At 63.4% G+C, this 56,549-nt stretch carries 52 protein-coding genes, 1 tRNA gene and 1 riboswitch (2 of these 54 cut by a window edge); of the genes, 19 read left to right on the top strand and 34 right to left on the bottom strand.

The annotated features are described in order from the left end of the window. The 5 genes in view from QLG02_RS04385 to QLG02_RS04365 are tightly spaced (at most 13 nt apart) and all read right to left on the bottom strand, a layout consistent with a single transcriptional unit that may run on beyond the window. Window positions 1-1,566: the 5' portion of an FAD-binding and (Fe-S)-binding domain-containing protein gene (locus QLG02_RS04385; RefSeq protein ID WP_282464600.1), read on the bottom strand. 1,227 nt of this gene lie to the left of the window's left edge; 1,566 of the gene's 2,793 nt are visible here — the first part of the coding sequence; the start codon lies at window positions 1,564-1,566; the stop codon falls past the left edge of the window. Next, window positions 1,566-2,210 (bottom strand): LUD domain-containing protein, encoded by a 645-nt coding sequence (locus QLG02_RS04380; RefSeq protein ID WP_282464599.1) that lies wholly within the window; start codon window positions 2,208-2,210, stop codon window positions 1,566-1,568. The genes QLG02_RS04385 and QLG02_RS04380 overlap by 1 nt, the downstream gene beginning before the upstream one ends. Window position 2,211: 1 nt before the next feature. Beyond that, the gene (locus QLG02_RS04375) at window positions 2,212-3,648 is read right to left on the bottom strand and encodes a LutB/LldF family L-lactate oxidation iron-sulfur protein (protein ID WP_282464598.1); all 1,437 of its coding nucleotides are present in this window, start codon (window positions 3,646-3,648) and stop codon (window positions 2,212-2,214) included. Beyond that, entirely contained in the window at window positions 3,641-4,432 is a 792-nt protein-coding gene (locus QLG02_RS04370) for a (Fe-S)-binding protein (protein WP_282464657.1), read from the bottom strand. Before QLG02_RS04370 ends, QLG02_RS04375 begins: the two co-directional genes overlap by 8 nt. Window positions 4,433-4,445: 13 nt before the next feature. Next, window positions 4,446-6,143: an L-lactate permease gene (locus tag QLG02_RS04365; protein WP_282464597.1), complete on the bottom strand. Its 1,698-nt coding sequence runs from the start codon at window positions 6,141-6,143 to the stop codon at window positions 4,446-4,448. A gap of 60 nt (window positions 6,144-6,203) precedes the next feature. On the opposite strand from QLG02_RS04365, the gene QLG02_RS04360 reads away from it, so the two are divergent. Then, window positions 6,204-7,181: a LysR family transcriptional regulator gene (locus tag QLG02_RS04360; protein WP_073350623.1), complete on the top strand. Its 978-nt coding sequence runs from the start codon at window positions 6,204-6,206 to the stop codon at window positions 7,179-7,181. A 66-nt stretch (window positions 7,182-7,247) separates the two neighbouring features. Next, on the top strand, window positions 7,248-7,562 hold the full coding sequence (locus tag QLG02_RS04355; RefSeq protein WP_242798634.1) for a ribbon-helix-helix domain-containing protein: 315 nt from the start codon (window positions 7,248-7,250) through the stop codon (window positions 7,560-7,562). 74 nt (window positions 7,563-7,636) lie between these two features. Here the strand turns inward: QLG02_RS04355 and QLG02_RS04350 are convergent, their stop codons facing one another. Then, window positions 7,637-8,032: a VOC family protein gene (locus tag QLG02_RS04350; RefSeq protein ID WP_242798632.1), complete on the bottom strand. Its 396-nt coding sequence runs from the start codon at window positions 8,030-8,032 to the stop codon at window positions 7,637-7,639. Window positions 8,033-8,185: 153 nt separating this feature from the next. Then, window positions 8,186-8,968 (bottom strand): alpha/beta hydrolase, encoded by a 783-nt coding sequence (locus QLG02_RS04345; RefSeq protein ID WP_005302068.1) that lies wholly within the window; start codon window positions 8,966-8,968, stop codon window positions 8,186-8,188. 106 nt (window positions 8,969-9,074) lie between these two features. Between QLG02_RS04345 and QLG02_RS04340 the strand changes: the two genes are divergently transcribed. The 3 genes from QLG02_RS04340 to QLG02_RS04330 are packed head-to-tail and all read left to right on the top strand — an operon-like array spanning window position 9,075 to window position 10,307. Beyond that, entirely contained in the window at window positions 9,075-9,431 is a 357-nt protein-coding gene (locus QLG02_RS04340; protein WP_029300443.1) for an MmcQ/YjbR family DNA-binding protein, read from the top strand. Further along, window positions 9,428-9,916 (top strand): GNAT family N-acetyltransferase, encoded by a 489-nt coding sequence (locus QLG02_RS04335; protein ID WP_270826379.1) that lies wholly within the window; start codon window positions 9,428-9,430, stop codon window positions 9,914-9,916. Before QLG02_RS04340 ends, QLG02_RS04335 begins: the two co-directional genes overlap by 4 nt. 55 nt (window positions 9,917-9,971) lie before the next feature. Further along, the gene (locus tag QLG02_RS04330; RefSeq protein ID WP_024944925.1) at window positions 9,972-10,307 is read left to right on the top strand and encodes a DUF3802 family protein; all 336 of its coding nucleotides are present in this window, start codon (window positions 9,972-9,974) and stop codon (window positions 10,305-10,307) included. A 339-nt stretch (window positions 10,308-10,646) separates the two neighbouring features. Here QLG02_RS04330 and msrA read toward each other — a convergent pair whose 3' ends face one another. Beyond that, window positions 10,647-11,279: a peptide-methionine (S)-S-oxide reductase MsrA gene (gene msrA, locus QLG02_RS04325; protein ID WP_282464596.1), complete on the bottom strand. Its 633-nt coding sequence runs from the start codon at window positions 11,277-11,279 to the stop codon at window positions 10,647-10,649. Window positions 11,280-11,538: 259 nt separating this feature from the next. Between msrA and argA the strand changes: the two genes are divergently transcribed. Together argA and lysC are read left to right on the top strand one after the other, a co-directional pair. Then, window positions 11,539-12,867: an amino-acid N-acetyltransferase gene (gene argA, locus QLG02_RS04320; RefSeq protein ID WP_011706389.1), complete on the top strand. Its 1,329-nt coding sequence runs from the start codon at window positions 11,539-11,541 to the stop codon at window positions 12,865-12,867. A 107-nt stretch (window positions 12,868-12,974) separates the two neighbouring features. After that, window positions 12,975-13,199: riboswitch (Lysine riboswitch) on the top strand. An 89-nt stretch (window positions 13,200-13,288) separates the two neighbouring features. Further along, a complete protein-coding gene (lysC, locus tag QLG02_RS04315; RefSeq protein ID WP_282464595.1) occupies window positions 13,289-14,641 on the top strand; it encodes a lysine-sensitive aspartokinase 3 in 1,353 nt (450 codons plus the stop codon). A gap of 93 nt (window positions 14,642-14,734) precedes the next feature. Here lysC and QLG02_RS04310 read toward each other — a convergent pair whose 3' ends face one another. Next, window positions 14,735-15,823, bottom strand: coding sequence for a hypothetical protein (locus tag QLG02_RS04310; RefSeq protein WP_024944922.1), 1,089 nt, complete (start codon window positions 15,821-15,823; stop codon window positions 14,735-14,737). A 254-nt stretch (window positions 15,824-16,077) separates the two neighbouring features. On the opposite strand from QLG02_RS04310, the gene QLG02_RS04305 reads away from it, so the two are divergent. Then, window positions 16,078-18,339: an LTA synthase family protein gene (locus QLG02_RS04305; protein ID WP_282464594.1), complete on the top strand. Its 2,262-nt coding sequence runs from the start codon at window positions 16,078-16,080 to the stop codon at window positions 18,337-18,339. Between the two features lie 89 nt (window positions 18,340-18,428). Here the strand turns inward: QLG02_RS04305 and QLG02_RS04300 are convergent, their stop codons facing one another. The 3 genes from QLG02_RS04300 to QLG02_RS04290 all read right to left on the bottom strand — a co-directional run bounded on the left by QLG02_RS04300 (window position 18,429) and on the right by QLG02_RS04290 (window position 20,871). Continuing rightward, entirely contained in the window at window positions 18,429-19,442 is a 1,014-nt protein-coding gene (locus QLG02_RS04300) for a S66 peptidase family protein (protein ID WP_282464593.1), read from the bottom strand. A gap of 177 nt (window positions 19,443-19,619) precedes the next feature. Beyond that, window positions 19,620-20,378 (bottom strand): transporter substrate-binding domain-containing protein, encoded by a 759-nt coding sequence (locus tag QLG02_RS04295; protein WP_282464592.1) that lies wholly within the window; start codon window positions 20,376-20,378, stop codon window positions 19,620-19,622. A gap of 175 nt (window positions 20,379-20,553) precedes the next feature. Continuing rightward, window positions 20,554-20,871 (bottom strand): heavy metal-binding domain-containing protein, encoded by a 318-nt coding sequence (locus tag QLG02_RS04290; RefSeq protein WP_011706400.1) that lies wholly within the window; start codon window positions 20,869-20,871, stop codon window positions 20,554-20,556. A gap of 438 nt (window positions 20,872-21,309) precedes the next feature. On the opposite strand from QLG02_RS04290, the gene QLG02_RS04285 reads away from it, so the two are divergent. The 3 genes from QLG02_RS04285 to QLG02_RS04275 are packed head-to-tail and all read left to right on the top strand — an operon-like array spanning window position 21,310 to window position 24,378. Next, window positions 21,310-22,428 carry a hypothetical protein gene (locus QLG02_RS04285; RefSeq protein WP_282464591.1) on the top strand — a complete coding sequence of 373 codons (1,119 nt, stop codon included), beginning with the start codon at window positions 21,310-21,312 and terminating at the stop codon, window positions 22,426-22,428. A 24-nt stretch (window positions 22,429-22,452) separates the two neighbouring features. Beyond that, window positions 22,453-23,532, top strand: a complete 1,080-nt coding sequence (locus QLG02_RS04280; protein ID WP_016351061.1) for an HBL/NHE enterotoxin family protein — start codon at window positions 22,453-22,455, stop codon at window positions 23,530-23,532. A gap of 45 nt (window positions 23,533-23,577) precedes the next feature. After that, window positions 23,578-24,378 (top strand): hypothetical protein, encoded by an 801-nt coding sequence (locus tag QLG02_RS04275; RefSeq protein WP_065477052.1) that lies wholly within the window; start codon window positions 23,578-23,580, stop codon window positions 24,376-24,378. Between the two features lie 105 nt (window positions 24,379-24,483). Here QLG02_RS04275 and QLG02_RS04270 read toward each other — a convergent pair whose 3' ends face one another. Next, window positions 24,484-25,776, bottom strand: coding sequence for an NAD(P)/FAD-dependent oxidoreductase (locus QLG02_RS04270; protein ID WP_282464590.1), 1,293 nt, complete (start codon window positions 25,774-25,776; stop codon window positions 24,484-24,486). 78 nt (window positions 25,777-25,854) lie between these two features. Next, on the bottom strand, window positions 25,855-26,394 hold the full coding sequence (gene ycfP / locus QLG02_RS04265) for an alpha/beta hydrolase YcfP (protein WP_016351064.1): 540 nt from the start codon (window positions 26,392-26,394) through the stop codon (window positions 25,855-25,857). 469 nt (window positions 26,395-26,863) lie between these two features. Between ycfP and QLG02_RS04260 the strand changes: the two genes are divergently transcribed. Beyond that, window positions 26,864-28,279, top strand: a complete 1,416-nt coding sequence (locus QLG02_RS04260) for a nucleobase:cation symporter-2 family protein (protein WP_016351065.1) — start codon at window positions 26,864-26,866, stop codon at window positions 28,277-28,279. Between the two features lie 51 nt (window positions 28,280-28,330). On the opposite strand, the gene QLG02_RS04255 is transcribed toward QLG02_RS04260, so the two are convergent. The 3 genes from QLG02_RS04255 to QLG02_RS04245 form a co-directional block, all read right to left on the bottom strand. Continuing rightward, complete coding sequence (locus QLG02_RS04255; RefSeq protein ID WP_282464589.1) at window positions 28,331-30,139, bottom strand: M3 family oligoendopeptidase; 1,809 nt, start codon at window positions 30,137-30,139, stop codon at window positions 28,331-28,333. 93 nt (window positions 30,140-30,232) lie between these two features. Continuing rightward, window positions 30,233-32,011 (bottom strand): M3 family oligoendopeptidase, encoded by a 1,779-nt coding sequence (locus QLG02_RS04250; protein ID WP_282464588.1) that lies wholly within the window; start codon window positions 32,009-32,011, stop codon window positions 30,233-30,235. A 179-nt stretch (window positions 32,012-32,190) separates the two neighbouring features. Then, window positions 32,191-33,108: a DUF808 domain-containing protein gene (locus QLG02_RS04245; protein ID WP_202010515.1), complete on the bottom strand. Its 918-nt coding sequence runs from the start codon at window positions 33,106-33,108 to the stop codon at window positions 32,191-32,193. Between the two features lie 258 nt (window positions 33,109-33,366). On the opposite strand from QLG02_RS04245, the gene QLG02_RS04240 reads away from it, so the two are divergent. After that, window positions 33,367-33,969 (top strand): DUF924 family protein, encoded by a 603-nt coding sequence (locus tag QLG02_RS04240; protein ID WP_282464587.1) that lies wholly within the window; start codon window positions 33,367-33,369, stop codon window positions 33,967-33,969. 64 nt (window positions 33,970-34,033) lie between these two features. On the opposite strand, the gene secF is transcribed toward QLG02_RS04240, so the two are convergent. The 9 genes from secF to hinT all read right to left on the bottom strand — a co-directional run bounded on the left by secF (window position 34,034) and on the right by hinT (window position 42,181). Continuing rightward, window positions 34,034-34,948, bottom strand: coding sequence for a protein translocase subunit SecF (gene secF / locus QLG02_RS04235; protein ID WP_024944906.1), 915 nt, complete (start codon window positions 34,946-34,948; stop codon window positions 34,034-34,036). Between the two features lie 112 nt (window positions 34,949-35,060). Beyond that, the gene (secD, locus tag QLG02_RS04230) at window positions 35,061-36,863 is read right to left on the bottom strand and encodes a protein translocase subunit SecD (protein WP_024944905.1); all 1,803 of its coding nucleotides are present in this window, start codon (window positions 36,861-36,863) and stop codon (window positions 35,061-35,063) included. 147 nt (window positions 36,864-37,010) lie between these two features. Beyond that, window positions 37,011-37,517, bottom strand: a complete 507-nt coding sequence (locus QLG02_RS04225) for a hypothetical protein (RefSeq protein WP_282464586.1) — start codon at window positions 37,515-37,517, stop codon at window positions 37,011-37,013. Between the two features lie 66 nt (window positions 37,518-37,583). After that, a complete protein-coding gene (locus QLG02_RS04220) occupies window positions 37,584-38,441 on the bottom strand; it encodes a DUF6279 family lipoprotein (protein ID WP_011706414.1) in 858 nt (285 codons plus the stop codon). 61 nt (window positions 38,442-38,502) lie between these two features. After that, window positions 38,503-39,357 carry a choline kinase family protein gene (locus QLG02_RS04215; RefSeq protein WP_282464585.1) on the bottom strand — a complete coding sequence of 285 codons (855 nt, stop codon included), beginning with the start codon at window positions 39,355-39,357 and terminating at the stop codon, window positions 38,503-38,505. Then, the gene (lpoB, locus tag QLG02_RS04210) at window positions 39,347-39,943 is read right to left on the bottom strand and encodes a penicillin-binding protein activator LpoB (RefSeq protein WP_005302153.1); all 597 of its coding nucleotides are present in this window, start codon (window positions 39,941-39,943) and stop codon (window positions 39,347-39,349) included. The genes QLG02_RS04215 and lpoB overlap by 11 nt, the downstream gene beginning before the upstream one ends. Next, window positions 39,943-40,341, bottom strand: coding sequence for a YcfL family protein (locus QLG02_RS04205; RefSeq protein ID WP_010633660.1), 399 nt, complete (start codon window positions 40,339-40,341; stop codon window positions 39,943-39,945). The genes lpoB and QLG02_RS04205 overlap by 1 nt, the downstream gene beginning before the upstream one ends. Window positions 40,342-40,409: 68 nt before the next feature. Next, complete coding sequence (locus QLG02_RS04200; protein WP_282464584.1) at window positions 40,410-41,831, bottom strand: hypothetical protein; 1,422 nt, start codon at window positions 41,829-41,831, stop codon at window positions 40,410-40,412. Beyond that, window positions 41,831-42,181: a purine nucleoside phosphoramidase gene (gene hinT, locus QLG02_RS04195; protein ID WP_010633658.1), complete on the bottom strand. Its 351-nt coding sequence runs from the start codon at window positions 42,179-42,181 to the stop codon at window positions 41,831-41,833. Before hinT ends, QLG02_RS04200 begins: the two co-directional genes overlap by 1 nt. A 262-nt stretch (window positions 42,182-42,443) precedes the next feature. Between hinT and QLG02_RS04190 the strand changes: the two genes are divergently transcribed. Next, window positions 42,444-44,444 (top strand): methyl-accepting chemotaxis protein, encoded by a 2,001-nt coding sequence (locus QLG02_RS04190; protein ID WP_282464583.1) that lies wholly within the window; start codon window positions 42,444-42,446, stop codon window positions 44,442-44,444. 75 nt (window positions 44,445-44,519) lie between these two features. Here the strand turns inward: QLG02_RS04190 and QLG02_RS04185 are convergent, their stop codons facing one another. Then, the gene (locus tag QLG02_RS04185; protein WP_039214534.1) at window positions 44,520-45,404 is read right to left on the bottom strand and encodes a 6-carboxytetrahydropterin synthase; all 885 of its coding nucleotides are present in this window, start codon (window positions 45,402-45,404) and stop codon (window positions 44,520-44,522) included. 79 nt (window positions 45,405-45,483) lie between these two features. On the opposite strand from QLG02_RS04185, the gene QLG02_RS04180 reads away from it, so the two are divergent. The 4 genes from QLG02_RS04180 (at window position 45,484) to QLG02_RS04165 (ending at window position 49,208) form a co-directional block, all read left to right on the top strand. Further along, window positions 45,484-46,827, top strand: a complete 1,344-nt coding sequence (locus QLG02_RS04180; RefSeq protein ID WP_011706420.1) for a dihydroorotase — start codon at window positions 45,484-45,486, stop codon at window positions 46,825-46,827. Window positions 46,828-47,059: 232 nt separating this feature from the next. After that, window positions 47,060-47,136: transfer RNA gene (locus tag QLG02_RS04175), tRNA-Pro, on the top strand. 130 nt (window positions 47,137-47,266) lie between these two features. Then, a complete protein-coding gene (locus tag QLG02_RS04170) occupies window positions 47,267-47,743 on the top strand; it encodes a hypothetical protein (RefSeq protein WP_282464582.1) in 477 nt (158 codons plus the stop codon). A gap of 205 nt (window positions 47,744-47,948) precedes the next feature. Beyond that, the gene (locus tag QLG02_RS04165; protein WP_026080087.1) at window positions 47,949-49,208 is read left to right on the top strand and encodes a dicarboxylate/amino acid:cation symporter; all 1,260 of its coding nucleotides are present in this window, start codon (window positions 47,949-47,951) and stop codon (window positions 49,206-49,208) included. A 75-nt stretch (window positions 49,209-49,283) separates the two neighbouring features. Here the strand turns inward: QLG02_RS04165 and QLG02_RS04160 are convergent, their stop codons facing one another. Beyond that, window positions 49,284-49,739 (bottom strand): isoprenylcysteine carboxylmethyltransferase family protein, encoded by a 456-nt coding sequence (locus tag QLG02_RS04160; RefSeq protein ID WP_282464581.1) that lies wholly within the window; start codon window positions 49,737-49,739, stop codon window positions 49,284-49,286. Window positions 49,740-49,928: 189 nt separating this feature from the next. Between QLG02_RS04160 and alr the strand changes: the two genes are divergently transcribed. Beyond that, window positions 49,929-51,155, top strand: coding sequence for an alanine racemase (gene alr, locus QLG02_RS04155; RefSeq protein ID WP_011706424.1), 1,227 nt, complete (start codon window positions 49,929-49,931; stop codon window positions 51,153-51,155). Window positions 51,156-51,211: 56 nt separating this feature from the next. Here alr and QLG02_RS04150 read toward each other — a convergent pair whose 3' ends face one another. The 6 genes from QLG02_RS04150 to QLG02_RS04125 form a co-directional block, all read right to left on the bottom strand. Then, entirely contained in the window at window positions 51,212-52,156 is a 945-nt protein-coding gene (locus QLG02_RS04150; protein ID WP_011706425.1) for a TerC family protein, read from the bottom strand. Window positions 52,157-52,450: 294 nt separating this feature from the next. Then, on the bottom strand, window positions 52,451-53,446 hold the full coding sequence (gene oppF, locus QLG02_RS04145; RefSeq protein ID WP_011706426.1) for a murein tripeptide/oligopeptide ABC transporter ATP binding protein OppF: 996 nt from the start codon (window positions 53,444-53,446) through the stop codon (window positions 52,451-52,453). Continuing rightward, on the bottom strand, window positions 53,447-54,427 hold the full coding sequence (locus tag QLG02_RS04140; protein WP_017408089.1) for an ABC transporter ATP-binding protein: 981 nt from the start codon (window positions 54,425-54,427) through the stop codon (window positions 53,447-53,449). Window positions 54,428-54,545: 118 nt separating this feature from the next. Continuing rightward, on the bottom strand, window positions 54,546-55,457 hold the full coding sequence (gene oppC / locus QLG02_RS04135; RefSeq protein ID WP_011706428.1) for an oligopeptide ABC transporter permease OppC: 912 nt from the start codon (window positions 55,455-55,457) through the stop codon (window positions 54,546-54,548). A 14-nt stretch (window positions 55,458-55,471) separates the two neighbouring features. Next, a complete protein-coding gene (gene oppB / locus QLG02_RS04130) occupies window positions 55,472-56,392 on the bottom strand; it encodes an oligopeptide ABC transporter permease OppB (RefSeq protein WP_011706429.1) in 921 nt (306 codons plus the stop codon). Between the two features lie 97 nt (window positions 56,393-56,489). Then, window positions 56,490-56,549, bottom strand: partial view of an ABC transporter substrate-binding protein gene (locus QLG02_RS04125; protein ID WP_011706430.1) — the end only. 1,560 nt of this gene lie beyond the right edge of the window; the window shows 60 of its 1,620 coding nt (coding positions 1,561-1,620); its start codon lies off the right edge, out of view — the gene reads right to left on this strand; it ends in the stop codon at window positions 56,490-56,492.

Raw genomic sequence — 56,549 nt, 5'->3', positions numbered from 1 at the left:
GTGGGTCAGGTGGGCCTTGGGGTCGTCGTTGATGATGACGCCGGGATTGAGCATGCCAGCTGGGTCCAGCAGCGCCTTGATGCGCCGCATCAGCGCCATCCCCTCCGGCCCCCATTCCAGCTCCACATAGGGGGCCATGTTGCGGCCGGTGCCGTGCTCGGCCTTGAGCGACCCGCCAAAGCGCACCGCGACCAGCTCGGCTACCGCATCCATAAAGGCGCCGTAGCGGGCCACCTGGGCCGGATCGTCAAAGCCCTGGGTAAAGACGAAGTGCAGGTTCCCCTCCAGCGCGTGGCCAAAGATGATGGCTTCACCGTATTCGAAGCGATCGAACAGTTGCTGCAGCCCCGCCACCCCTTCGGCCAGACGTTCGATGGGAAAGGCGACATCCTCGATGATGACGGTGGTGCCGGTGGTGCGCACCGCCCCCACCGCCGGGAAGAGCCCCTTGCGAATGGCCCAGAGGCCGGCGCTGTCGCTGGTAAAAGGCACCGAGGCGACCTGGGCGAACTCGGCGGCCATGCCCATCACCTGCTCGCAGCGATCGACCAGCTCCTCTTTCGACTCCCCATGCACCTCGACAAGCAGGGCGCAGGCAGCCAGATCCAGCGCCTTGATAAAGTCCGGCAGGCCGGGCTTGCCCGCCACCGAGCGAAGGGAGCGCCCATCCATCAGCTCCACCGCTGCCACCGGCGCACTTTTCAGGCGCGAGGTGGCCAGACACGCTTGCTCCGCGTCCCGAAACACCAGCAGGGCCGAGGCCTTGTGGGGGTATTCGGGCACTGTGTCGAGCACCACCTCGGCGATAAAGCCGAGGGTCCCCTCCGAGCCAATCATCAGGTGGGTGAGGATATCGATAGGGTCCTCATGGTCGAGCAGGGCATTGATGGCGTAGCCGGTGGTGTTCTTGAGCCGGTACTTGTGGCGAATTTTCGCGGCAAGCTCGGCGTTCGCCAGCACCTCGGCGCGCAATGCGGCGAGCCCGGCCAGCAGCTCCGGGCGCCTGGCCGCCAAGGCGGCGCGGCTGTGGGGATCACCGCTGTCCAGCACTGTGCCATCTGCCAGCAGCAAGGTCATGGCGTGCAAGGTGTGATAGCTGTTGTGGGCGGTGCCGCAGCACATGCCGCTCGCGTTGTTGGCGGCGATGCCGCCAAGCTTGCAGGCGTTGATGGAGGCCGGATCAGGCCCAATCTTGCGGCCCAGAGGCGCCAGATAGCGGTTGGCATCGGCGCCGATCACCCCGGGTTGCAGGGCGATGCGCGCCCCCTCGTCCAGAATGTGATGACCGCGCCAACTGTCGGTCAGGGTGATGAGCACCGAATCGCTCAGGGCCTGGCCCGAGAGGCTGGTGCCGGCGGCGCGAAAGGTGCACGGTAGGCCCAATTCGCGGCACACCCCGAGCACGAAGCGCACCTCATCAAGGGAGTCGAGGCGCACGATGCGCTCGGGTACCAGCCGGTAGAAGCTGGCGTCCGTGCCGTGGGCCAGCCGAAGATCAGGGTCGCTCACCAGCCGCTCCGGCGGGATGCACTCAAGCACGGCGGCGTCAAACTGGTTCCAAGGCATCAGCAATCCTCCACCAGCACTACCAAGAGGCGGCTCGGGCCGTGGGCGCCGTAGGCCAGGGTCTGCTGGATGTCGGCGGTCTTGGAGGGGCCGGAGACCAGCAGCAGGTTGGTGGGCATGGCCTGCTGCCAGCGCCCGGCCGCCACCAGCCCCGCCAGGTTGTCGGCGATGGTGGAAGCCGCCAGCAGGGCGATATGGCAGGGGGGCACAAGCGAAATAGTGCGCGGCTCGCCACCATCGGGCAGCAACACCAGCGTCCCGGTATCGGCGATGGCCCCCGCGCAGTGGGTGATGCCCGCCTGACAGACGTCAAACAGATCGTCTTTCCAGCTGGCAAACTCCCCCGCCGGGGTCAACACAGATCGCCCGACGCAAGCCGCCGCAACCGCCGCCTGCCAGCGGCCACCCTGACCACAGGCCAGATGCGTCATGCCTTCTTCATCCAGCCAGGCGCTCAGATCCTGGGCCAGGTTTGCCTCCTTGACGGTGAGGATCTCGGCGTGGCTGGCGCAGATCCCGGCAACAAAGCGCTCGCGCCGTGCCTGTTCATCCTCCCCGCGCCAAGGCTGCCAGCCATGGTGGGCATGTGCCATGGGGGGGGCGGCGCCGCGCAGGCGGCTTAATATGGCCTCTTTGCTCGACATATCAGGACTCCTTCTTCTTCTGGCGCAGCAGGGCGTGCAGGCTCTGGGGGGCGGGTTTGGGGGCCTCGCGGCACTGGGTCCAGGGGCCCAGATGTTTGGGCATCAAGCCCCGCAGGCGACCGGCCACCCCGGTCGCGGCGTGATAGAGGCGCGGGTGGGTGGCGGCAAAGGCAAAGCCCTGCATGGCAAGCGTCTCGAGCCGGCTCTTGGCCGCCCCCTGCCCCGCCAGCGGTGCGTGGCCGGGCTGTGCGTCGTGTTTGGCCTCCCGGCGCAGGCGCTGCAACAGGTCGGGTATGGGGATGCGCACCGGGCACACCTCGCCACAGGCGCCGCACAGGCTCGACGCCGTCACCAGATCACTCGTGCTTTTCAGCCCCAGCAGGTGGGGGGAAACTATCTTGCCGATGGGGCCCGGGTAGATGGTGCCGTAGGCGTGGCCGCCGATGCGGGTGTAGACCGGGCAGTGGTTCATGCAGGCGCCGCAGCGGATGCACTGCAATGTCTTGCGCAGCTCCTCGTCCCGGTAAGCCTGGCTGCGGCCGTTGTCCAGCAGCACCAGGTGCACCTCGTCCGGGCCGTCCAGCTCCCCTGCCCGGCGCGGGCCGCTGATGACGTTGAAGTAGGTGGTGATGGCCTGACCGGTGGCCGAGCGGGTCAGGGCGCTGTAAAGGGGCGGCACGTCGGATAAGCACTCCACCACCTTCTCGATGCCGGTGATGGCCACGTGCACTTTCGGCACCGTGGTGCACATGCGCCCGTTGCCCTCGTTCTCGACGAGGCACAGGCTGCCGGTCTCGGCCACCGCAAAGTTGACGCCGGAGAGCCCCATGCCGGCGCGGCGAAACTCTTCACGCAGGGCCCGCCGCCCGGTCTGGATCAGGGCGTCCACGTCCGTGGTGGGGGTGAAGCCTTCGAGGTTGCTTGCGAAGGTGTCACTCACCTCCTGCTTGTTCTTGTGGATGGCGGGCATGATGATGTGGGACGGGGTGTCGCCGTCGAGCTGGACGATAAACTCCCCCATGTCGCTCTCAAGGCAGCGGATGCCGTGGCGCGCCATCTCGTGGTTGAAGCCTACCTCCTCGCTCACCATGGACTTGCCCTTGACGATGCTGCTCACCCCATGTTTTTGGGCTATGCGAAGGATGATGGCGTTGGCCTCGACCGGCGTCTGGGCCCAGTGCACCCGGATGCCGTTGCGCTCACAGTTGGCTTCGAGCTGCTCCAAAAGGTCCGGCAGACGCGAGAGACAGCGCTGGCGGATCTGCTCCGCCGCATCGCGCACCGCCGCTTCTTCGGCGGGGTCGGCGAAGGCATCGCGGCGCTTGGCGCGCAGGTAATCCATGGCGCCGCGAAAATTCTGGCGCAGCACGGGGTCGGCCAGGGCCGCCTCGGCCTGGGGATGGAAGCGGCGCGGCGAATACTTGGCGTGCTCACTCATGATGGGCCTCCTGTTTTGGCTCTTGTAAGCACTGAGCCACCGGCTCGCTGTGGGCGAGCAGGAAGCTGGCCAGGTGCATGGCGGGCAGTACCTTGCCCTGATAGGCCAGGGATCCCTTGATGTTCAAGAGGCATCCCCAGTCGGCGCTCACCAGGGTGTCGGCGCCGGTGGCCAGCAGGTGGCGGGTCTTGTCCTCCACCATGGCCTGGCTGATGTGGGGATGGCGCACCGAGAAGGTGCCGCCAAAGCCGCAGCACTCGCTCTCGTAGGCCTGCTCATGCAAGGTGACCCCATCGAGCTGACCCAGCAGGGCACGGGCCCGGCTGTGCACCTGCATCTCGCGCCGGGCCGAGCAGGAGGTGTGCATGACGATGCTTGCACTCCCCACCCCGTGCCAGCGCACCCGGCAGACCTGGGCCAGAAACTCGGTGAGCTCGAACACCCGCTCGCAAAACGCCGCCACCTCGGAGCTCTCGGGAAAGAGGCGCGCATAGTGGTGGTGCATCATGCCGCCGCAGGAGCCCGACAGCACCACCACCGGCCAGGGCTCGGGGAAAAGCGCCATCTGGCTTTGCGCCACCTGGCGCGCCTCCTCTTCATGGCCCGAGGTGTAGGCCGGCTGCCCGCAGCAGGTCTGTTTCTCGACAAAGTGCACCCTTATCCTTTCCCGCTCAAGCAGGGCGATGGCATCGAGCCCCGCCACCGGGTCGAACAGGTCCACCAGACAGGTGGCGTAGAGATAGACATCGGCTGGCTTGGCCGGATAGACCCGCATTACCTTCATCACTTGCTCTCCTTTACTTCAGCTGCAGCAGGACGTCCGAGATGTGGAAGCTGTACATGAGCGCCAGCCCGATCAGGCCGGTGGCCAGCAGGTAGTAGAGGGTCGGCAGCGCGGTCTTACGCAGCGTCGCCCCCTCACGGCCGAGCAGCCCCACGGTGGCCGACGCCGCCACCACGTTGTGAATGGCAATCATGTTGCCGGCGGCGGCGCCCACGGCCTGCAGCGCCAGCATGGCGGCGGTGGAGACACCCAGGGTCTGCGCCACTTCAAACTGGAACTGGCTGAACATCATGTTCGACACCGTGTTGGAGCCGGCGATAAAGGCCCCCAGCGCGCCGATAGTGGCGCTGAGCGCCGGGAAGAACTCCCCCACCAGCCCGGCGGCAAAGTTCGCGGTGGTCACCGGCATGCTGGCGAGATCCGCCCCGTTGACGCCGGAGTTGATGAAGATGCGCACCATGGGCACGGTGAAGATCAGCACAAAGCCGGCGCCGATCAGGGTGCGGCTGGACTCCCCAAGAGCCCTCCCGAAGGGGGTGAAGGAGCGCGATTGCAGCAAGGTGGCGAGCAGGGCGCAGAGCACCAGCAGGCCGCCCGGCAGGTAGAGCGGCTCAATGGAGGCGCTGACCCCCTTCTCCCCCAGCAAATCCGTGAAGGCAAGGCTCACCGACAGGAGGTTTGCCTTGAACTCCGGGCTCACCCGGCTGGCCACCAGCAAGAGGGCCAGCGCCACATAGGGGAGCCAGGCCAGCATGAGCGACATGGGGCTGGCGGCAGCTTCTTTGAGATCGAGCTTGAGGGAGCCCAGCCACTCGGCGGGCCACTCCTGCTCGGGGGCGAAATCCCAGCTGGTTGTTGGCACCAGAAAACCAGCCCGCGCCGCCGTCACCACCAGGGCCAGCCCCACCAGACCGCCGATGAGGGACGGGAACTCGGGGCCGAGCAGCATGCCGGTCAGGGCATAGGGGACGGTGAAGGCGAGCCCGGCAAAAATCGCGAAGGGCAGAATGGCGAGCCCCTCGGTCCAGCTGCGATGGCGGCCGAAGAAGCGGGTCAGCATCATCACCATCAGCACCGGCATCAGGGTGCCGACGGTGGCGTGAATGAGGGCCACGTTGGTGGTCACCTGCTGCAGGTAGACCTCCCAGCTGCTGCCGCCGGCGCTCAGGGTCTGGCCGATGGCCTGGTTATCCAGCCCCTTGTTGATCCCCACCAGAATGGGGGTGCCCACCGCGCCGAACGACACAGGTGTGGACTGGATCATCATGCCGAGCAGCACCGCGGCCAGCGCCGGAAAGCCGATGGCCACCAGCAGCGGCGCCGCGATGGCGGCCGGGGTGCCAAAACCGGAGGCCCCTTCGATAAAGGCGCCGAAGCACCAGGCGATGATGATGGCCTGGATGCGCCTGTCCGGCGAGATGTTGGTAAAACCGCCGCGAATGGCGCTGATGGCGCCGGTGTGTTTGAGGGTGTTGAGCATCAGGATGGCGCCGAACACGATCCAGAGCACGGTCACCGTGATCACCAGCCCCTGCAGGGTGGAGGCAAAGACCCGGGTCGGGCTCATCTGCCAGCCCCACAGGGCAATGAACACAGTCAACAAAAAGGCGACGGGCATGGCGCGCTTGGCGGGCCAGTTAAGGCCGACCAGCAGCACGGCGGCCACCAGGATCGGCGAGAAGGCCACCAGGGCCAGCAGGGTGTCTGTCATCATTGCGTCCTTGTCCGAGCGGTGCAGAGGCGCACCTTGTTGTTGTTTTGTTAAGCGGACGTGACCTTACCCTGTTCCTTTTTCGCGATATATGGAAATAATGAACAACATTCGTTCCAAAAGTTGATCAATATGGCCAGTACTGACGACCTCATCCTCTTCGCACAAGTGGTGGAAGCCGGCTCCTTCAGCAAGGTAGCTGAACAAAATTCCCTGACAAATTCAGTGGTTAGCAAGCGGATCGGACGCCTGGAGGAAGAACTCGGGGTGCAGCTGCTCTATCGCACCACCCGCCGGCTCACCCTGAGCGAGGCGGGCAAGGAGCTCTATCAGGGTGCCAAAAATGTGAAGGCCGCCGCACTGGACGCCTTCGACGCGGTGGCGGGTTTTGGTGAAAAGGTGAGCGGCCATGTGCGGATGTCGGTGCCCACCATCTCCGGCGAGCTCTTGCTCGCCGATGCGGTGGCCGATTTTTGCCAGCAGCACCCGGGGCTCACGGTGGAGATGTCGCTGGACAACCGCTTCGTCAATCTGGTGGAAGAGGGGTTCGACCTGGTCATTCGCACCGGCTATCTGGATGACTCCAGCCTCATCGCCCGCCACATTCTCGACTCCCAGTGGGTGATCTGCGCCGCCCCCGCCTATGTGCGCCGCTTCGGGGCGCCGCGCGAGCCATCAGACTTGCTCGCCCACAACTGCCTGCGCTACGCCTACCAGAGCACGGGGGCCTCGGAGTGGGCCTTCAAGGGGGAAGAGGGCAACTACCTGCTGTCGGTATCGGGCAGCTTTTGCACCGACAACGCCGGCGCCCTGCGCAAGGCGGCGCTGGGAGGACGCGGCATCGTCTATGTGCCGCGTTGCCTGGTCTATCACGATCTGATGAACGGCGAGCTGGTGGATCTCTTCCCCGATCAGGTGGGCAAGAAGCTCGGCATCTACGCCGTCTACCCCTTTACCCGCCAGCCACCGCGCAAGATCCGGCTGCTGATCGAGCACATCCGCCAGCGCTACCTCGACATCGCCCACTATTTTGGCTGACGGGGGATGGCGCTCATCCTGTGTCAACGGGGGGCTTTTTTGACCCGGGCGGCAGAGTTGCCTACCATGGCCCTCCCCTTTACCGCTCAGGACCAGCCCATGTGCACCGTCTTCTCCGGCCAGGATCCCAGTCACTACGCCTGCACCACCCGCTCGGTGCGGATCTGCGGCCACAGCACCAGCATCCGGCTGGAAAACAAGTTCTGGACCATCCTGGAGCAGCTCTGCCAGGCCCAGGGACGCTCCATGGGACTGTTTCTCTCCGAGCTCTATCAGGAGGCGCTCGGCAACGGCATGGAGATGAGCAACTTTGCCTCCCTGCTGCGCTGCTCCTGTCTGGTCCATCTGGAAGCGAGACAGGAGCAGGACGTCGCCGCCTGAGGGGCCTTTTCCTTCCTCATGAAAAAAGGGCCGCAGCACCAGGCTGCAGCCCCTTCTTATTCCACTCTTCAAGCTCAGGCGAAGCGGCCGGCCCGTTCGATGAACTCGATCTGGTAACCGTCGGGGTCGGTCAAAAAGAACAGCCGGGCCAGCAGGGTGCCCTCATGGTGCATCGCCTTGACCGGCGCAGGGGCCAGACCCAGCGCCGTCAGACGCTGATGCGTCGCCTCGATGCCTTCCACCGTCACCGCCAGATGGCCATAGCCGTTGCCATGGCTGTAGGGCTCGGCCTGACCCTGGTTGTGGGTCAATTCGAGCTCGAAGCCACTCTGGTCATTGGCAAGGTAGGTGAGGGAAAAACCGTCGAAGGGGAAGTGATCCCGCACCGCCAGCTCGAGGGCCTCGCGGTAGAAACGCACGGATCTATCCAGGTCGCGAACCCGGATCATGGTGTGGACGAGTTTGGTCATAGGGACTCCTTGGTGATGGGAGTCACAGGGTAACCAAGGGCTCAGCCGGCCGGGTAGTAGTGGACTAGCACCCGGCGATTGCCGGCCAAAACCTGACATGACCTCGCAGGCTCAAGCCACCAGGGCCGCATCAAATCAGCGGCTGGCGCCAATTCAGCCGGGCTGGGCGGTGAGAAAGGCCAGCGACTGGCGGTTGAAGTGCTCTGGCCGCTCCACGTTGCAGACGTGGCCGCAGCCGTCGATGATCTCGAGCCGGCTGTAGGGATCGCGCGCCACCTGTTCGCGCACCGGCGCCAGGAACATGTGATCTTCCTCCCCCATCACATAGAGGGTCGGAATGGGCAGGGCCCGCTCCTTGAAGTAGCGCATCAGGGGGTTCACCTCGGTGGCGAGACGAAACCAGCGCTTGAACTCTTTTTGGCACAATTTGCGCGCCTCGCGCACGAACAGGTTGCGCGACTCCTGATGGTGCTGGCGCGGCATGATGATGAAGGCAAACAGCCGGTAGAGCCACATGTAAGGCAGGATATGCTGGCCGAGGCGGCCGAGCTGCACCAGCACCCGTGAGCGGATGTCGAGCCGCAAAATGGCGCCGCCCAGCACCATACTCTTGACCCGCTCGGGACAAAGCTCCGCCAGATGGCGAATGAGGATGGTGCCAAGGGAGATGCCGACGAAGTGGGCGCGGCGAATGTTGAGGTGATCGAGCAGTTGCAGGATATCCTCGGTCACCGCCCGAAAGCTGTAGTGGCCCTTGATCACCTGCTGCAGCTTGTGGGACTGACCGTGACCACGCAGGTCCAGCAACAGCACGTTGAAGTGTTCGCGATAGGCGCGCAGCTGCTTGAACCAGATGGAGGAGCTGCCGCCCGCCCCGTGCACGAATACTACCCAATCCCGCTCGGGACCCAGCTCGAAGGTCTTGTGATACAGCATCTTGCGACTCCCTCATCGACGGCATTGGGGTATAGTAGGCGCGCATCTTAGCAGATTTTTTCACCCGACTAATACGTTTGCACCGCAAGCGGCGAGGAACATGACCATGGAATTGACCCGTTTGAGATCCTTTCTGCTGACCCTGCCGGGCGCTCAGGAGGATACCCCCTTCGGCCCAGAGATCCTGGTCTATCGCATCGCCGGCAAGATGTTTGCCCTGCTGGACTGGCAGGCCGATCCGCTGCGGCTGAACCTCAAGTGCGAACCCGAGCTGGCCCTGCTGCTGCGCGAACTCCACCCCGAGGTCAAACCGGGCTGGCACATGAACAAGCAGCACTGGAACACGGTTACCTTCAACGACAGCCTGGCCGACGATCTCTGGCAGGGCTGGGTGCATCACTCCTACGAGCGGGTGGTGGCCGGTCTGCCCAAGGCCAAGCGCCCGCAGGCACCGCAGCGATGAGCCCCGCCATGGCAGCAGAGCCCAGGCTCGTCCAGCTGAACGAGCAACACATCCCCGCCCTTTGCGCCCTGTTCGAGCAGTCGGTGAGAAGGATTGGCCCCCAGCACTACAGCCCGGAGCAGGTCGAGCAATGGGCCCTCGGCGCCCATCATCCCGGCTTTGCCGGCCAGCTGCGCGAGCACCACGGCTGGGTGCTGGAGCAAGGCGGCGAACCACTCGGTTTCGTCACCCTGAGTCAGGATGGCCACCTCAGCCTGCTCTATGTGAGCGCCGATCACCCGCGCCGGGGCTATGGCAGCCAGCTGCTGGCTGCGGCCCTCGCCGAGGCAAAACGGCTCGGACTCACACAGCTGACAACGGAAGCCAGCGTCTTCAGCTATGGGCTATTTTTACGGTATGGCTTTGAGCTGACCGGATTGGAGAGCGTGGAGCGCGGCGGGGTCAGTTTTATCCGTTATCGCCTGCACTGCCGCTTGCCAAGCTAGGTCCAGCCACTAAAATACGCACAGTTTTTTCGTATTGTTGAGGATTGAGGCCGCCATGGTTGTAGAAAGCGAAGGCTATATCGCCCTGATTGAGTATCTGGTGGAGAGTCTGGGACTGTTTGAAACCCAGCAACAGAGCAGTGGTGAACAGACCATCGAAGATCTGGTGAGCGGCCGGGTGGCCAGCAACCTGATGGCCATCTGCGAGCAGAACCCGCAGCTCGATCCCAAGTTGCGCTTCGTGATCATGCAGGAAGCCGATGCGGTGGTGGCCGATCTGGAAGAGGTGCTCTCCGCCGTCTGGCTGCGCGCCCCGACCCCGGAGCAGAAAGCCTTCCTCGAAGAGTTCATCGACCTCATCAAGAACCTGTTTGACGGCGCCATCAGCTGATCACAATGGCGAACGCCAAGTTCGCCACTCCTTCGCAAATTTTCCGCACCGCAAACATGAAAAGGGCCGCCTTCAACGGGCAGCCCTGCTTGCTATCATTTCAACTCATCAAGCTTTTCAATGACTTTTATGAATTTTCGAGGCAAGAAATGTGTCTGGTCTTAGCCGCCATCCATGGTGGCTACTAGGTTAGGCAAAGCGGGTTCAATTTAGTTCCCACCCATGACACATTTTTTTATGATTTTTTCATTCTCCTGACAACGCCCGATAAAAAGGCCGCAAACGCGGCCTTTTTCTTTTTACCATCAATGACAAGTCACAGATACCCGTCATCTTCACCTAGCGGTTGAGGCTCGGTGGCAGGCAGACGCCGATGCCCCCCAGGCCGCAATATCCGTCCGGATTCTTCTCCAGATATTGCTGATGGTAATCCTCGGCGTAATAGAAGGGCACCAGCGGCAGAATGCGGGTGGTGATGGTGCGCCCGTCACCGCTCGCCGTCATCGCCTGCTGGTAGGCGGCCAGACTCTGCTGGGCAATCGCCTCCTGGGTGTCGTCCCCGAAGAAGATGACGGAGCGGTACTGGGTGCCGATGTCACCGCCCTGGCGCATGCCCTGGGCCGGATCGTGCTGCTCCCAGAACAGCTTGAGCAGGTCGCCGTAACTGATCACCTTGGGATCAAACACCACCTGCACCGTCTCGGCATGGCCGGTCAATCCGCTGCACACCTCCTTGTAGGTGGGATTCTGGGTCACCCCGCCCTGATAGCCGGCGGCGGTGGAGTAGACCCCGGGCTGCTGCCAGAACAGGCGTTCCACCCCCCAGAAGCAGCCCATGCCGAACCAGGCCACCGCCATCCCTTCAGGCCAGGGTCCCTGAGTCGGGTGACCATTGACCGCATGCTGCTGGCCAATCACCATCGCCTCGCGGCGTCCCGGCAGCGCGTCTGCCGGCGAAATAATCTGTTCCATGCACCCTGTCCTTGTATAAAAACCTGTGCGATCGCACAGCTGACGAAAAGGAATATCGAAGATAACAGTTTATGGGCCGGGATCAACCTGAGGCGCACCCTCACACCGCTGACGCCCCTGCCCTGCCTGGTGTCACCACTGTTCTGTCCGCCTGGCCGTCCCGGTGACAAAATCACGCAAAATCAATATTTAATCTTGATTTGTGAATTTATTTTCATATATTGAGCCCATTGCTGTTTTTTTATGGAAGAAGCCTCAAGTGCGTGAACGCGAACCCAGCCTGGTCTATGCCTTTCGGCAGTCTACCCCCTACGTCAATGTGCACAGAGGCGCCACCTTCGTGCTGATGATGGGGGGAGAAGCCCTCTGCCACCCCAATTTCGCCAACATCGTCAGCGATATCGCCCTGCTGCAGACCTTGGGCATTCGCCTGGTGCTGGTGTTCGGCTCCCGTCCGCAGAACGACGAGGCGCTGGCCCGCGCCGGCATCGAGGCCCAGTACCACAAGCGCATCCGGGTCACCGATGACGAGAGCTTCGCCATCATCAAGCAGGTGTGCGGCGGGTTGCAGTACGACATCACCGCCCAGCTCTCCATGGGGCTCGCAAACACTCCCATGCAGGGTGCCCGCATCAGCGTGGTGAGCGGCAACTTCGTCACCGCCCAGCCGCTCGGGGTGGATGACGGCATCGATTTTTGCCACAGCGGCCGGGTACGCCGCATCGACGTGGAGGGGATCACTCGCCAGCTGGATCAGAAGAGCCTGGTGCTCATCTCCCCCATCGGCTGCTCGGTCACCGGCGAGAGCTTCAACCTGAGCTCGGAAGAGGTGGCCCGCCGGGTGGCGGTGGATCTGAAAGCGGACAAACTCATCTGCTTCAGCAGCACCCAGGGGGTGATGGATCGCCACGGCGAGGCCATCTCCGAGCTCTTCCCCGAACAGGCCGAAGAGTTGCTGGTGGAGCTGGAGCAGGCGGGGGAAGAGATGTCCGGCACCGCCCGCTACCTGCGCGCGGCCATCGCCTCCTGCCGCGGCGGCGTGCCCCGCTCCCACCTGGTGAGCTATCAGGATGATGGCGCCATGCTGCAGGAGCTGTTCAGCCGCGATGGCCTCGGCACCCAGATCGTGCGCGAAAGCGCCGAGCAGGCGCGCGCCGCCACCATCGAGGACATCGGTGGCATCCTGGATCTCATCCGCCCGCTGGAGGAGGAAGGTATTTTGGTGCGCCGCTCCCGCGAGCAGCTGGAGATGGAGATCGACAAGTTCACCATCATCGAGCGCGACGGCCTCATCATCGGCTGCGCGGCGCTCTACTGTTTCATGGAAGAGGCGATGGCGGAGATGGCCTGCGTCGCCATCCACCCCGACTACCGCAACTCCAACCGGGGAGATCAGCTGGTGGCCAAGGTGGCCGAGCGGGCCAAACGGCTCGGCATCCGCCGCCTGTTCGTGCTCACCACCCGCTCCATCCACTGGTTCCGGGAACGGGGCTTCGATCCGCTGGAGGTGGAAGATCTGCCGGTGGCCCGCCAGCGCCTCTACAACTGGCAGCGTCGTTCCAAGGTTTTGTCAAAGACAATCGTATAAGCCATTGATTTTGCGTTGGCTTGGCTGACTTTTTGAACTTTTTCACAAACTCGATTGACAGTGCAATCCAACGCAAGGTATTTCTAAATGCACTCCACCGCCCTGGTGGAGCCAGAAGAGGAGCGCTGCCCAGGCAGCCCGAGGGAGGACACCAGTGTCCGGCGAACTTGGGTCAGGGGGAGCAGCGCCGAGACATCTGAGGCCACTGGAAACCTCAGTGTCGGCTGCGGGGGCTGAATCCCCCGGGTTGTCATCGGTAGTGGCCATCCCCCACCGCGCCCCATCAGGGGCGGGTACGGGATGGGCTCTTCGGGTGGAGTGCTTCTGGCCGGGATAGCTTCGATCATTCCTGCCATTTTCAGCCTCCTCCTCTCTTTTTGCCCGATGGATCCGGATTTTCATATTAAGACAGGAGTAAGCAATGAGCCCGATCAATGTCGCCAAGTTTGGCGGAACCAGCGTCGCCAACGCGGCAGCCATGAACAACTGCGCCGATGTGGTGCTGGCCAACCCGGCCACCCGGGTGGTGGTGCTGAGCGCCAGCGCCGGCGTCACCAACCTGCTGGTGGCACTGGCTCAAGGCGATCTGGACGAAGCGGGCCAAGAGGCGCAACTGGTCAGGCTCACCGAGATCCAGCAGGCCATTCTGACGGAGCTGGGCGACCCAGGCGATCTGAGTGGCCTCATCCACGGCCAGCTCGGCGAGATCCGCATCATGGCACGCCAGGCTCATCTGCACACCGATGCCGAACTGGCTGATCGCCTCATCGCCTGCGGCGAGCTGATGTCCACCCGCCTCTTTACCGAACTGCTGCGCCAGCGCGGCGTGAAAGCCTGCTGGCAGGATGCGCGCCAGTTGCTGCGCACCGACAGCCGCTTTGGCAAGGCCAGCGTGGATCTGGCCGCCACCCGCGACCTCTGCCAGGCCGCGCTGGGCCCCCTGCTTGGCGACAGCCTCATCATCACCCAGGGCTTTATCGGTGCCGACGGCGATGGGCGCACCACCACCCTGGGCCGCGGCGGCTCCGATTACAGCGCGGCCCTGTTGGCCGAGGCACTCGATGCCGGCTCCATCGAGATCTGGACCGACGTGCCCGGCATCTACACCACGGATCCGCGCCTGGTCACCCGGGCCCGTCCCATCCCCGAAATCAGCTTCGTGGAGGCGGCCGAGATGGCCACCTTCGGCGCCAAGGTGTTGCACCCGGCCACCTTGCAGCCAGCGGTGCGCCAGGACATCCCGGTGTTTGTCGGCTCCAGCAAGGATCCGGCCGCCGGCGGCACCTGGATCCGCGCCAGCACTCGCACCAATCCGCTGTTTCGCGCCGTGGCCCTGCGCCGCAACCAGGTACTGGTCACCCTGCACAGCCTCAACATGTTCCACGCCTACGGTTTTCTGGCCGAGGTGTTCGGCATCCTGGCCCGCCACCGCATCTCGGTGGATCTCATCACCACCTCGGAAGTGAGCGTGTCGCTGACCCTGGATCACACCGGCAGCCAGAGCAACGGCGAGCCCATCCTCGGCGACAAGGTGCTGGCGGAGCTTGGCCAGCTGTGCAAGGTGCAGGTGGAAACGGGGCTGGCGCTGGTGGCGCTGATCGGCAACCGGATGAGCGAGGCGGCCGGGGTGGGCAGTCAGGTCTTTGACGCCATTCGCGAGCACAACATCCGCATGATCTGTTACGGTGCCAGCGCCCACAACCTCTGCTTCCTGGTCAAGGAAGACGAGGCGGGCCATATCGTCAACCGCCTCCACCAGGAGCTGCTCGATTGATGTACTGACACAGCATGGAAATAAAAAGAGGGGCCGGCTGGCCCCTCTTTGTATATAGGGTGATACGCAGATGAGATCTAAGTGCGGTTCTCCCTAGCCCACCAGGGTCGGCACCGGCAGCAGGTTGGCCCGGATCTCCTCGCGCAGCCCTTCCAGCCGGCTCAGCAGCGCCGCCTGACTTAAGCCCGCCTCGTCGGGGCCCAGGTTGTCCACCAGCTCGGCGAAGTGTTCGGTCACCGCCTGCTGCAACCAGTCGAGCCGGCGCAGGGTGAGCGGGCCGCAGCTCTTGCCGCTGAGATCGTCGGCAATGTCGAGCCGGTGGCTGCGATACATGTCGCGCCACCAGTTGGCAGCCAGCGCTTCCTCGCTGGCCAGCGCCGAACGCCACTCCCCCAGCAGGCTCTGCAAGCGGGCCAGCACGGGCGCGCTCGCCCCCTCCCGGGTCAGGTGTTGCAGCTCCCGCTGCGCCCAATTGATGCACAGGCCGCGCCAGTAGCGAAACTGCGGCAGCGGATCCGGCTCGTCAAGCCACAGGCCCGAGAGGGTGCGGGTCTCCAGCCGCTCCGGCACGTGAAATGCGGGATCGGTGAGGCCGTTGGAGTTGAATTCATGGCGGGGGTCAAAGGGCCACATGTAGCCAAAGTCGAACACGCTGATCTGCTGACCGTCGTCGAGCAGGTTGCCGGGGCTCGGATCCCAGTCGAACCAGCCCCAATGGGCCAGCTCCGCCTGCACCGCCAGCATCTGCGCCAGGTTGCGCTCGTTCAGTTCATGCACCGGCACGCCCCGCAGCCAGGGGGAGACCAGCACGCCGGCCCGGGCCGAGCCAAAACAGGTACAGACCACGTTGGCCAGGATGGTGGGGTGCAACTCCCGCAGGGCCTCTATCTCGCGGCGGCGCTCCAGCTCGGTCAGGAAGGCGGTTCTGCCGTCCACGTTGGCCACCAGGGAGTCGTGCCGGCGCCGCTTCAGGCACCAGTGATGTCCCTCCACCTTGAGGTGGAACACCTCGGCGGTGAGGCCGTGACGATAGACCTTGAGCACCGCTGGATGATCCTCCTTGAGTCGCACCAGCTTGGCCACGGACAAGGGACAGTCCTGCTCGCGCCCGATCCGGATCTCCTGTTTGCTCTCCAGCATGCGGAGCAATCTTGCCTGACGTGCCGCTACTTTGGGATTCATACATGTACCTCCATCCATATTGAGAGACTAAGCAGCAAGGCAGAGGCAGGCCAGTGGCAAAGCGCCATGATGACGCTTTCATCACAGAATGAGTGCGCCCCCCGGATCGGGATCACAGTTTGCATGGTTTCACGGTCACGCAATGTTCATTGTCCGGTCATTAAATTGACAACAAGGAACAAGCCCATCACCATCGGGTCAAATTAAATGCAGCAGCCATGTTTCATCGCAACTCGCTCAAAGGATGAGCCCATATGAAAGCCCCCACTTCAGCGCGCTTGTCAGCTAGGGTGCCCGCTCTGCCCTCCGTGCTGCTCGCCATGCTGGCCGCGCTGCTGCTGCTGACCCTGTTGCTGCCGCAGATCAACCCCGCCAGCTGGCTCGGTCGAGCCCAGCCGCTGGTGCTGGGGCCGGCGGACAACCCCATCGCCACCCTCACCCGTCACGCCCTGCTCTACAAGAGCGACAGCCGCGGCCTCTATCTGGTGGTTCGCAGCCAGTGGCAGTTGCGCGGGCCGCTGCAGGAGGGTGACAAGGTCAGGGTGGAGCTGCTCAATGAGAGGGGCGAGCGCATCGATCAGCTGAGCCAGCCGGTGGACAAGCGCCAGCAGTGCCGCAAGGGGCGCTGCACCCTGGATCTCAACAGTACCCTGCGCGCCCCCGACGACGCCCTGGCCAGCCGCTATCAGTTGCGGATCGGCCTGCTGCTCAAGGAGAGACCCGAGAGCGGTGAATTCAGCCAGATCCTGCAAACCCTGCCGGAGCGGGGTTTCAACCTCAGCTATCTCTGCACCAGTCTGCTGCTGGTGCTGGCCCTGAGCGCCGCCGTGCTGAAGGTGGTGCTGCCCACCCTCAGGCGCAATCTGCGCTGGCGCGTCGCCGGCAGCCTGCTGCTCGGCAACCTCACCTTCGTGCTGCTGCACGGCTTCGTGGTGTTCAAACTGGGGGAGTTTCTGCTCTGGTCAGGCTTTCGCCCCGAGCACTACTACCTCGCCTGGGGCAGCATGGTGCTGGGCTGGAGCCTCTGCGCGCTGGCGGGGTTCAACCTCTACATGGGACTGGTGTTCACGGCGCTGTCCGGCATCGGGCTGCTCGCCAACTTCATGAAGATCGCCATCTACGGGGTACCGCTCGGGGGGGACGATCTCGGCAACCTGGTGGCGCTGCTGCGCATCCTGCTGGAGCAGCACCCGGTGCTGCCGCTGCTGGGCGGTGCACTCGCCCTCTTCTTGTGCTGGCGCTTCGCCCTGTCGCGCTGGATCCTGCGCACCCTGGCCGCCACCGCCGCCTTCTTTGCGCTGTGCGTGTTCGCCACCCAGACCGGCAACAAGCTGCTGGGGCCCAACATTCGCTACGTGGACAGAGCGGTCAACTACCACAGAGACATCATCCGCTCGGGCCCCGGCCTCTATCTGTTCAACCTGGTGGACGAGATGCTGCAAAGCGGCAGCGTATTTCGCTATCCCTTGCAGATCAACGAGTTCACCCCTCAGCTCAGCCACGTCAGCCTGAGCCAGCCGCCCCGTTTCGATCTGGTGATCGTGCTGCAATATGAATCCCTCTGGCTCGGCTGGCAGGGCAAGATCTGCGCGCCGCCCCCCACCTTGAGCCTGCCGGCCAGCGTGCAGCAGTGGCACAAGACCATCCACTCCCCCACCACCGGCGGCATGACGGTACTGGCGGAGTTCGAGATGAACACCGGTCTGCCGGTGGGGCTGCTCAAACAGGGGGTGGTGCCCTACTACTACCTCTCGGAGCAGGTGCCGGGCCTGGCGCAAAGTGCGAGGCAAAGTGGCTACCAGACCCTGTTTGCCCACCCCTATGTGGAAAAATTCTGGGGCCGTGCCAAGGCGATCCCGGCCCTTGGCTATGAGGAGCGCTGGTTCGACACCCGCTTCACCACGCTCGAGCACAAGGGGCTCTATATCTCGGATGATGCCCTCATCGACCACCTGCTCAAGCGCAGCGAGCAGGATGAGCAGCCGTTGTTTGCCTACGCGGTCACCATGCAGGGGCACGGCCCCTTCGACGGGGATCGCTACCAGGCCCAGCAGCTCGACAAGGCCTGCCCGGATCAGAGCGATGCCGACCGTCAGCTGCTCAACACCTACTACACCGGCGTGGTGGATGCCATGGCGTCGCTGGAACATCTGCTGACCAGCCTGGATCGCTCAGGCAAACGCTACCTGGTGGTGGCGTTTGGCGATCATCAGCCGTTCCTGATGTCCGCCGGCAAGGGCATTCACGGCGACAAGCCGCCCCGCGATGCCAGCTACCAGATCCCCATGATGGCCTTTGCCCGCGCCGATGACTCCCTCAATCTGGCGACCCAGTTTGCCCCGGTGCGCCAGCTCTATCAGATGGGCCAGGCCACTCGCCAGCTGCTGGCGGGCGACATGACCCCCATCCCTGATCTGGCCCTGCTCCACCCGGTGCTGGGAGAAGAGAAGGGATTCGATGTAGCCCCTCTGGTACCGCAGATCCGCGCCAGCTTCCGGCCCGACGCTCTGCCCTGAGCCCCGCTACCGCGGAACAGATGACAAAGAGGTCGCCCAGGCGACCTCTTTGTCTATGTGCCGATGCGGCGATGGCAGCCAGAGCGGACTCACTCGCCGAGCCAGGGCTCGCACAGGGTGAGACGCTGGGCATCGAGATCCAGCATCGCCTCGATGCCAAGGGGCAGGGTCAGCATGGGGTGGGTATGGGCGCAGTCATACTCAGCCAGAATGGGGAAGGTCGGCTCCCCCACCACCTCCAGCAGGATATCGAGCGGCCGCCGGCCGCTGCCCTGACAGTCGAACAGCTCGTGTTTGCCGAGCACCAGGGCGCCGATGCGATCAAACACCCCGCACAGCTTGAGGTGGGCAAACGAGCGCTCCACCGTCGCTGCCAAATGGAGGCTGTCTTCCAGCAGCAGAATGTCCCCCTGCTCGATGTCCGGCATATAGGGGGAGCCCCAGATCCCCGCCATCGTATTGAGGTTGCCACCGATAAGCCGGCCCCGCACCCGACCGGAGCCCACCGAGATAAGCCGGTTTGGTTGGCACTGCTTGGCCCGGGTCTGGTTCTCCCAGTCAAGCCGTTCCTCGGTCCATTGCGCCGGGGTCGGCACTGTGTGGGGCACGGCGGCGCCACCGGCCTGGCAGATCTGGCGAAAGCCCGCCAGCGTCTCGTCCACCAGCGGCGGCAACTCGCCGAACGAGGCCACCAGCGCCGGGCCGTAGAAGGTGACTAGGCCAGTGCGGGCATGAATGCCGAGCAGCAGGGCCGTCACGTCGGAGTAACCGATGACTATCTTGGGATCACGCTTTAGCGCATCAAAATCGAGGTGGGGCAGCAGGGAGTTGGAGTTGTTGCCGCCAATCACCGACATGATACAGCGCACCGCTGGATCGCGAATGAGGGCATTGAGCTCGTCAGCCCGGGCGGCGATGGAGCCGGATCGCCAGTGATCCTGCTGGCCGGTGAGGCTGCCGGCCTTGAGTCTGAAGCCCTGCCCCTCCAGAAACGCCCCGGCACGGGCAAAGCGGTTTGGCGCCCAGGCGGTGGCCGCACTGGAGGGAGAAAAAAAGCCGATGGTATCGCCGGGCTTGAGCCCCGGCGGTTTGAGTGTTGTCATCGTAAACGGTCCTGTTCCAGACTTGGCCATCCAGGGCATGGCAGCCACAAGAAAGGACTCATAATAGCCATGCCATGACCCTAAAGACAGCAGGAAAAGAGGACAGAACCAAGAGAGTGGCCAGTGCAACCCGGCGAGTCATCAGGAGCGCGAGTGCTGCGTGAATGTACGAACAACTCATTCGCTCGCCGGCTTGATCCAGAAGCGGTGCACCCATTTCTGGGTGATCTCCTCGTAGGAGCCGTCATTGCGCATCTGATCGAATGCCTTCTGCAGCAGCTTGATGGTGGCTTCATCCGTGTTGCGGCTGAAGGCGAAGTAGAACAGCATGGTCTCCTGAAACTGGAACATGGGGACAAAATCCGAGTAATGATGTCCCAATGACTCTATGTGATAGGCAGCCCCCATCTGCATGGCCGGGGCTATGTCCGCCCTCCCGCGCAGCATCATGCGAAACTTGTCATCCTCGTCATGCACCAATACCAGATTGAGCCCTTTTCCCGACAACTCTCGGGCCATCGCCGAATCTCGCACCACGGCAATCCGCCAGGGAGCCAGCTCGGCCAGCTGACTGGCCACCAGATCGGTACGGCTTGCCAAGCGATAGAACCAGATGACGCGAGGACCGATTGGACCAACCCAATGGAAGAGCGCCTCCCGCTCCGGCAGCCGTATCATGCTGAAGATGACAGTATTGGGATCATATTGCGCCATCTGATAGGCCCGCGCCCAAGGCAGCAGCTGTATCCCCTTGCTGTCGAGCGTGACACCGCTGACCTCCAGCATTCGGTGCAGCATATCCACCGACAGCCCGGTGGCCTGACCATTTCCGTCCCGGTAGTTATAAGGGGGCAGCTCCTCTGTCACCGCCTGAATGCTTGCCCCCATGGCGCTGCCCAACCAGCACCACAGCAATAACCAGCGAACATGGGACATGATTGACCTCCGGACCGTCCTCTCTTGTGACAAGTATGGCGCGCATCAGCCGTACTGCTTATAGTGGCTGGCCATCAAGAGCAGACGGCGGCTCGGTCGCCATCACTCCACGCCGACACGCAGAAACAGAAAAACCGGCACGAGGTGGCCGGTTTTTTTTGTTGCTTCAAAGGGGTCAGACCAGCACGGCAGTGCCGCTGATGCTGACCATCAGCATGCTGCCGCTTTGCCCCACCACCTCGTAGTCGATGTCGATGCCGACCACCGCATTGGCGCCCAGCGCCGCGGCACGCTCCTTGAGCTCGTCGAAGGCGATTTCCCGGGCCCGGGCCAGCTCTTTTTCATAGGCGCCGGAGCGGCCGCCGATGATGTCGCGGATGCCGGCGAACAGATCCTTGAACACGTTGGCGCCGAGAATGGCTTCGCCCACGACGATGCCGCGGTACTCGCGAATGGTCTTGCCTTCCAGGGTGGGAGTGGTTGAGAGGATCATCTTGCTTTCCTTGTGGAGTGTACTGGGGAGACAGCCTAAAGCAGCGCAGGGGACCAGGCAAGCAGGCAGACTCGATACGTGCCAGCCAGACCCTGGCTGATATTGCTCCATATCCCACAGCCACAGCCCGTTGGCAGGCCTGTTTACCGGCGGTAAGTTATCGGCAAAAGACAACGCCGGGCCGCCAAAACACCCCGTGCAGACGCCCCTTTCATTAGCCGATCCGGCTCAAACATCAAGTGACAAAACTATCAGTTGTGACCCATTTTGCCTTTCCCTAGGGTGAGTCTGTCCCGGCACCAGCGCGGGGACAGACCCACTTCGTCACGAGGAGAGCAGCATGATGCAGCAGGATACCCGACTACCTCACCCCACCCTCGCACTGGGGGCATGTTCCCCCGCCAGTCCGCTCGCCGACACCGCGATGGAGGCCATGTCATGACCACGATCGCCACCCTGGATCTGGGGGATCAAGGTCTGCTGGCCGCCTACCTGTCGGCGACCTCACCCGCCCTGCTCAACCAGACCTATGCGAACTTGCTGTTGATGCAGCAGTCCTTGGCCAACAGCGAGATCGACTCCACCCTCGCGGTAAAAATCGAGGCCTATCAGGCCCAGATGATGAACCAGGCACGCTATTACCAGCAGACCAACCTGTCCGGCCTTATCCATCTGCTGAGCAACGGCTCCAACTTCTATGCCCTGGTCGCCGCGTTCAACCGCCTGCTGGGTCAGGAAGACGACGCCGCCGTTCTCTCGGGCGGAGCCCGGCTGGGACAACAACTGACGTCCCTCGTCGATCAGGCCCAGAGCTACCGGCTCAATGCCCAGGCACTCAATACCCGCGTGCAGGTGGCCTGGGGTTCCCTGCGCCCCCTGATGACCCAGTTCAACGGCGTCATCACCCAGCTCGAGCAGGATCTGATGGCCGACGCCAAGCGTCAGACCGAGATCATTGACGCCCTCAACCAGGCTATCGCCGCCAATATCCAGGCGATCGTCGATGAGGGTGGCAAGGCCGGTGAAGGGGTCAACCAGCTGGGGCGAGCCATCGTCACCTCGCTGACGCTGGAGCAGAAACCGGCCGACAAGGGGGCCAAACCCGCCACGTCGCAGGAGATAGCCAAAGAGACCGATCAGCAGACCCAGTACATGATCTCCGGCCTCAAGGCACTCTCCTCCGGCATCGCTGGCTCCAGCCAGGCGGCCCGCGAGCTCAAGACCAACACCGACAAGCTGGCCCAGGCCTATCAGGCGCTGGCCGCCACCAACGCCCTGCTGAGCGTGGCCAAGTCGGTGCAGGCGCAAAACCAGCTGTTTGTCGACACCTACAGCCGGGTTGCCGACACCGTCACCCAGTTGCCCGCAGGCTGGCAGAAGGTGGCCGACGCCTATCAAGGGGCCGTGCCCGTGGTCACTGACCTCAACAGTCCCGACGACGTACGCCAGCTGCGACGCACCGTGGCGCTCAACACCCAGTCCTGGCAGCTGCTCTCGAGCCAGGTTGACGACATCAAGGCAGCCTACGCCGGCAACGGCATCCTGCCCGACGCTTAATCCCACCACGCAAGGACACGCCAAATGACCAACGCAACAACCATCACCATGGACCAGGGTATGGCCAACCAGGCTTCCCAAGCCATGCAGATCCAGACCTACTGCAACAGCGTCAAGCAACAGGTGCCGGTGGACTTCAGCCAGTTCCCGAACCTCAAGGACAACCAGACCCAGATCAACCAGGGGCTCGATCTGGCGAAGGGGCACGCCGACCTCTATCTCAATACCATCCAGCCGCAGATCATCACCAACATCAGCAACATCTCCAACTACTTTGCCCTGCAAAACGCCATTCCGGCCGTGCTGCCGCCCGGCTCCACCAAGGCGCAGTGGCTCAGGCAGCTGAGCGTCATCAAGGAGCAGGCCACCGAATATCAGCGGCTCTCCTCCGATACCCGCCTGGTGATCGTCAATCTCAACAACAACCTCATCACCGACTCCAGCAACTTCCAGGGAATCGTGGTGAACCTCAACAGCAAGGTGCAGGGGGATAACGGGGTGCTCGCCCAGCTCAACGGCGACATCGACAAGGTGAACGCGGCCATCGACGGCGCCATCGCCGGCATCGTCGCCGGGGGGCTGCTGGTGATTGGTGGCGCCTTCGTCACCGCCATCGGCGCAGTGGCTGACTTCGTCACCGCCGGCACCTCGACCCCGGTGGTCATCGGCGGGGTTGCCATGATGGTGGCCGGGGCCGGCGGTATCACGGCTGGCGCCATAGTGCTGCACAACTCGCTGGGCGCCCGCCAGGATCTGTACCAGAAACGCAGCAGCCTCAACAGCGAGGTGCTGATCGCCACCCAGATCGGCAACGGCTACAAGGGGCTGCAGGTACAGGCGCAAAACGCCGTCACCGCCGCCACCCAGATGAGCAACGCCTGGGACTCCCTCACCTCCGATCTGGGCAGCCTGATCACCGACCTGGACAAGGGGATCACCAGCGGCGACGACATCCGTCAGCTCTGGCTGACCGCCGCCGACACCACGGTCAAGACGGTGCTCACCGACGTGACCACCATCAAGGCCCAGATGGCCGGGGTGAGCCCGCTGCAAGTGCCGCAGACCGACACCATCGCCAACTTCGTGGCGCGCCTGGCCGCCTAAACCCCGGGAGGGCGGCCTGGCCGCCCTCTTTCATAAGGAGACCCCATGAGCAACGGCATTCTTTCCCAATCCATTGCCAACATGCAGCAGGCCGAAGCGACCATTCAGTCCTTCAGCGGTCTGCCGCAAAACGCCGTCAACATCCAGCAGAACGTCGGTGAGGTGGTTGCCGCCCTGCTGCCCCAGGTGCAAACCATGCAGCAGCAGGTCCTGGCATTTGCTGCCCGCCTGGAGCTGCAACTGACCCAGCAGCTGGCCAATACCGGCCCGTTCAACCCCGATGCGCTCAAGGCGTTCGTCGATCTGGTCCAGCAGGAGATCGCCCCCATCCAGACCCTGACCGCCCAGACCCTGACCGCCAGCCAGACCGCCAACGATCGCATCACGCAAGACAACATCGCGTTGCAACGGATCGGCGTGGAGCTGCAAGCCACCATCGCCGGGCTGCAATCCAACCTGGACGGCGCCCGGCAGGAGCTCGACTCCCTCAACAAGAAAAAACTCTACCTGCTGGGGCTGGGATTGCTGGGGCTGCCGGGCCTCATCGCCCTGGCCGTCACCCTGACGCAGACCCAGAACAAGGTGAGCAGCCTGGAGGGACAGGTGAACCAGATTGAGGGGCAGATCCAGCGTCAGCAAGGCTTCCTCGGCCAGACGACGGCCTTCTCCCAGCAGTTCGGCTCCCTCATCGATCGGGTGAGCAAGGTGGGCAACACCATCAGCCTGCTCGGCGGTGACATTGCCAACGTCGCCCGCGATGCCGGGCAAGGAGATCCGGAGCTGGCGCGGCTGTTCTTCACCGCCGCCCTCACCGAGGTGCGTACCCTGCAGGTGGACGCCTCCTGATACCCCAGCAACAAAAAAGGAGAGGCCAGGGCCTCTCCTTTTTCATGGTGCGCGTTTCATGGTGCGCGGGGCCGTTGCCGCCCCGCCACGTTTGCCCAAGGCGACTTAATGCAGCTTCAGGGTCGGGCGCAGCACCCGGTTGATGCGACCCACCAGCATGATGAGGCCGGTCTTGACGTAGCCGTGCAGGGCGATCTGGTGCATCCGGTAGAGCGAGATGTAGACCAGACGGGCGATGTAGCCCTCCACCATCATGGAGCCGCGCATCAGGTTGCCCATCAGGCTGCCCACGGTGGAGAAGCGGCTCAGGGATACCAGCGAACCGTGGTCGTGGTATAGGTAGGGCTTGAGCTCGCCACCGTTCATCTTGGCCAGGATGTTCTTGAACGCCTGGCTCGCCATCTGGTGGGCAGACTGGGCGCGCGGCGGCACGAACTTGCCGTCCGGCTGCGGGCAGGCGGCGCAGTCACCGATGACGAAGATGTTCTCGTCGCGGGTGGTCTGCAGAGTCTCTTTCACCACCAGCTGGTTGATGCGGTTGGTCTCAAGACCGGCGATATCCTTCATGAAGTCCGGCGCCTTGATGCCGGCAGCCCACACCATCAGGTCCGCTTCAATCAGCTCGCCATCCTTGGTATGCAGACCATCGGCAGTCGCTTCGGTGATCATGGTGGCGGTACGCACGTCCACACCCAGCTTGACCAGCTCCTGGTGAGCTGCGCCGCTGATGCGCTCCGGCAGGGCCGGCAGAATGCGGGGGCCCGCTTCCACCAGGGTCACCTTCAGGCTGTCGGTGGTGAGGTTCTTGAAGCCGTAGGCGTAGAGCTGCTCGACCGCGTTGTAGAGCTCGGCAGAGAGCTCGACGCCGGTGGCGCCGCCGCCGACGATGGCAATCTTCACCTTGTCGCCCGGCTGGTATTCGGTGGCGAACTGCAGGAAGCGGTTCATCATGCTGTTGTGGAAACGGTGCGCCTGGGAGGGGCTGTCCAGGAAGATGCAGTGATCCTTGATGCCCTTGGTGTTGAAGTCGTTGGAGACGGAACCGATGGCCATCACCAGGTAGTCGTAGGGCAGCTCGCGCTCGTTGACCACGATGTCGCCGTTATCGTCGACGATCTTCCCCAGCACGATGCGTTTCTCGTCGCGCTTGATGTCGGTCAGGGTACCCAGCTGGAAGTCGAAGCCGTGGTTCTTGGCGTGGGACTGGTAGCTCAAGGCGTCGATGCCCGCGTCCATGGAGCCGGTGGCCACTTCGTGCAGCAGGGGTTTCCACAGGTGGGTACGGTTGCGATCAACCAGGGTGATCTTGGCCTTGTTCTTCTTGCCCAGCTTGCGGCCCAGGCTGGTGGCCAGCTCCAGACCGCCGGCACCGCCGCCGACGACAACAATATTGGTCATGGTTAATTACCTCGGTTCCATTAAAGCGAAGGGAGCCATCGGCTCCCTTGATAGTTGAATCCATGACGTGACGATCAATCAGGCTTCTTTGAAAGCCTTCATCTGTTGCAGGTGATGAGAGATGTTCTTGAACTTGTGCGTCTCTCGCTCATCCCACACGATGTTGTAATAATTCTTCAATTCACGCTCAGTTTCGCCATTATCGCGCACTTCATCCTGAACGGAAAGGATGCAGAGGCAATTTCCTGAATTTTTACTACGAAATTCAGACACACATTTGGTGCCGATATCCTCGTACTCTTCCGGTCGGTCGATCTTGCCCTGCATGGTGATTTCGGGGTGCAGGTTGGGGTTGAAGATCACCTGCTTGATGCCGCACAGGAAGCCGATGCGCTCGCTCCAGTACCCACCCAGCCCCACCCCGCAGATGAGGGGCTTGGGATCGGTGCTCATGTCGAGCTGCTTCTTCACTTCCTTGAGCAGGTGGCTCATGTCATGACGGGGGTGAACCGTGCTGTAGTGCACGAAACGCACATCATCATCAATAAACTGCAACTGCAGCACTTTCTCGTGATTGCCCGGGCTGGTGGCATCGAAGCCATGCAGATAGATGATCATGGATAAGACCTCAGGATCTGTGTCGGTTTTATCGAAACTACCCCAGCGGCAGGGCCCTGCGCCACCAAAACATCCTACTTTCTTGCTTTGGATCACGCCCTCGGTTACGGATGAAACCAGACGGTGCGCAACCGTCCGCTGCCGGCTATCAATCTGAGAGCCCGGCCGACCGAAATGATAACCGGGCTACCAATCTGAAAGCCCGCCACCATCGACTGGCAAACGATTGTCAGCCGTCGGCGCGTGCAAGCGTGATCCCGCCAGCAAAAATGCGCATGAACAGGGCCAACAGACACCCATGCATGCCGGCTGTGCACGGTTCCTGCACTCCCCCTGCGATACCGCGTGAAGGCAACCTTCGCCTGCGCGGCCGGATCCAGGGCGACCCGGACCCCATCCATGAACGGGGCAGCCAGCCTGCCCCATCTTGCCCGGCTCTCGCCGCCGGGTCGCAAGGAGTGATCTGTTCATGAACCAGACCCAGCCCCCCGGGGCGGCCAAGGGCCGCGCCATCGACGAAGTGGAGCGCCTGCTCCCCCCCGGCCAGCTCTTTACCCTTGGCCTGCAGCATGTGCTGGTGATGTATGCCGGCGCCGTGGCGGTGCCGCTGGTCATCGGCGGCAGCCTGGGACTGCCCAAGGATCAAATCTCCTATCTCATCAGTTCGGATCTCTTCTGCTGCGGCATCGTCACCCTGCTGCAGTGCCTTGGCATCGGCCGCTTCGCCGGGATCCGCCTGCCAGTCATTATGTCGGTCACCTTCGCCGCCGTCATGCCCATGCTGGCCATCGGCGCCAACCCGGCGCTGGGGCTCACCGGCATCTTCGGCGCCACCATCGCCGCCGGCATCCTCTCCACCCTGCTGGTGCCCCTCATCGGCCGCTTGATGCCGCTTTTCCCCACCGTGGTGACCGGGGTGGTCATCACCTCCATCGGCATCAGCATCATGCAGGTGGGCATCGACTGGATGGCGGGGGGCAAGGGCAACCCCGAGTACGGCAGCCTGCGCTACATCGGCACCAGCTTTTTGGTACTGGCCTTTATCCTGCTGGTGACCCGCTTCACCAAGGGCTTTTTCAGCAACATCTCGGTGCTGCTCGGCATCCTGTTCGGCTTCGGGGTGGCCATCGCCATGGGAGAAGTGAGCCTGGACGGGCTCGGCGAGGCGGCCTGGTTCGCCCCCATAGTGCCGTTCGCCTTCGGCTGGCCCACCTTCGATCCCATCTCCATCGCCACCCTCACCGTCATCATGCTGATCACCTTCATCGAGTCGATGGGGATGTTTCTGGCGCTCGGCGACATCGTCGGCCACCCGGCCAGCCGGGGCGACATAGTGCGCGGCCTGCGGGTGGACGGCATCGGCACCATCATCGGCGGCATCTTCAACAGCTTCCCCCACACCTCCTTCTCCCAGAACATCGGGCTGGTGAGCGTGACCGGGGTGTCGAGCCGCTGGGTCTGCGTCATGTCGGGGGGGATCCTGCTCGCCTTCGGCCTGGTGCCCAAGATGTCGGTGCTGGTCGCCTCCATTCCCCCCTTCGTGCTGGGGGGTGCCGGCATCGTGATGTTCGGCATGGTACTGGCCACCGGCATCCGCATCCTGGCTAGGGCCGACTACAACAGCAATCGCCACAACCTCTACATCGTCGCCATCAGCCTAGGCGTCGGCATGATCCCTACCGTCTCCGGCCACTTCTTCCAGCACTTCCCCGCCGCCCTGCAACCGCTGTTTCACAGCGGCATCCTGCTGGCCACCCTCAGCTCGGTGCTGCTCAACCTCTTTTTCAACGGCTACCAGCCGGACCTGCGCCACCAGCCGAGGCCCCTGCTGGTAGGGCCGGTGCGCCCGCCCGCTCAGCCGCAACCAGGCAAACCCGCCTCATAAAAAACCGCCGGGCAGCATGGCTGCCCGGCGGTTTCATTCAACAAGCCGGTGTTAGCCGCGGGTCTGGGCGAAACGCTCCACTGCCGCTGCTACCAGCGCCAGGCTGCCCTGCCAAAAGACGGGCTGGCGGATGTCCTGGCCCAGGTGCTTGGCCACCAGATCTTCGGCGCTCATGCGACCGGTATCGCGCAGCAGGTCGCGATAGGCCTGGGCCACATTCTGTTCTCCCGCCTTCTGACGATGCATCAGTTGCTGATAGACGCCGAGGCTGAACAGATAGCCGAACAGGTAGGGATAGTTGTAAAAACCCAGCCCCGCGATGGAGAAGTGCGCCTTGGCCGCCCAGAACAGGGGGTGATAGCGGCACAGGCTCTGCTCGTACCAGCGTCCCCAGGCCTCGTCGGTCAACGCCTTGAGCCGGGCCGGCGAGACATAGCCCGCCGCCCGCTCCGCCACCAGGGCGCGCTCGAAATCGAAGCGAGCCGGGATATTGACCAGGAAGGTGGCGGCGCCGTCCGCTTCCGCCCAGGCGATGGCCTGCTGCTCTTCGGGGGTCTGCGCCTGCTCGAACAGGGCGCTGCGCACCAGGGTCTCGGCGAAGATGGAGGCGGTTTCGGCCAGCGTCATGGGGTAGCTGCGCTGGCTCATGGGCAGATCGCGAATGAGCCAGTTGTGCCAGGCGTGGCCGAGCTCATGGGCCAGGGTGATGACGTTGTCCATGGTGCCGGCATAGGTGATGAAGACCCGCGGCTCCACCGGCTCGGCAAACTTGGTGCAGTAGGCCCCGGTGCGCCGGTTGGGGGTGGGCCCGGCATCTATCCACCCCTTTTCGGCCATCATACGGGCAAACTCGCCCATCTCGGGATCAAAACGAGAGAATGCCTCGGCGATGATCTCGATGGCCTCCTCGAACGGGATCTCGCGGCTCACCGCGGCCGGCGGCGGGGCAAACAAATCCTCCGGCCCCAGCTCCTCGATGCCAAGGCGCTCGGCCATCAGCCCCAGCGCCCGCTGACCAAGCCCACGTGCGCGCCAGGTCTCCTGCATCAGGGTATCCAGGGTCGCCCGTTCGATGTGGCTCTGATGGCAGGAAAGGTCGAGCGCATCGAGCTGGCGGCTGCGGCCGCGCTGGCGCGAAAGCTCAAGCCGCCAGCCATTGATGGCGTTGAGAATGGCGGCCACCGTCTCCTGCTCCCCCTCCCAGCCGGCGCTGATGGCATCGAACGCCTCCCGGCGCAGGGCGCGCAGCGGGCTGGAGAGCAGGTTGCTCGCCTCGGCCAGCCCCATCTCGCGGCCATCGATCACCAGCCGGATCTTGCCCACCAGATCGTTGTAGAGGTTGCCCCAGGCGTGCAGACCGTCGGTACCAAGGCCGATCACCAATTGCTCCGCCTCCACCGGCAGGCGCTGATCCTGCAAGCGGCGCTCGTGACGCAGCCGGTACGCCTCCTCCCCCACCAGGGAGTCGGCCATCAGCTGCTCAAATTCAGCCTCCGGCAGCGCCAGCATCAGATCCTCGACCGGGGCCAGGGTCTTGAACAGATCGGCATTGAGGGCGCGGGCGCGGGAGGCCAGCTGCTTGGCCAGCTCGTCGCGGGCATCCTGACTGCCCCGACAGGCCGCCAACACGGCCAGGTTCCAGCCGATGTTGCGAATGCGCTGGGCCCGCAGCCGCACTTCACGCAAGAAATCCTGCAGTGCCTGCGCATTGGCCCGCACGGCGCCAAGCCCCTCGATGAACAGGCCGAGTTCGTCCACACTGGCACGCGCCAGGGCGAGATCGGCGGCCACCTGCGGGCAGTCGAGGGCGGGATAGATATGCTGGTTTTGCCACTGTTGTGGGTAGATTCGTTGCTGCATCAAATGCTCGTCATCAGGTTGCGGGGCCGAGCCCCGTTGAATACGCGTGGCGAGCCACAGGGCCCGCCACCAGGATAAAAACCGTCGTGCTGCCTACACCAGCCGCTCGAGACGGGCAACCGCCTCTTCCACATAATCGAGGCTCTCCTGCCAGAAGGCGGGCGCACGGATGTCGACCCCCAGATGCTTCTCCACCAGCTCTTCTGCGCTCATGCGCCCGGTGTCGCGCAGCAGCTCCCGATAGGCGTGAACGAACTCGCGCCCCGCCCGCGCCTGCTGGGCATAGAGCCCCAGGCTGAACAGGTAGCCAAACAGATAGGGGTAGTTGTAGAACCCGAGCTCGGCGATGGAGAAGTGGCCCTTGCTGGCCCAGAACAGCTCGTCATATTGACTCAGGGTGTCACCATACCACTGCTGTTGCGCCGATTTCATCATCTGCCGCAGTTGGCCGGCCCCCACGTAGCCCTGCTCCCGCGCCGTCACCAGGGCCCGCTCGAAGGTAAAGCGGGCCGGCACGTCGAGCAGCAGGCTGGCGGCACGCTCCCCGTCCAGCCAGGCGATGGCCCGGCGCTGCTCCATGTTGTCGGTGGCCGCCAGCAGGGCATCGCGCACCAGCGCCTCGGCAAACAGGGAGGCGGTCTCCGCCAGCGTCTTGGGGTAGTCACGCTGCTCCAGCGGCAACTCCCGCAGCAGCCAGCTGTGCCAGGCGTGCCCCAACTCATGAGCGAGCGTGATGACGTTGTCCAGGGTCCCCTCGAAGGTGAGAAACACCCGCGGCTCGGGCGGCTCGGCATACTCGGTGCTGTAGGCACCGCTGCGCCTGTGTTCACTCGGGGCAGCGTCAATCCAGCCATTGGCAGCCATCATGCGGGCAAAGGCCCCCATCTCGGGGTCAAAGCCGGCGAAGGCGTCGGCCACTAGGGTCAGCGCCTGCTCGAAGCTGATAAGGCCGCTCGCCACAGCCGGCGCCGGGGCATAGAGATCCCAGGGGGCGAAGTCGTTGATCTGCTGGGCACAGGCCATGGCGCGCAGGGCCCGTCGCCCCAGCTCCTTGTGCTCGCCGGCCGCCGTCATCAGGGTCTCCAGGGTGACCCGCTCCAGGTGCCCCTGATGGCAGGAAACGTCTAGCGCATCCCACCTGCGTGCCCTGCCACGCTGGCGGGTCAGCTCGTTGCGCCAACCGTTAATGGCGTTGAGGATGGCGGCCACCGTCTCCTGCTCTGCCCCCCAGGCGGCCTGGATGGCGTGCCAGGCGGCGGCGCGCCGCGCCCGCTGCGGGTGGGCCAGCAGGTTGTCCGCCTGGGCCAGCCCCATGGGCTGCCCCTCCACCACCGGCCTGAGCCTTCCTACCAGGTTGTCGTAGAGATCCCCCCACCCCTGCAGGCCGTCCACGCTCAGCCCCGCGATCAACTGCTCACTCTCCAGAGAGAGCCACTGATCCTGCTGGCGCCGGTCGTGACGAATGGCGTAGGCGAGCTCGAACAGCTCGGGATCCTGCAGCAGGGCGCGCACCTGCTCCTCGGGAGCGCGCACCCAGAACAGGGTCACCGTCTTGCAAAGCTGGGCCAGGCTCGCCTGCAACTGCTGGCCACGAGAGAGCAGCACCCGGGCCGCCTCGTCGTGTCCATCCCGGCTGAGCCGGTTGTAGCCGTAGGTCTGGCAGTTCCACTCCAGCTGGCGCACCTCGCGCCAGCAGGCCCGGATGGCCCGAAGCAGATGGCGCAAGGCATTGATGTCGTTGGTCTTGGTGAGTTCATCCAGCAGGGGTTGCAGGCGGTTAAGGGCCTCGCGGGCAAGCTGGAAATCGGCGTCGATCGCCGGGCAGTCGGGGGCGGCATAGATGTGATCATCCAGCCAAACGGGTGGTTTCATGAGCTTCCTTGTCTGTTTGCGTCCATGTGGGCTGACCCCGCCTCTGTGAGCGGGTGTCAGCCGGATAGTACGAAGGGGGCAGACCCTTGCCTAGCCCCCATCCGAGGCAACAGACGAGACAGTATCTGACGGAATGCTCCCATCGCAGGGATATGCCCGCGATGGTCAGCCCGCCGGTACTATTTGGCGGGTTTGAGCTTGCTCACCAGGGTCATGGCCAGCACCAGCACCAGCCCGGCCACCACACCGGCCACGGCGTTGAGCAGGGTCGGCGTCACCAGCGCGAGGGCTGCGCCGACCGCAGGCAAGGTAGCCACGGCGGCGGCCGCCCCTTCAATCAGGTGATGCACGAAAGGCCAGCCGTGCACCAGGATGCCGCCCCCCACCATGAACATGGCGATGGTGCCGACCAGTGCCAGCAGGTGCATCAGTCGCGGCGCCGTCACCAGCAGCCCCTGCCCCACCGCCCGGCGCAACGCACTGCCATCTGGCTTTTGCAGCAGGTGCAGGCCGATGTCGTCGAGCTTGACGATGAGCCCCACCAGGCCGTAGACCCCCACCGTCATCAGCAGGGCGATGCCCGCCACCACCGACAGCTGCAGCGCCAGGCTCGCCCCCTGTACCGTGCCAAGGGCGATGACGATGATCTCGGCCGACAGAATAAAGTCGGTGCGAATGGCCCCCTTTATCTTCTGCTGTTCAAACGCCACCAGATCATCGGGAATGGGGGCGGTGTGTGCCTCCCCCTCGCTCGCCTCATGGGGCAGAAACTTGTGGACCAGCTTCTCGGCCCCCTCGAAGCAAAGGTAGGCGCCCCCCAGCATCAGGAGCGGGGTGATGAGCCAGGGCACCAGCGCACTGATGGCGATGGCGGCAGGCACCAGAATGAGCTTGTTGCGAAACGACCCCTTGGCCACCGCCCACACCACCGGCAGCTCCCGCTCGGCGCGCACCCCGGAAACCTGCTCGGCATTGAGGGCCAGATCGTCCCCCAGCACCCCGGCGGTCTTCTTCGCCGCCATCTTGGTCATCAGCGCCACGTCGTCGAGCACGCTGGCAATATCGTCGAGCAGGGCCAACAAACTGGTTCCGGCCATATCAGAGAATCCTTATGTCAGTAGAAGAGAGCTTCCCGCAGCACACCACGCCCTTGTTGGCCACATCATCAGCGCCACACCATCGAGTACATTGGCCATGTCATCCGACAGGACCGACCAACCGATGCCGGCCGAAGGGGGATCCCTATTGCGGGAAAAGATGGCACAGTGTAACGAGAAGCCGCCCGTTCGGCAGCAACCACATCAGGGTCATTTGGCCTTGTTTCATCCGGTGCCCGCAGGCCCAAGGAGTATTCCATGCAACCCTGGCAACCGCTGATCACATTCTGGTTTGGCGAAGAGACCGACGACGTCACCCGCGCCAAACGCCAAGCACCCCTCTGGTGGGGCAAAAACAGCGACACCGACGCCCTGCTCGCCAGCCGCTTCGGTGACCTGGCCGCGGCAGCCGCCGCCGGCGAGCTCGCCCACTGGGCCGACGCGGCCGAGGGCCGGCTGGCCCTTATCCTGCTGCTGGACCAGCTGCCGCGCAACATCCACCGCGGCACCCCCGCCGCCTTTGCCCAGGATGCCAAAGCGCGGGATCTCTGCCTCAAGGGGCTCTCTCTGGAGGCAGATCTGGCGCTGCCGCCGCTGGGGCGGGTCTTTTTCTACCTGCCGCTGGAGCACGCCGAATCCCGCGAGCAGCAGGCCAGAAGCGTGACCCTGTTCGAGGGGCTGGCGGCCGAGCAGGCTGACGGCCCGGCGCGGGAGACCTTCGCCGGCTTTGCCGACTTTGCCCGCCGCCATCAGGTGATCGTCGAGCGTTTTGGCCGCTTCCCCCACCGCAACGCCATCCTGGGCCGCCAGGACACGGCCGAGGAGGCCGCCTTCTTGCTGCAACCTGACTCGGGCTTTTGAGCCTCATTTCAGCTGCGCATAAAAAAACGGGCCCGAGGGCCCGTTTTGCATGGGAATGGCGGGGTCACGCCGCCTCCGCCAGCTCCTCTTCTTTTTTCTGGTAAGCCTGCGGCGAGAGGCCCAGCAGCTCCTGCACGGTGGAGGCCACCGTGATGGAGGAGATGGTGCCCACCAGGATGCCGGCGAACAGGGTGAAGGAGAAACCGTAGAGGGCGTCGCCACCGAACAGCAGCAGGGCCCCCACCGTGAACAGGGTGGTGCCCGAGGTGATCATGGTGCGGCTGAAAGTGGCCTTGATGGCCACATCAGAGCAGTCGTGGATCCCCATCTGGGTGCGCGAGCTGAGCAAGTCCCGCAAGCGGTCGGAGATGACGATGCTGTCGTTGAGGGAGTAGCCGATCACCGCCATCAGACCGGCGATGACGTTGAGATCGAACTCGATGTTGAACAGCGCCAGCAGCCCCAGCGCCACCAGACCATCGTGCAGCACCGATACCAGGATGCCGATGGCCTGGCGCCACTCGAAGCGCACCGCCAGGTAGGCGGAGATGGCAAGCGAGGCCACCAGCACCGCCAGCATCCCCTGCTGGAACAGCTCGGCGCCCACCTGGGGGCCGACGATGGTGGTGCGCAGCAGCTCCACCGGCAGGTTGAGCTGCTGACCCAGCATCACCGCCAGCTCCTCGGCCGCCCAGGGCAGCTCGTGGGGCGGCAGCTTGATCAGCCACTCGCCGGGCACGCCGGCACCGTGCAGCTCGACCACACCCGCCAGGGGGGCCGTCAACAGGGCGTTGAGCTCGTGGGCCTCCTTCAGGGTCTGGATGCGAAACTCCAGCAGGATGCCGCCGGTGAAGTCGAGACCGAGGGAGAGGCCGTTGATGGCGAGCACCGCGATGCTCGCCACGGTCAGCAGCACGGAGGCCCACAGGCCAATGTAACGCCAGCGGGTCAGCCCCATGGCAATGATCATTCTCAGCATTGTTGTTCCCTCGACGGCAGATGGCTCGGGCTTCCCGCAGGGAAGCGCGTGACGCGGGCGCGGAGCAGGCTCGAACGCGCGGCGCGATGACACAGGTGGTGGACAGTCATGGTCACACCCTCAGCAGCTTGGCGCTGCTCTTGCCCCACAGGGGGTTGATGATGGCGCGCGTGCCCCAGATGCCGGTCACCATGCTGGAGATGAGGCCCAGGATCAGGGTGATGGAGAAGCCCTGCAGCGGCCCGGAACCGATGGCATAGAGCACCACGGCACAGATCAGGGTGGTGATGTTGGCATCGAAGATGGTGCGAAACGCCGAGCGGTAACCAAAGTCGATGGCGTTGGCCAACGAGCCCCCTTCCCGCAGCCGGTCCTTGATCCGCTCAAAGATCAGCACGTGGGTATCCACCGCCATGCCGACGGTGAGCACCAGACCGGCGATCCCCGGCAGGGTCAGCACCGCGCCCGGCAGCACCGCCAGCATGCCCACCTGCATCAACAAGTTGGCGATGAGCGCGGTGATGGCGACCCAGCCGAACTTGCGATACCAGGCCATCATGAACAACATCATGCCCGCCATGCCGAACGCCAGGGCGGTAAAACCCGCCTCGATGTTCTGCAGACCCAGGGTCGGGCCTATGCTGCGCTCTTCCAGGATCTTGAGGGGCGCGGTGAGGGCGCCGGCGCGCAGCAGCATGGCCAGCTCCTGGGCTTCCGGCAGGCTGCCGATCCCGGTGATGCGGAACTGGTTGCCAAGGGCGGTCTGGATGGTGGCGACGTTGATCACCTCGCTCCTGGCCCGCAGCTTGCCTTCGGCATTGGTCTTGTACTCGGTAAAGACGGTTGCCATCGGCTTGCCCACGTTCTGGCGGCTGAACTGGTTCATCTTGCTGCCGCCCAGGCTGTCGAGCACGATGTTGACCTGGGGTTGCCCCATCTCGCCCATGTTGGCGCGGGCATCGACGATGTGCTCGCCGGTCAGCACCGGCTTGCGGGCCAGCCCCACCGCCTGGCCATTGCGATCCGCCATGAAGAAGCGGCTGTCGGCCTGGGCCTCGTAGAAGGCCAGCGAGGCGGTAGCCCCGATCACCTCTTTCGCCTGCTTGGGATTGTGCACCCCGGGCAGCTCGATGCGGATGCCGTCCTGACCCTGGCGCTGTACCGAGGCCTCGACGATGCCGAGCTCGTTGATCCGCTTTTTCAGGATCGACAGGTTCTGGGTCACCGCGTTGTTGGCCAGCAGGGTGCGCTCGGCCTCGCTCATCACCAGTCGCAGCTCGTTGCCGCTGCGCTTGAGGGTCCACTGATCCTGCCGGGTGCCGGCGGAATCCTTGATGATGGTGAGCCAGGGCGCCTGATCGGCCACCTCAGGCAAAATCACCCTCACCTCCCCTTCGCTCACCCGGGCCACGTTGGCACCGCGCAGGCGCGCCTCGCGAAACTGGGTGCGCAGCATGTCCACCAGGTTCTTGGTCTGGTTGTCGACCACGAAGCTCAGATCGACCCCGATCAGCAGCTGGGAGCCACCGCGCAGATCCAGCCCGAGCTTGATGGGGGCGGCGCCAAGCTGGCTGATCCAGCCCGGGGCGTTGGAGTAGAACTCCAGGGTCAGCGCCGAGCTGTCGTAGCCCTGCTGCTCCAGCAGCTGCTTGGCGCGCTGCTGTTCGGCCTGGCTGGCAAACACCAGCTCGACCCGCTCACCCTGTTGCACCTGCTTGAGTGGCTCGATGCGGTTGTCGGCCAGCAGGGTACGCTGCGCCTCGGTCAGGCTGGTCTGGCCGTGCAGACCGAGGGAGGGCTGCTCACCGAAGAAGGTGGGCAGGGAGTAAAACGCAAAGGTGAACAGCATGAGCAGCAGCAGGGCGTACTGCCACATGTTCATGCGGTTCAAGGTGATACGACTCTTTTTTCTCATGAAATCAGCCTCTGTCAGGAGAAGGCTGCGCACTCGCCACGCAGGCGGCACGCAAGAAAATACGAATGAGACAGTGGCCCGTTCACGCGCGGTGAGCAGGCATCAGGAGGCGATGAGGTGGTGCGAAAGGACCGGACCCCATCGGGATCAGGCGAGGTAACTCTGACAGAAACGGTATTGCAGGTGCTGGCGTTGCAACCGGTGCCGATGGATGGTGGCAAACCGATCGCGGAAACTGTGTTTGCGATAGAAGAGGGCGGCATAGAACAGCAGGCCGCACAGCAGCAGCAGGATCGCCTGCTGGGACCAGCTCATGATCAGCTGGTACACCACGTTGCCGGGCTGATGATCGCTGCGCAGGGAGTGTTCGAGCCGCAGCAGGTGATTCTGGTGGGAGCTGACGAACTTGACGACCCCATCGTCGCTGTCGCTGGCACTGTGGATCACCGGACCGCCATCGGTCGGCGCCGCACTCTCCCCCATCAGCTGTACCTGCTGGGTCGACTGCTGGGCTGCGGGCAGCTTGAACCCCTCCACCGAGAGGGTAGAGAACAACAGAGCGAGGGTGATGAGCAGGGTCATCAGCGCCAATTTCACTTTGTCGGTCAGGCTCAAAAAGTTAATTCCCGCATAATAGAAAGGGCAAACTACCACAGGGGCCCCGCCAGAACAAGGGCATGGGGGCCGACCGGCCCCTGCCCTGCGGCCCCCTTGGCGCCATTATCCCTCCGACATCTGCCTGAAATCGCGGGCATAGCCCTTGAGCAGGCTGTAGAGGTGGGCCCGCTGGGAGATGTCCAGCGACTGGCTGAGATCGCTCAGCCAGTTGACGGTGCGCTGACGCGACTGGTCGGTGTAGCCGGTGAAGCGGCCATCCATCAGACCGTCCCCCTGTTGCAGCAGGGCGGTGAGCTGGGCGCCGAAGTCCTGGCTCTGGCGCTGCTTCATCAGCCGGTCCAGCTCCTTGGTCCAGGCGGTCTGGAACTCAAGCCAGGGGGCCTGCAGTTCGTACTGCCACTGGGCCCACTGGGCCACCAGCGGGGCCTGGGCCGGTTTCACCTCGCCAATCCAGAACACCAGCCGCTCGTTCATCTTGTCGCGAAACTCCTTGAGCATCTCCTCCCTGGGCTTGTCGGCAAACTCCTTTTCCCGTTCCGCCTGACGGGTGAGCCGGTCCTTCATGAACATGGCCACCTGCGCCTCGGTCAGGGTGCGCGCCAGCCGCACCGCCCGCGGCACCGTGTTCTCCAGGGTGCGGGTCAGGCTCTGCTGGGCCGCATCCAGATGGCGGGAGACCTGGGCCGGGGTCATGGGGCTCGCCACCGCCTTGGCCAGCGCATCGAGATCGTCGGCATAACGGGGCACCTCGCGCTGGCGGTGCCAGGCCATCAGCCCCTTCACTTCGTTGTCCAGCAGCCGCTTCTGGCCGCGATCCAGCGAGAAGTAGTCGTCCAGCTGCCAGACGATGGCCACGTCGAGCCAGTAATAGACGACCCGGGTGGAGCAGCCGGCCAGCAGCAGACAGAGCAGCAGCAGACTCCAGCTACTGGGCTTGCGCCAGGAAAAGGTGGTCACCATGCAGGGCTCCAATGTTGATGAAACAGGGTTGACGCAACGGATGATTCATAATGCCTGATGCCTACTCCAGCCGCTGCCGGTTGAGATCGATCAGCGCCTGGTAGTCGGGCCCCGGCTGCTGCTCCGCCATCAGCAGCGCCCACAGCAACCCTATGTAATCGACCCAGGGCAAAAAGGCCCGGCTCTGAAAACCGCGCGGGCCGACCGGCCCCCCTGCCCGCTCGCAGTAGGTCTGCTCCAGCGCCTCGCGCTGGGTATCCTGCCAGCCGTGGGTGCGCTGGATGCTGGCCACCTCGAAGCCGGGATGCCCGGCGGCGCCATACTCCCAGTCGATGACCCAGGGCCGGCTCCCCAACAAATTAGCCGGATTGAGATCATGATGGCAAGGGAGCCAGCAATCAGCGGGCTCGCGGCTGGCCAGCAGCCCCCGCTCCAGCGCCGGCAGCCAGGCCGGCACCCGGGCCAGCCTGGCACGATAGCCTGCGCTGTGGGCCCGCACCGCCATCACCACGCTCGGCACCGGCAACCGGTGCAGCCGCGTCAGCACCCCGGCCAGCAGCACTGGCTGCAACGCAGCCGGGGGCGGCGCCGCCAGCCAGTTCGGCTCGTCGCACCAGTCCAGCAGCATCAGGCCTGTGGCGGGATCGCTGTGATGGCAGGGCAAGGCCAGCCCCTGCCCCACGGCCCCCTGATAGAGCTGCCATTCGGTGGCCCGGTCGATGCCAAGGCGTACCGGATCGGGGTGGCCCTGGCGCAAAAAGTGACTGCGCCCCGAGGGGAGGCGCAGTCGATAGTTGCAGTTGGTCAAGCCGCTGGCCAATGGCGCCAGCCGGCCCGAGCGCCAGGGCGGCGGCAGGCGGGCCAACAGAGCGCGCTCGGCCGCCGCCAGAGAGGCCTCGCTCGACTTACCAGCCAAAGGTGGACTTCTTGGCCTGCTTGCGGATTTCCTTCTGGTCTGCCCACAGCAGCTCGCCGTTTTGCAGATCCATCAGGTTCATGGTCATCTGGTAGTAGACATCCTTCACCTTGCCATTGTCCTTGACGATGCTGGCGAGGTTGCCATAGACCATGTAGCGGGCGCCAGTCTGCTTGCCCAGGCGCACCATGGAGGCAGGATCCACCATGCCGCTGCTCTGCTGGTATTCGAGCTGCTGCTTGACCGCCGCCACCTTGCTCATGTCGACAAAGCGGAACTTGCCGGCGCGCAGCAGCTTGGTGCGGATGGTGTCGGTGATGGCCTCGGTGTCGATGTGCTCGGAGGTCTTGTTGCGGATGGAGTCCATGAACATCACCGGACGGCCGCCGGCGGTGATCTCGCTGGTGGCCGGCGATGCCAGCATGGAATCCGCCATCTTGTCGGCGATGGCCTGCAGATCGCTTGAACCGTAATCGACGGTCACCGTCTCGGTTTCGGTCGGATCGCCATAACTGACGGTGGTGCTGGAGCAGCCGCCCAGCAGCAGGGCGCCAGTCAGGATCAGCAGGGCATGATTCATTTTCATCAGTAGGATTCCTCAATCACTTCGCGTACGTAAATCCGGTAGCCCCGGGCGGCCGGGCTCGGCGCCAGGGCAGACAGGGTGCGGGTCTGATAGCCGTGCAGCTTGAGCGGCGTCCAGCCGCGGCCATCGCTGGCCACCTCCTGCCCCGCCTCATCATACCAATAGAACAGGTATTGCAGCTTGTTGTCACCGCGCTGAGTGCTGGCCGCCGCCACATTGACCTGCAGCAGGCCATTCTGTTCGCGCCGGCTGAGCTCGGTCAGGGTGACATTGACGTTTTGATGCTGCTCCGCCACTGGCGCGGCACCCGCCGCCCCATAGAGCGCCACGCCGGAGGTATTGGTGGCGCAGCCTGCCAGCAGCAGAACCAGGCCCAGGGCCAACCCGTGTGCTTTCATCTTGCTCTCCTTGCCGGCGACCCCGAGGGGCCCGACCGGTCACTCATGTGTATTGCCATCGTTCGCCGTCACAGCGGCATCACCCGCGTCGTCAGCCCGGCGCCGAGCCGCTGCACCCACACCAGGGTGGTGCGTCCCTGGTGGATGGTGAGCGGCAATTGCCGCTGCGCTGCCCCCGCGCCCAGGGTGAGGACCACCTCGCCCGCAGGCAGCATCCCCTGCCAGCTCGCTGCCTGCGCCGGCAACGTCAGCCAGCTGCGGGTGTCAGCCCGCTCCGAGAGGGTATTGAAGATGCCGACCAGAATGTTGCCCACATCGCCCCCCTCCTTGGCCGCGGTGCGCCGCACCTGCTCCTTGGCCACCAGCCGCAGCGCCTGGCGGGTCAGCATGCCGGGCAGCCGCTCCTGCAGATCTTTGGCCGCCAGCGCCTCCAGCCTGACCAGCTCGCTGGTCTGCTCGACCCGCTTGCCCACCGATACCGTGAGCGGCCCGGTGTCGCTGGCCCGATTATCGTAATAGGGGATGGCGACGGTAAAGGTGCGAAAATCGCCGCCGGAGGTGGCGATGGGCAGCGGCAGGAACAGCTCGCGCCGTGCCGGGATCAGCCCATCTTCAAACAGCACCACCAGTTGGCCCTGATTTTTAGCTGGTGGTGGCGCTTTGCGACCCACCTTTTTCTCGGTTTCGCGGATCTCGTCCGCGGCGCCCCGAAGCACAGCCAGGCGCAGCAAGGCATCCTGCAGACTGCGGTTGTCCGGCGCTATCTGGTAACCGCGCTGATAATCGACCCAGGCATCGTTGAGATCGCCGGCCGCCTCATAGAGCACGCCGGAGAAATAGAAGGTGTAGGCGTTCTGAAAACCGTTCTTGACCCGCCCGATCAGCCGGTCGAGCTCGGGGGCGCCGCGCGACATCAGCTGACGCATCTCCCCTTCAGCCTCGGCCTCTTCGCTCTTTTGCTTTGCCTTGCGCACCTCGTCGGCCCGCCGTTTGAGGGCCTGCTCCTGCACCTGGTTGGCGCGGCGCACCTCCACCAGCGCGCCCTCGGCATCCCCGCGCTGCAGGTAGTTGAGAGCCAGATAATGGTGCAGCATGGTGCGCTCGTAATCGGGCGCCCGATAGACCATGGTCTGGTCGTTGGTGAGCAGGCTGCCCGCCTGGGCCAGCCCCTGGCTGATCCGGTACTCGGCCTGATTGTCTTCCCACGCCAGCCGGCTGTCAGCGGCGGCAAAGGCCTGCTTGCTGCTGGCGTCCTGACTCGCCAGCCAGGCGATGCGCCCCTGCTCGAGCCGGTCCAGCACATAGGTATCGTCCCCCGGCGTGGAATCGCGCACCTCGGGCAGCGCCTCGGCGGCATGACCCAGCAACAGCTGGTTGCGCAGCGGCACCATCTGATCGGAATAGGAGACGAACATGTCTTGCCAGTGGGAGGCACAACCCCCCAGCAGGGAACCGGCCAGCAGCAGGCCGGCCAGTGGAAGGCGCGGCATCACAGGCTGAGCAGGGGTCCCAGCGGCTGGCCGCCGACCAGATGCAGGTGGATGTGGTAGACCTCCTGCCCGCCGTGGCGGTTGCAGTTCATGATGAGGCGGTAGCCATCCTCGGCGATACCCGCCTCGCTGGCCAGCTTGCGGGCGACGGTGAACATCCGGCCCAGCGCCAGCTCGTGATCCGGCTCCACGTCGTTGACGGTGGGGATCAGCACGTTGGGGATGATCAGGATATGGGTCTTGGCCTTGGGCTGGATGTCGCGAAAGGCGGTCACCAGGTCGTCTTGATAAAGGATGTCGGCGGGGATCTCTTTGCGGATGATTTTGCTGAAAATGGTTTCTTGCGCCATGGATAACTCCTTTATATGAAAAAGAAAATTCAATGCCTGTCTCAAGCGGTTCCAACGCCCGTCATCAAGGCCCGGCAAGTGTGACACAAGCCGACATTTGACACAGCCGTTGTCCCATTCTCTTCAGTTATTGTTAAAAATACCGATAGCCGGAAGACGTCTGCCGACGTTGCTCGCCCACAGTGGTAGCAGGGTATCAAATGGACGGGGTATTCAGGCAAGGGACTTTTGCATATACAGCGGGACAATAATGAAACAAACAATGTCAGACCTCTCCATCTTGCAGAGGGTCTATCTTGGCTTTGCCATCCTGGTGGCCGTGATGGCGGCCACCTCGGTACTCACCTTCCGCAGCCAGAGCGAGCTCAATCAGGCGCTGGATCAGGTCACCCGGCAGACCATGCCGCTGGTGATCGCCAGCAGCCAGACCCAGATCAGCCTGCTCAGCGCCAACAAATGGCTCACCGACGTGCTGACCGAGCAGGATCTCAAGCAGATCCCGGCCGAAGTGGCCGAGCTGCAGCAGGCCAAGGCGCTGGTCGACCAGACCCTAGCCACCCTCGCCCGGCAGGCGGCGGAACACCCGGAGCTGCAGGGGGAGCTCGGCGCGCTCAACCAGCTGGTCAAGGACTACCTTCAGCTGACCGACACCCTGCCCACCGAACACCAGGCCCTGCTCACCCGGCTCTACAAGGTGAACCAGGCCAAGGGCCAGTTCCAGGTCAGCCTGCCCCAGTTCAAGAAGAACCTGGGGGACATGATGATCACCATCGACGACAGCTTCATCAAGATGCTCTCCGAGACCCTGACCACCAAGCTCTCCGCCATTGAACTCTCCACCATGGATGCCCTCAACCAGAGCATCCCCGCCCCCATCGAAGGGGCGCTCAAGCGCAACAAGATGCAGATCGAGGGCTTCAACAGCACCATCAAGGATCTGCAGGGGGAGCTCAAGGACTTTGACAACAACATGGGCCACTACGTGCACGGCTTCGTGCGCGACACCACCGCCAGCGACGGCGTGCTGGCCCAGTACCTGGCGCTGATGCAGCAGCAGGAGCGGATGCGCGAGCAGAGCAAGCAGGCCAGCAAGCTCATCGTCAACATCCAGAGCAAGCTCGAGCAGATCACCGCCCAGAGCCAACAGCTGATGAACAACAGCATCCGCGCCTCCGGCAAGGTGCAGACCCAGAGCGCCCTCACCCAGGGGGTGGCGCTGGTCATCGCCATCACCATCGCCATCCTGGTGGCCTACACCCTCGGCAAGGCCATTCGCCGTCCGCTCAAGGAGCTGCTGCGGGTGCTGACCGAAGTGACCCAGGGCGACATGACCCAGCGCATCGGTTTTCGCAGCAACAACGAATTCGGCCGGCTCGGCAGCCAGGTCAACCTGCTGATCGAGCAGATGGGCGAGGTGTTGAGCCAGCTCTCCCAAGCGTCGGCCCAGCTCAACAACGCCGCCCACGACAACCGCCACACCACCGAATCGGTGCGGGCGGATCTGGAGAAACAGCGCCAGGAGACCGCCTCGGTCGCCGCCGCCATGACCCAGATGGAGGCCTCGGTGCGCGAGGTGGCCCAGGCCGCCAACCAGACCCTGGAGCGGGTGATGGACGTGGAGAAAGCCTCCGAGACCGGCCGCAAGGTGATGGCCGGCAACATCACCACCACCCACCAGCTGGCGGGCAAGCTGCAGCAGACCGGCAAGGTGATTGGCGACGTGAGTGCCATGAGCGGCCAGATCGGCAACATCCTCGACGTCATTCGTGGCATCGCCGAGCAGACCAACCTGCTGGCCCTCAATGCGGCCATCGAAGCGGCCCGGGCCGGCGAGCAGGGACGCGGCTTTGCAGTGGTGGCCGACGAGGTGCGCAGCCTGGCCGGGCGCACCGCCCAGTCCACCAGCGAAATCCAGACCATGATCGAGAACCTGCAGCAGGGGGTCGCCAAGGCGGTCACCGTGATGCAGGAGTGCTCGCGCGAGATGGACAGCTGCATGGATCAGAGCTCCCACGCCAACAACGCCATGGAGGAGGTGCAGGGCATAGTGGTGCTCATCAGCGACATGTCGAGCCAGATTGCCTCCGCCGCCGAGCAGCAGCAGGCCACCAGCGCCGACATCGCCACCAACCTCAACCGCATCTCCGACATCTCGGATCTCAACTATCAGGGCATAGAGCGGGTGGCCGAAACCAGCCAGCAGCTCGACTCGCTGGCCGAGCAGCAGGAGAGCCTGGTCAAGCGCTTCCGGCTCAGCGCCTGACGCCCACGCCAGCCCCGGCAACGACAAGGCCCCGCAGATGCGGGGCCTTGTTTTTTACTGGCAAGCGGCGCGGGATCAGGCGTAGGCGATGGCGCCCTTGCCCACCCCTTCATAGGCGACAATCTTGATGAACTTGTCACCCACGCTCTTCTTCACCTCGCGGGCGATGTAGTGGGCCAGCAGCTCGATGGTGGTGTCGGTGTCGATCATCTCCACCTCCGCCGCCGGCATGGCCAGCTGGAACAGCCCTTGCGGCGCCACATACTTGAAGCCGACATAGTGCTCGCCAGCCTCTTGCAGGATGGCCTTGGCCTGCTCGCTCAACGCGAGCTCACCGAGGGCCACCCGATCCTCGTCGGTCCCCAGGTAGATGTCGGCCCAGCGCTCGGCCCAGTTAAGCTCAAGCTCCTGGTCGCGCTCGCCGTCCACGTGGATCTCGATGGGAGAGCGGTGGCCGTGGGCAATGCGCTGGCAGTTGCCGTCGTGCTTCTTGAGGCCGTGGCTGTAGTGGTAGAAGGCGCCGTCGATGGCCTCCTGGCGCAGGGTCAGCGACAGATCCTTGATGTTGCCCGGCAGCCGCTTGGCCAGCACCGCCAGCAGATAACGGGTGACGGACTCCTTGTCCACCTGGGGCGCCGGAATGAAGGCAAAGCCCTGGCTCGGACAGCGCAGGTGAATGGAGCGGCCCGGCCGCAGCAGATCGACGGTGCTCTCGTCACCGTCCAGCTGGGCTACCTGCACCAGGGGGCATTCGGTCGGCACCAGCAGCTTGTGATCCACCTCGTCGTCGATGATCGACTTGATCAGTTTCTTGACCCGGCCGAAGTCCAGCAACATGCTCATCTCGTTGAGCTCGCCGCTCATTTCGATGTCCACCAGCCAGCTCTCCCCCACCATACCGCGGCGTTCGCACAGGTAGCTGGAGTCGATCACGGTCAAATCTTTTACAAATAACTTCATCAGTCAGGCCTTGCTACAGAGAAAGGGCGGTTTGCGCTATTATGACCCGCGATTATCGGCAAAGGAACTGGAACCCCCCATGAACAAATTGCTTATCAAGAATGCCACCCTGGTCAACGAAGGCCGCATCTATGCCTCCGACGTGCTGATCGAAGGGGAACGGATCGCCCGCATCGCCCCGGATATCCAGGCCCCTGATGCAGTGGTGATCGATGCCGCGGGCCGTCACCTCATCCCCGGAATGATCGATGATCAGGTCCACTTCCGGGAGCCAGGGCTGACCCACAAGGGGACCATCGCCAGTGAATCCCGGGCCGCCGTGGCCGGTGGCACCACCAGCTTCATGGAAATGCCCAACGTCAATCCCCAGACCACCACCCTCGATGCCCTCGAAGCCAAATACCAGATAGCCGCCAACTCCTCCGCCGCCAACTACAGCTTCTACCTCGGCGCCACCAACGACAACCTGGAAGAGATCAAGAAGCTCGATCCGAAACAGTCCTGCGGCATCAAGATCTTCATGGGTGCCTCCACCGGCAACATGCTGGTGGACAATCAGGAGACCCTGGCCGCCATCTTCCGCGAGAGCCCGGTGATGATCGTCACCCACTGCGAAGACACCCCCACCATCAAGGTGCTGGAAGACGAAGCCCGCGCCAAGTGGGGCGAAGATGTGCCGATGCGCGAGCACGGCCGCATCCGCAGCGCCGACGCCTGCTACAAATCCTCCAGCCTGGCGGTCTCCCTGGCCAAGCAGTACGGCGCCAAGCTGCACGTGCTGCACCTGACCACCGCCAAGGAGCTGTCGCTCTTCACCGCCACCCCGGACCTGAAGGATCTCAAGGACAAGAACATCACCGCCGAGGTGTGCGTTCACCATCTGTTCTTCAACGAGGCGGACTACGACACCCTGGGCAGCCAGATCAAGTGCAACCCGGCGGTGAAGAGCGCCGCCGACCAGCACGCCCTGCTGGATGCGGTGCGCAATGACGTGCTCGACATCATCGCCACCGACCACGCTCCCCACACCTGGGAAGAGAAGCAGAACAGCTACTTCAAGGCGCCGTCCGGCGTGCCGCTGGTGCAGCACTCCCTGCTGGCCCTGCTGGAGCTCTACCACAACGGGGTATTCTCGCTGGAAACCATCGTCAAGAAGACCTCCCACGCGGTGGCCGAGCGCTTCCAGGTGCAGGATCGCGGCTACATCCGCGAGGGTTACTTCGCCGACCTGGTGCTGCTGGATCTGGGCAAGCCCTACGTGGTCAACGACAGCAACCTGCTCTATCTGTGCGGCTGGTCGCCCTTCAACGGCTACCGTTTCCACAGCACGGTGGAGATGACCCTGGTCAATGGCCAGATCGCCTGGCAAAACGGCCAGGTCACCAACGAGGTGCTGGGCAAGCGGCTCACCTTCACCCGCTGATCCCTCTTGTATGTACGCTGTCACCACAGCGCCATCACAGGCCGCCCACCCGGGCGGCCTGTTTTTTTGCAGTCGCTCACGGCCCTGTCATGCGCGGTTTTTCGGCGATTGGCGGCACTTTAAGCGCAGATTGCTCGCAAAGCAGGCGAACGATCCCGGAGTGGAATTTCCGCTGTTGACAGGCAGGGTCCATCTCCATAAACTCAGCCCCCGTCAGCCGAGCTGACTCCGTCGGTGTGTAGCGCAGCCAGGTAGCGCATCTGCATGGGGTGTAGAGGGTCGGAGGTTCGAATCCTCTCACACCGACCAAATTCCCCGAGAAAGGCCTTGTCAGATGACAAGGCCTTTTCTTTTTGGCGCGGCGCGCCACCCGGCCTGCATTGTGCCGCCGATCGGTTTGTGCTGTAGTGATGCCCTGTGTTGCCAACCGGTGTTCGAGATGCCCTCTCCCCACCCCTTTTGCCAGCGTCTGCTGTGGCTCGGCCTCTGCGCTCTCCTGCTGCTCGGCTGTGCCACCCCTTATCACAGCCAGCCATCGTTCTGGAATGGCCAGACCGGTTTCTCCCAGACCCGGCTCGGGCCTGACAAGTGGCAGCTGGAATTTGTCGGCAACGATCTGGTGAGCCGGGAAACCGCCCGCAAGTATGTGCTGAAACGGGCGGGCGAAGTGGCACAAGCCGAAGGTTATCAGTGGCTTGAGGTCAATGAATTGACCCTGCAGCGGGACGCGGTCAGGGTGACGCCGAGTCGCCCCCTGTTCGGGTTTGATGACGACGAGCCAGATCCCTTTCTGGATCAGCGCACCGTGGAGCACCGCATCTCGGCGTTGCTCATCTTCACCCTCACTCGCAGCGCGAAAAACGACCAAACCATGAAAGCTGATTATCTTGCAAACATTAAAATAAACAGCGATTAATATAGCCAAATTGCAAGATCTATATCACATACAACTAATGGCAAGATAAAATTCTGCTACAAGGCGCTGGATTTACCCCCCCGGATTAGGCATGCTGCCAGCACACCGGCTGTCAGGAATCTACGGCTCGGATCACAAAAACGGACTGAAGCGGCACCCTTGCCGCTTGAAACGCTCTGCACTTATCAAAACTGGGACCCACCCCATGAAAATGAACAAATTGACGGTTGCCATCCTCATCGCGATGCTGGTTGGTATCCTGACTGGCCAGGGCTATCGCATGTTTGCCCCTGACCAGGCCGCCGGCTTTGCCAGCGACATCACCCTGTTGACCGATATCTTCCTGCGTCTGATCAAGATGATCATCGCCCCCCTGGTGTTCACCACCCTGGTGGTCGGCATCGCCAAGATGGGCGATACCCGCACCGTGGGCCGTATCGGCGCTAAAACCCTGGGCTGGTTCATGCTGGCCTCCCTGCTGTCACTGACCCTGGGTCTGGTGATGGTCACCCTGATGCAACCGGGCGTGGGGCTCTCCCTCTCCCTGCCTGACGACACCGCCAGCTCCGGCGTGGTTGCCAGCGCCATCTCCCTCAAGGATTTCGTCACCCACGCAATTCCCAAAAGCGTGATCGAGGCGATGGCCACCAACGAAATCCTGCAGATCGTGGTGTTCTCCCTGTTCTTCGGGCTGGCTGCCGCCGCGCTGGGTGATGCCGCCAAACCGGTGGTGATGCTGATGGCCAGCGCCGCCGAGATCATGCTCAAAGTGACCGGCTACGTGATGAACTTCGCCCCGTTCGCGGTGTTTGGCGCCATTGCCGCCATGGTCGCCAAGGAAGGGCTCGGCATCCTCGCCACCTACGGCACCTTCATGGCGCAGTTCTACCTGGCTCTGGGTTGCCTCTGGCTGCTGCTGATCGCCATGGGCAGCCTGTTTATCCGCCGCCGCATCGTGACCCTGCTGGCGATGATCCGCGAGCCGATCCTGCTGGCCTTCTCCACCGCCAGCTCCGAAGCTGCCTACCCGAAGACCCTGGATCGTCTGGAGAAGTTCGGTTGTGACAAACGCATCGCCAGCTTCGTGCTGCCGATGGGCTACTCCTTCAACCTGGATGGCTCCATGATGTACTGCACCTTCGCGGTGATGTTCATCGCCCAGGCCTACGGCATCGAGCTCTCCATGGCCCAGCAGATCACCATGCTGCTGCTGCTGATGGTCACCTCCAAGGGGATGGCCGGCGTACCGCGCGCCTCTCTGGTGGTGATTGCCGCCACCCTCAACCAGTTCCACATCCCGGAAGCAGGCATCCTGCTGCTGCTTGGCATCGACCACTTCCTCGACATGGGTCGCTCCGCCACCAACGTGCTGGGCAACGCCATCGCCGCCAGCGTGGTCGCCAAGAGCGAAGACAGCCTGGGTGAAACCGAACCTCTGGGTGACGTGGATACCGCCAAGGCGTGATCCCCGCATCACCTCCATCAAAACGGCCCGCAGATGCGGGCCGTTTTTTTATGCTTCATGGCGACACGGCAAGGCTCAACACCAACGCCTCACCCGCCGGCAATAATCGGCATAGGCATCGCCAAAGCGGGCCTGCAGCGCCCGCTCCTCCGGCACTATCTGCCAGCGGCTGAGCCAGCCCCACAGCAACAGCGGACCGAGCCACACCCACAACCCCCCCAGATAACAGGCCAGCGACATCGTCCAGCAGAGCAGCCCCAGGTACATGGGATTGCGGCTGAGGCGATAGAGCCCGCCCGTTACCAGCGCCCTGGCCTGCTCGGGGTGCAGCGGCGTCACCGTGGTGCCCTGGCGGCGAAAGCGCAGCACGCCCCCCAAGCCAAACACAGTGCCCAGCACCGCCAGCAACAAAGCAGCCAGCCGCCAACCGGCGCCACTGCCGCTCTCGGCGGCGCCCCCCCATCCCAGCATGGCCGCCACGATCAGACCAAACAGCAGCAGCGGTGGCACCCGACACTCAAGACTCATCATCTATTGACTCCTGGAGGGTGCCACGATCGGCACCTTGCGTTACACTTCCCGACGGGAATAGCGCCCTGGAAAATTGTCAAAGTTCATAACAATAACAATGCCTTGGCTACACTTTATCCCATCTGCGTGAAAACGGCCCCTAGCGACCGTCATGCACCTCAACCCAAACAATAAAAAAGGAACCACCCCATGCACAAGAAGACACTGCTGGCCACGCTGATCCTGGGCCTGCTGGCCGGTCAGGCCGTCGCGGCCCCTTACCTGCCGCTGGCCAGCGATCATCGCAACGGCGAAGTGCAGACCGCCAGCAATGCCTGGCTGGAAGTCGATCTCGGCGCCTTCGAGCACAACATCCAGACCCTCAAGGATCGCCTCGGTGACAAAGGGCCGAAGATCTGCGCCATCATGAAGGCCGACGCCTACGGCCACGGCATCGACCTGCTGGTCCCCTCGGTGGTCAAGGCCGGTATCCCCTGCATCGGCATCGCCAGCAATGAAGAGGCCCGCGTGGCCCGCGAGAAGGGCTTCACCGGCCGCCTGATGCGGGTACGTGCCGCCACCCCGGCCGAAGTGGAGCAGGCCCTGCCCTACAAGATGGAAGAGCTCATCGGCAGCCTGGTGAGTGCCCAGGGCATCGCCGACATCGCCCAGCGCCACCACACCAATATCCCGGTGCACATCGCGCTCAACTCCGCCGGCATGAGCCGCAACGGCATCGATCTGCGTCTGGCTGACTCCAAGGAAGACGCGCTGGCCATGCTCAAGCTCAAGGGGATCACCCCGGTCGGCATCATGACCCACTTCCCGGTGGAGGAGAAAGAGGACGTCAAGATGGGGCTGGCCCAGTTCAAGCTGGACTCCCAGTGGCTGCTGGAAGCGGGCAAGCTGGATCGCAGCAAGATCACCATCCACGCCGCCAACTCCTTCGCCACCCTGGAAGTGCCGGACGCCTACTTCGACATGGTGCGCCCGGGCGGCCTGCTGTACGGTGACTCCATCCCCTCCTACACCGAGTACAAGCGGGTGATGGCGTTCAAGACCCAGGTTGCCTCCGTCAACCACTACCCGGCCGGCAACACCGTCGGTTATGACCGCACCTTCACCCTCAAGCGCGACTCCTGGCTCGCCAACCTGCCGCTGGGCTACTCCGACGGCTATCGCCGGGCGCTGAGCAACAAGGCCTATGTGCTGATCCAGGGCCAGAAAGTGCCGGTGGTGGGCAAGACCTCCATGAACACCATCATGGTGGACGTGACCGATCTGAAAGGGGTCAAACCCGGTGACGAGGTAGTGCTGTTCGGCCGCCAGGGTGAGGCCGAGGTGAAACAGGCGGATCTCGAGGAGTACAACGGCGCCCTGCTGGCGGACATGTACACCATCTGGGGCTACACCAACCCCAAGAAGATCAAGCGCTAAGCCAGTCTTTGCCATAAAAAAGGGCTCCCGTGGGAGCCCTTTTGCTTGTTCGCCAATTATGCCGTTTTCTTGCGGGTCACCCAGAGGCTCAGCCCCATGGAGGCCAGCAGGATCAGCGCAACCACGCCCAATGCAATGCCGGTGGGGATCTTGAAGATATCCAGCAGCAGCATCTTGACCCCGATGAACATCAGGATCAGCGCCAGGCCGTACTTGAGCAGAGCGAAACGCTCGGCTACGCCCGCCAGCAGGAAGTACATGGCACGCAGACCCATGATGGCGAAGATGTTGGAGGTCAGCACGATGAAGGGATCCGTGGTCACCGCGAAGATGGCTGGGATGCTGTCCACCGCGAAGATGAGATCGCTCACCTCCACCAGCACCAGAATGAGCAGCAGCGGCGTGGCGTAACGCACACCATCGCGCCAGACGAAGAAGTTCTCCCCCTCCAGCGTCTCCGTCACCTTGAAGCGACGGCGCATCCAGCCCAGCAGCGGGTTGTTGGCCAGATCCGGCTCCTTGTCGGCCGCCCACAGCATCTTGACCCCGGTCAGCAGCAGGAAGGCGCCGAACAGGTAGAGGATCCAGTGGAACTGCTCGATGAGCCAGCTGCCGGCGAACACCATGCCGGCCCGCATCACGATGGCACCCAGTACCCCGTACAGCAGTACCCGGCGCTGCAGCTCTGCCGGAATGGCAAAGTAGCCGAACAGCATCAGCCAGACGAAGACGTTGTCCACCGCCAGCGCCTTCTCGATGAGGTAGCCGGTAAGGAACTCCAGCCCCTTCTGGTTGGCAATTTCACGGCCTGCGCTGTGATCCAGCCAGAACCAGATGGCCAGGTTGAACAAGAGCGCCACGCTGATCCAGATGAGGGACCAGATCCCTGCCTCTTTGAGCGACACCTTGTGCGCCTTGCCGCCGCCGACAAAGCGGATATCAATCCATAACAGGACCAGCACTATGCTGAAGAAACCGGCCCACATCCACCATTCACCCATGTTCACTTCTCCCAAAAACGACAAAACCCACGACCGAGAGGCGTGGGTTTGCGTTTGGAGCAGATACACCTTGCCTCTCGGCAAGGTCTCACTTACAGCCGACTTGCGTCAACTGCCCGGCTGCCGGGTGCACTGCAGGATATGGGTGCACCGTAATGACGACAAACCGGCGAGAAGTTACTCCCCTTGTTGCGCGGATAGTAACAGCGGAAAAAGATAACGCCAAGAGGCATCTTCATGCCGGCTGCAAAAAAACAGGGCGCCACCCGGGCGCCCTGTTCTGCCTGTTCATCCTCAGAGCGGATCCGCCTTGAGACAGGAGACCGCATGGTCGAAGTTGCCCTCGAGCTGAGGCCGGGTCTTGGCACACTCAGGGCCGGCCACCGGGCAGCGGGTACGGAACACGCAGCCTGACGGCGGGTTCATCGGCGATGGCAAATCCCCCTCCAGGATCTGGATGGTCTTGCTGCGTTCCAGATCCGGATCCGGAATGGGCACGGCCGACATCAGCGCCTTGGTATAGGGGTGCAAGGGGTTGGCGAAGATCTCCTTGCGGGTCCCCAGCTCCACCGCATTGCCCAGATACATCACCAGCACCCGATCCGAGATGTGTTTGACCACCGACAAGTCGTGGGCGATGAAGATGAGCGACAGCCCCATCTCCTTCTGGATAGCCTTGAGCAGGTTGACCACCTGGGCCTGGATGGAGACATCCAGCGCCGACACCGGCTCGTCACAGATGATCATCTTGGGTTCGAGGATCAGCGCCCGGGCGATGCCGATGCGCTGGCACTGACCGCCGGAGAACTCATGAGGATAGCGGTTGACCAGGTTGGGCAAGAGCCCCACCTTGCTCATCATGGCCCGCACCTTCTCCTTCACCTGATCTCGGGAGAGGTCGGGATAGAAGGTGATGAGCGGCTCGGCGATGATGTCGCCGATGGTCATGCGCGGGTTGAGGGAGGCCAGCGGATCCTGGAAGATCATCTGGATCTCTTTGCGCTTCTCGCGCAGCGCCTTCTGGTCGAGCTTGGTCAGATCGTTGCCAAGCCACACCACCTTGCCGTCGGTGGCCGGCACCAGGCCGATCAGTGCCCGGGCAAAGGTGGATTTGCCACAGCCCGACTCCCCCACCACGCCGAGGGTCTCCCCTTCGTACAGGCGCAGGGTCACCCCGTCCACCGCCTTCAGGGCGGAGGGTTTGGCCCAGGGCCAGGCCTTGTCACTCTTGATGCTGAAGTGGACCTTGAGGTCGGACACTTCCAGCAGCAGTTTCTTGTCAGTCCCCATTTAGTTCACTCCCTTGATCATGGCATCCGATACCCAGTGGCAGGCCCGCTCCCGGCCGTCGTTGAACGGCGTCAGAATTGGCGACTGCTTGCCGCAAATCTCGCTCACCCGGTGGCAGCGCTCCTGGAAGGGGCAGCCGGTGGGCAGACGCAGCAGGTTGGGCGGATTGCCCGGGATGGTAGGCAGCTCTTCCCCTTCGGTGTCGAGGCGGGGAATGGCGCGCAACAGGCCCTCGGTATAGGGGTGGCTCGGGCGATAGAAGATATCGTTGACCTTGCCGTACTCCATGGTACGGCCGGCATACATCACCAGCACCTTGTCGCAGATCCCCGCCACCACGCCCAGATCGTGGGTGATCATGATGATGGCGGTATTGAACTCGCGCTTGAGCTCGTTCATCAGGGTCATGATCTGGGCCTGCACGGTCACGTCCAGCGCGGTGGTCGGCTCGTCGGCGATCAGCAATTGCGGCCGGCACAACAGCGCCATGGCGATCATCACCCGCTGGCGCATGCCACCGGAAAATTCGTGAGGATACATCCCCATCCGCTTGCGCGCTTCCGGGATCTTGACCGCATCCAGCATGCGCACCGACTCTTCGAACGCTTCGGCCTTGCTGACGCCCTTGTGCAGCATCAGCACTTCCATCAGCTGATCCTTCACCTTCATGTAGGGGTTGAGCGAGGTCATGGGGTCCTGGAAGATCATGGCGATCTTCTCGGAGCGGATCTTGTTGAGCTTGTGCTCCGGCAAATTCAGGATCTCGTCGCCCTGAAATTTGGCCGAACCGGTGATGACACCGTTCTTGGCCAGCAACCCCATGATGGCGAACGCGGTCTGGGATTTGCCCGAACCGGACTCGCCGACGATCCCCAGGGTCTCGCCCGCAGCGAGGGAGAAGTTGAGGTCGTTGACCGCCACCACATTGCCGTCCGGGGTCTTGAACTCGACCCGCAGATCTTTTACATCCAGTAATTTCATAAAAACTCCTTATCGATCTTTCGTGACGTTTTCCTGTCGATCCGATGCGCTATCCGCCCGATTGAGCCGCGCTCTGCGGCCCTTCGGCGCGTTGTTTCAGCGCTCCTTCGCCGCTTTCTCAGCGATCCTTCGGATCGAGGGCGTCACGCAGACCATCCCCGAGGAAGTTGAAGCAAAACAGGGTCACCACCATGAAACCGGCGGGGAACAGGAGTTGCCAGATGGCCACTTCCATCGACTTGGAGCCTTCATCCAGCAGAGCGCCCCAGCTGGTCATGGGCTCTTGTACGCCCAGCCCCAGGAAGCTCAGGAAGGATTCGAACATGATCATGCCCGGCACCAGCAGGGTGGCGTAGACCGCCACGATACCCAGCACGTTCGGCACGATGTGACGGGTGATGATCTTCCACTTGGAGACGCCGCAGACGTGAGCCGCCTCGATGAACTCCTTGCTCTTGAGGCTCAGGGTCTGGCCTCGCACGATCCGCGCCATGTCGAGCCAGCTCACCGCGCCGATGGCGATGAAGATGAGCGCCAGGTTGCGGCCGAAGAAGGTCACCAGCATGATCACGAAGAACATGAAGGGGAAGGCGTTGAGGATCTCAAGCACCCGCATCATCAGGCTGTCGACCCGACCGCCGATAAAGCCGGAGGCCGCGCCGTAGAGGGTGCCGATGATGACGGCCACCATGGCCCCCATGATGCCGACCATCAGCGAGATCCGCCCGCCGAGCAGGGTGCGCACGAACAGATCGCGCCCCAGGCTGTCGGTGCCGAACCAGTGGCCGGTTTCCATGTCCGGAGCCGCCTGCATGGCGCCCCAGTCAGGATCGTCGAAGGTGTATTGGGACAGATGCGGCCCCACGATCACCGCCAGACCGATGATGGTCAGGATGATGAGGCTGGTGAGCGCGGCCTTGTTGCGCAGGAAACGGCGACGGGCATCCTTCCACAGGGAGCGTCCTTCCACCACTTCCACTTGCTGGGCGAACGCCTCGACGGCTTCGCGTTTTTCAGTTGTGACAACCATGATGTACTCCCGACTTAGTAACGGATCTTGGGATCGATAAAGGCATAGAGAATATCGACCACGGCGTTAAAGGTGATGGTGAGGGCGCCGACCAGAATGGTCAGACCGAGCACCATGGAGTAATCACGGTTGAGGGCACCGTTGACGAACAGCTGACCAATCCCCGGCAGGCCGAAGATGGTCTCGATCACCACGGAACCCGTGATGATGCCGACGAACGCCGGTCCCAGATAGGAGACCACCGGCAGCATGGCCGGACGCAGCGCGTGTTTCAGGATAATGTGGCGCAGCGGCAAACCCTTGGCGCGGGCGGTACGGATGAAGTTGGAGTTCATGGTCTCGATCATGCTGCCCCGCATGATCCGCGAGATGGCGGAGATGTAGTACATCATCATGCCGAACACCGGCAGCACCATGAATTGCACCCCGCCGCCCTGCCAGCCACCGGCCGGGAACCAGCCGAGATGGATACTGAACAGCAACACCAGCAAGGGCGCCAGCACAAAGCCCGGGATCACCACCCCGGCCATGGCCGACGACATCAACAGGTAGTCGATGACGGTATTCTGTTTCAAGGCGGCAATGGTGCCGAAGGTGACCCCCAGTGTCACCGCGAACAGAAAGGCGAAGGAGCCAATCTTGGCCGATACCGGCAGCGCCTGGCTCACCAGATCGTTGACGGTGAAGTCCTTGTATTTGAAGGAGGGACCGAGGTCGCCCTGCACAAGGTTGCCCAGATAGGTGAGGTATTGCACGCCGATGGGCTTGTCGAGGCCATATTTGGCTTCGATGTTGGCCAGCACTTCCGGCGGCAGGGAGCGTTCGCTGGTGAAGGGGTTGCCCGGCGCGAAACGCATCATGAAGAAGGAGACGGTGATCAAGACCAGCAGAGTCGGGATCGCTTCCAGTAGACGTTTAAAAATGAATTTCAACATAGACAATTCCTGTCCTGTACTGCTTCCAAAGGGTCGCGGTTGTAATAAAGGCCCGCCATCCGGCGGGCCTGCTTTGTTATGCGACGTGTTACTTTACTCAGTGAGCAATGATGTACATGTCTTTGCTGTAGAGGTTGTCCAGCGGGTTGGCCGGGTA

The organism is Aeromonas sp. V90_14 (genome assembly GCF_029967615.1).
GTDB lineage: Bacteria > Pseudomonadota > Gammaproteobacteria > Enterobacterales > Aeromonadaceae > Aeromonas > Aeromonas hydrophila.
Note: the sequence above shows the minus strand (reverse complement) of the source record. Positions and strands in the feature narration are given on the sequence as shown.

Bases quoted from the DNA above. Each gene is read 5' to 3' on its own strand.
- QLG02_RS04380 (WP_282464599.1), bottom strand. From the start codon at position 2,210: ATGTCGAGCAAAGAGGCCATATTAAGCCGCCTGCGCGGCGCCGCCCCC.
- QLG02_RS04375 (WP_282464598.1), bottom strand. From the start codon at position 3,648: ATGAGTGAGCACGCCAAGTATTCGCCGCGCCGCTTCCATCCCCAGGCC.
- QLG02_RS04370 (WP_282464657.1), bottom strand. From the start codon at position 4,432: ATGAAGGTAATGCGGGTCTATCCGGCCAAGCCAGCCGATGTCTATCTC.
- QLG02_RS04365 (WP_282464597.1), bottom strand. From the start codon at position 6,143: ATGACAGACACCCTGCTGGCCCTGGTGGCCTTCTCGCCGATCCTGGTG.
- QLG02_RS04355 (WP_242798634.1), top strand. From the start codon at position 7,248: ATGGCCCTCCCCTTTACCGCTCAGGACCAGCCCATGTGCACCGTCTTC.
- QLG02_RS04350 (WP_242798632.1), bottom strand. From the start codon at position 8,032: ATGACCAAACTCGTCCACACCATGATCCGGGTTCGCGACCTGGATAGA.
- QLG02_RS04345 (WP_005302068.1), bottom strand. From the start codon at position 8,968: ATGCTGTATCACAAGACCTTCGAGCTGGGTCCCGAGCGGGATTGGGTA.
- QLG02_RS04340 (WP_029300443.1), top strand. From the start codon at position 9,075: ATGGAATTGACCCGTTTGAGATCCTTTCTGCTGACCCTGCCGGGCGCT.
- QLG02_RS04335 (WP_270826379.1), top strand. From the start codon at position 9,428: ATGAGCCCCGCCATGGCAGCAGAGCCCAGGCTCGTCCAGCTGAACGAG.
- QLG02_RS04330 (WP_024944925.1), top strand. From the start codon at position 9,972: ATGGTTGTAGAAAGCGAAGGCTATATCGCCCTGATTGAGTATCTGGTG.
- msrA (WP_282464596.1), bottom strand. From the start codon at position 11,279: ATGGAACAGATTATTTCGCCGGCAGACGCGCTGCCGGGACGCCGCGAG.
- lysC (WP_282464595.1), top strand. From the start codon at position 13,289: ATGAGCCCGATCAATGTCGCCAAGTTTGGCGGAACCAGCGTCGCCAAC.
- QLG02_RS04310 (WP_024944922.1), bottom strand. From the start codon at position 15,823: ATGAATCCCAAAGTAGCGGCACGTCAGGCAAGATTGCTCCGCATGCTG.
- QLG02_RS04305 (WP_282464594.1), top strand. From the start codon at position 16,078: ATGAAAGCCCCCACTTCAGCGCGCTTGTCAGCTAGGGTGCCCGCTCTG.
- QLG02_RS04300 (WP_282464593.1), bottom strand. From the start codon at position 19,442: ATGACAACACTCAAACCGCCGGGGCTCAAGCCCGGCGATACCATCGGC.
- QLG02_RS04295 (WP_282464592.1), bottom strand. From the start codon at position 20,378: ATGTCCCATGTTCGCTGGTTATTGCTGTGGTGCTGGTTGGGCAGCGCC.
- QLG02_RS04290 (WP_011706400.1), bottom strand. From the start codon at position 20,871: ATGATCCTCTCAACCACTCCCACCCTGGAAGGCAAGACCATTCGCGAG.
- QLG02_RS04285 (WP_282464591.1), top strand. From the start codon at position 21,310: ATGACCACGATCGCCACCCTGGATCTGGGGGATCAAGGTCTGCTGGCC.
- QLG02_RS04280 (WP_016351061.1), top strand. From the start codon at position 22,453: ATGACCAACGCAACAACCATCACCATGGACCAGGGTATGGCCAACCAG.
- QLG02_RS04275 (WP_065477052.1), top strand. From the start codon at position 23,578: ATGAGCAACGGCATTCTTTCCCAATCCATTGCCAACATGCAGCAGGCC.
- QLG02_RS04270 (WP_282464590.1), bottom strand. From the start codon at position 25,776: ATGACCAATATTGTTGTCGTCGGCGGCGGTGCCGGCGGTCTGGAGCTG.
- ycfP (WP_016351064.1), bottom strand. From the start codon at position 26,394: ATGATCATCTATCTGCATGGCTTCGATGCCACCAGCCCGGGCAATCAC.
- QLG02_RS04260 (WP_016351065.1), top strand. From the start codon at position 26,864: ATGAACCAGACCCAGCCCCCCGGGGCGGCCAAGGGCCGCGCCATCGAC.
- QLG02_RS04255 (WP_282464589.1), bottom strand. From the start codon at position 30,139: ATGCAGCAACGAATCTACCCACAACAGTGGCAAAACCAGCATATCTAT.
- QLG02_RS04250 (WP_282464588.1), bottom strand. From the start codon at position 32,011: ATGAAACCACCCGTTTGGCTGGATGATCACATCTATGCCGCCCCCGAC.
- QLG02_RS04245 (WP_202010515.1), bottom strand. From the start codon at position 33,108: ATGGCCGGAACCAGTTTGTTGGCCCTGCTCGACGATATTGCCAGCGTG.
- QLG02_RS04240 (WP_282464587.1), top strand. From the start codon at position 33,367: ATGCAACCCTGGCAACCGCTGATCACATTCTGGTTTGGCGAAGAGACC.
- secF (WP_024944906.1), bottom strand. From the start codon at position 34,948: ATGCTGAGAATGATCATTGCCATGGGGCTGACCCGCTGGCGTTACATT.
- secD (WP_024944905.1), bottom strand. From the start codon at position 36,863: ATGAGAAAAAAGAGTCGTATCACCTTGAACCGCATGAACATGTGGCAG.
- QLG02_RS04220 (WP_011706414.1), bottom strand. From the start codon at position 38,441: ATGGTGACCACCTTTTCCTGGCGCAAGCCCAGTAGCTGGAGTCTGCTG.
- lpoB (WP_005302153.1), bottom strand. From the start codon at position 39,943: ATGAAAATGAATCATGCCCTGCTGATCCTGACTGGCGCCCTGCTGCTG.
- QLG02_RS04205 (WP_010633660.1), bottom strand. From the start codon at position 40,341: ATGAAAGCACACGGGTTGGCCCTGGGCCTGGTTCTGCTGCTGGCAGGC.
- QLG02_RS04200 (WP_282464584.1), bottom strand. From the start codon at position 41,831: ATGCCGCGCCTTCCACTGGCCGGCCTGCTGCTGGCCGGTTCCCTGCTG.
- hinT (WP_010633658.1), bottom strand. From the start codon at position 42,181: ATGGCGCAAGAAACCATTTTCAGCAAAATCATCCGCAAAGAGATCCCC.
- QLG02_RS04190 (WP_282464583.1), top strand. From the start codon at position 42,444: ATGTCAGACCTCTCCATCTTGCAGAGGGTCTATCTTGGCTTTGCCATC.
- QLG02_RS04185 (WP_039214534.1), bottom strand. From the start codon at position 45,404: ATGAAGTTATTTGTAAAAGATTTGACCGTGATCGACTCCAGCTACCTG.
- QLG02_RS04180 (WP_011706420.1), top strand. From the start codon at position 45,484: ATGAACAAATTGCTTATCAAGAATGCCACCCTGGTCAACGAAGGCCGC.
- QLG02_RS04170 (WP_282464582.1), top strand. From the start codon at position 47,267: ATGCCCTCTCCCCACCCCTTTTGCCAGCGTCTGCTGTGGCTCGGCCTC.
- QLG02_RS04165 (WP_026080087.1), top strand. From the start codon at position 47,949: ATGAAAATGAACAAATTGACGGTTGCCATCCTCATCGCGATGCTGGTT.
- QLG02_RS04160 (WP_282464581.1), bottom strand. From the start codon at position 49,739: ATGATGAGTCTTGAGTGTCGGGTGCCACCGCTGCTGCTGTTTGGTCTG.
- alr (WP_011706424.1), top strand. From the start codon at position 49,929: ATGCACAAGAAGACACTGCTGGCCACGCTGATCCTGGGCCTGCTGGCC.
- QLG02_RS04150 (WP_011706425.1), bottom strand. From the start codon at position 52,156: ATGGGTGAATGGTGGATGTGGGCCGGTTTCTTCAGCATAGTGCTGGTC.
- oppF (WP_011706426.1), bottom strand. From the start codon at position 53,446: ATGGGGACTGACAAGAAACTGCTGCTGGAAGTGTCCGACCTCAAGGTC.
- QLG02_RS04140 (WP_017408089.1), bottom strand. From the start codon at position 54,427: ATGAAATTACTGGATGTAAAAGATCTGCGGGTCGAGTTCAAGACCCCG.
- oppC (WP_011706428.1), bottom strand. From the start codon at position 55,457: ATGGTTGTCACAACTGAAAAACGCGAAGCCGTCGAGGCGTTCGCCCAG.
- oppB (WP_011706429.1), bottom strand. From the start codon at position 56,392: ATGTTGAAATTCATTTTTAAACGTCTACTGGAAGCGATCCCGACTCTG.